The sequence below is a fragment of the Peribacillus sp. TE19612 genome (genome assembly GCF_056279465.1).
Genome location: NZ_JBWCCL010000015.1, coordinates 1 through 57,671 on the forward strand (window position 1 = coordinate 1; position 57,671 = coordinate 57,671).

Below are 57,671 nucleotides of genomic sequence, written 5' to 3' on the forward strand. Positions count from 1 at the left end.
TCGTACAATGAATATTTTCTGTTCGGCAGAAAAATTAGCCATAAAAAACACCCCGTAAATGTTAGTTTGGTGTCTAACATTTACGGGGCAGTTCAAGTTTGCCTGCAGTTTTTATTTAAAAACGTTCCAATTGATTTCAGAAATCCGCTCCTCGCCGACTGTCTGCCAAGCCTCCTCACTGCAAGCGGCTGTGGGGTATTGGCTAGCCAGTTATTCGGCAGGAGTGTCGCAAATTTCTTCAATCCAATAAGGATTACTGTAAAAAACCATTAAGGATAATCTAGTCTTGTTTTAAAATCATGGTTCGGCATTAGACCGTTCCGAACCCTTTTGTCTAAAACCTTAACAAGCCTGACGGCTTGTTCTTTTAAGCATGTTCATGCTCCGTTTCTTTTTCTTCAATCCAATTTTCCATACGAATTTGATCACGGGTAAGTACTGGTTTTAAGTATTTTCCCGTATACGATTCAGAAACTTCACATATTTTTTCAGGTGTTCCATAAGTGACGATCGTACCGCCCTTATCTCCGCCTTCCGGTCCCAGGTCAATAATATGGTCCGCCGTCTTGATGACATCCAGATTATGTTCGATCACCAAAACTGTATCCCCATTGTCAACCAGCCGCTGCAGCACCTGGAGCAGCCTTGCTATATCGTGGACATGAAGTCCGGTAGTCGGTTCATCCAAGATATAAAATGAGCGCCCAGTGGAACGGCGATGCAATTCAGAAGCGAGTTTCACCCTTTGCGCTTCACCGCCTGATAAAGTGGTGGCAGGCTGTCCAAGCTTGATGTAACCCAAACCAACGTCATAAATCGTTTGTAGCTTCCGTTTGATTTTTGGGATATTTTCAAAGAAACTAACGCCTTCCTCGACTGTCATATCGAGGATGTCGGATATGTTTTTCCCTTTATATTTCACTTCAAGTGTTTCTCGGTTATAACGCTTACCATGACAGATTTCACATGGGACATATACGTCTGGGAGAAAATGCATTTCAATCTTGATAATGCCATCACCACGGCATGCTTCACAGCGGCCGCCCTTCACATTGAAACTGAACCTGCCCTTTTTATAACCGCGTATCTTCGCTTCATTAGTCGAGGCAAATACGTCACGAACATCATCGAATACACCCGTATAGGTAGCTGGATTCGATCGTGGGGTCCTGCCAATTGGTGATTGGTCAATATCAATGACTTTATCTAAATGCTCAACGCCCTTAATCTCTCGGAAATCGCCTGGTCTGGCTTTTGCCCGATTCAGCTTTTGAGCCAAAGATTTATGGAGGATCTCATTCACTAAAGTACTTTTCCCTGAACCGGAGACTCCTGTAACGGCTGTGAAGACCCCAAGCGGGAATTTGACATTAACGTTTTTCAGATTATTTTCCTTGGCACCTTTTATCTCAATGACACGGCCATCATTTTTCCGGCGTTCCAATGGCAATGGAATGAATTTCTTCCCTGCCAAATATTGACCCGTTAAGGATTTAGGATCATTCATGACCTCTTCCGGAGTACCAGCAGCCACTATTTCTCCTCCATGCGCTCCAGCACCTGGACCAACATCGATCAAATAGTCCGCAGCAATCATCGTATCTTCATCATGCTCGACAACAATCAGGGTGTTCCCGATTTCGCGCATATTCTTCAATGTTTCGATCAATCGATCGTTATCCCTCTGATGCAGCCCTATTGAAGGTTCATCCAAAATATAGAGGACTCCCGTTAAACGGGAACCGATCTGCGTCGCCAATCTTATACGCTGCGCTTCACCGCCGGATAATGTTCCCGCTGCCCTGCTCAACGTCAAATATTCCAAACCTACATTAGCCAGGAAACCGAGCCGCTCACGAATTTCACGTAAAATCAATCTCGCAATTGCCGCTTCCTTTTCAGTCAAATCAAGCTCATCGAAAAATACCAACGCATCTTCCACTGATAAAGCTGTCGTTTCACTTATATGGACCCCTTGAATGAGCACGGAAAGACTCTCTTTCTTCAATCGATGACCCTTACAGGTTGGACAGTGATGTTCTGACATGTATTTCTGCATTTGCTCACGAATATAGTCTGAACTCGTCTCCTTGAAGCGCCTTTCGATGTTTCTTAAAACTCCTTCAAAAGGAATATAGCCTTCTTGCACTCTTCCAAAATCATTTTTATAACGGAAATATATCTTATCTTTACCTGAACCAAGCAAGACCTTATCCATCTTCTCTTCCGGTAAGTCTTTAACGGGCACATCCATATCTATTCCATAATGGTTGGCCACCGCTTCAAGGAGCTGAGGATAATATTGAGAACTCGTCGGCTCCCATGGCGCAATCGCATGTTGACGGAGGCTTAATTCGTTATTCGGGATGACGAGATCACGGTCCACCTCAAGCCTCGCCCCCAAGCCATCACAATCCGGGCAGGCCCCGAACGGGCTATTGAAGGAAAACATCCTCGGCTCTAACTCTTCAATCGAAAATCCGCAGTATGGACAAGCATGATGTTCACTGAAAAGCAGCTCTTCCTCACCCATTACGTCAATGATGACTTTGCCTTCGCCAAGCTGCAAAGCACTTTCCAATGAATCTGCAAGCCTGGCCATGATCCCCTCTTTAATAACGATCCGGTCAATGATGACTTCAATCGAATGTTTCTTATTTTTTTCGAGAGTGATTTCCTCACTGAGATCATGCATTTCCCCGTTCACACGAATGCGGACATAACCTTGTTTCTTAACATCCTCCAAAACTTTCGCATGTGTCCCTTTTCTGCCTGAGACGAGCGGTGCCAATACCTGAAGCTTGGTTCTCTCAGGGTAATCAAGAATGCGGTCCACCATTTGTTCGATCGTTTGTGAGGTGATTTCAATATTATGGATCGGACAGGTCGGCCTGCCGACCCGTGCAAATAACAGCCTTAAATAATCATAGATCTCCGTAACAGTCCCTACGGTTGAACGAGGATTCCGACTGGTCGTTTTCTGGTCTATGGAAATGGCTGGTGACAAACCTTCGATCGCATCGACATCCGGTTTATCCACTTGGCCTAAGAATTGACGAGCATAAGCGGACAGTGATTCTACATAACGTCTTTGCCCTTCTGCATAAATCGTATCAAAAGCCAAGGAAGACTTTCCAGATCCGGATAATCCGGTCAGCACAACAAGTTTGTCTCTCGGTATCGTGATATCAATATTCTTTAAATTGTTGGCCCTGGCGCCTTTTATCACAATTTTATCCATTGCCATGTTTCGTCACCCTTCCGCTTTTAACTCTAGTAATAAATCACGCAGCTCGGCAGCTCGCTCGAAGTCCAGTGCCTTTGCCGCTTCCTTCATTTCTTTTTCCATGCTTGCCATCACTTTTAAACGCTCTTTTTTAGGGAGCTTCGCAAGGCTTGGTGCAAGATCTTCCTTATACTCTTCGCCTTCTTCGGCTACATGCGTCGCCCTTATGGAGTCACGGATATCCTTTTGAATGGTTTGAGGCATTATTCCATGCTCTTCATTATACTTCTCCTGGATTTCACGGCGCCGCCTCGTTTCATTGATGGCAAGTTCCATCGAATTCGTGATGCGGTCTGCATACATGATGACATGGCCGTTGGCATTACGGGCTGCACGGCCCATCGTTTGAATAAGCGAACGTTCCGAGCGAAGGAACCCTTCCTTATCGGCATCCAGAATGGTCACTAACGACACTTCCGGAATATCCAGACCTTCCCTTAAAAGGTTGATTCCAACGAGTACATCATATTTGCCCATTCGGAGTTCCCGGATGATTTCTATCCTTTCCAAGGTCTTCACTTCCGAATGAAGATATTGGACCTTGATGCCGATTTCCTTTAAATAATCAGTTAAATCTTCAGACATCTTTTTCGTCAAGGTCGTTATGAGCACACGCTCGTTCTTTTTGACGCGCTCCTGTATTTCACCGATCAGGTCATCTATCTGCCCTTCAATCGGTCGCACTTCTACCGTCGGATCCAGCAATCCGGTAGGACGGATGATTTGCTGAACCATTTCTGGTGTATGTTCGAGTTCATATGGTCCCGGAGTTGCCGAAACGAATATGGATTGATGGACCTTTTTTTCAAATTCTTCAAACCTTAGCGGGCGGTTATCTTTCGCAGACGGCAGACGGAAGCCATGGTCGACGAGCACTTGCTTCCGCGCCTGATCTCCATTGAACATTCCGCGGATTTGCGAAAGGGTTACATGTGATTCATCCACGACCAATAGGAAATCCTCTGGAAAGTAATCTATTAAAGTGTATGGTGTCGCACCTGAGGGACGAAGCGTCAAATGGCGGGAATAGTTCTCGATACCTGAACAAAAGCCCATTTCCCGCATCATTTCCAAATCATAGCGGGTCCGCTGCTCCAAGCGCTGTGCTTCAAGGAGCTTTTCATCTTCCCTTAATTCCTTCAGTCTCTCTTCCAGTTCCGTTTCGATATTTTGAATGGCTATCCGCATTTTCTCTTCGCGGGTTACGAAGTGGGAAGCCGGGAAAATGGCGATATGTTCCCGTTCACCGGTAATTTCACCGGTCAGGGCATCAACTTCACGGATACGGTCAATCTCATCCCCGAAAAACTCGACCCGTACACAATGTTCATCACGAGAGGCCGGGAAAATTTCGACGACGTCGCCGCGAACGCGGAAGGTCCCCCGTTGGAAAGCAATATCATTCCTCTCATATTGAATATCCACGAGTCTGTGCAGCAAGGCATTCCGGTCTATTTCCATGCCAGTTCGGAGGGAAACGACCATCTCCCGGTACTCTTCAGGAGAACCGAGTCCATATATGCACGAAACACTGGCAATGATGATGACATCTTTCCTTTCGAACAATGATGATGTGGCCGAGTGACGCAGTTTATCGATTTCATCATTGATGCTTGCATCTTTTTCGATGAATGTATCCGTGGATGGAACATAAGCCTCTGGCTGGTAGTAATCATAATAGCTAACGAAGTATTCGACGGCATTATTAGGGAAGAACTCTTTGAACTCACTGTAAAGCTGCCCTGCCAACGTTTTATTGTGGGCAATGACAAGAGTCGGTTTATTGATCTTTTGGATCACATTGGAAACGGTGAACGTTTTTCCTGTACCCGTTGCCCCCAATAACGTCTGCATTTCCTTGCCTTCCTTAATCCCTTCGACCAGCATTTCAATTGCTGCCGGCTGATCTCCTTGAGGAGAGTATTTTGAGACTAACTCAAACTTATCCTTCACCAAGCATGGCCTCCTATTGAAATATTTTTATATGAAAACGGGACATGCCTATATCCCTTCTATTTATTCCGGTTTAATAAAGCATATATACACATTCTACCACAATTGCCTTAAAACAAACCAGCAATAAGCGAACGTCCATTCGATTTTTGTTTTAATGAACTTCATGATGTGTTGAGGGGAATGACTAGTTTGAGTACAAAAAAAGCACCTTTGATGTCAGGCGCTCTTGGATGTACGTTTCATCATTCTTTTTGATAACCAAAAACCCACTGTCAGGGATAAGGCATCGACGATGATCAATAAGTTTGTATGCGTATAACCTTTATATGCGGAAGCTGTAATCAAGGCAACAGTTAAAACAAGGCCTACGACATTGTTATAGGTGACTCTTGAAAATAGCATGACAAGTAGACAAGGAAGGAAAAGGGCAGAAAGAATTTTAATCATTTTTTCATCTCCTTTATAAGAGAAAAATAGAGTAGTTTCAGTTTAAATGATTATGAAGTTTTTTGCCAATCAATTTCCTGCTTGATTTTCAAGGCATCCTTGGAAGAGCATCCACACATCCATCAATTATGCCCAATAAAAAAAAGAGGCAAACCCCTTTATAAGGAAGTTCGCTTCTTTTCAGTTCAATCAATACGGATCCGCTTCATGCCCTTTTCTAACGGCGTCCTCAGGGTTATCCGTCCCACCCAGTGGTTTTGAAGATTCCGTATGTTCAGATGCCGCGGCCAGTCCCTCTTTCAACCTGCGGCCATACTCTTCATCGGCCTCTTCGGCAAGTGCTATCATTTTTTCCTGAATGCGCTTGTCGGCAGGAGCCAATGCCGCCACTAAATTGGAAATTAAATCGTCTTTTTCCCAATCCTCGAATTCCCGGAACGTTTCCCCGGCCTGTTTCGTATTGTTTTGGCGATCGATTGTCTCACGGACAAGTTTCCCTTCCACCATAGGTGTATACTCTTTACCCGTTTGATTGGCTTCCTTCAAGCCGCCGACAGTGGATGGTTCGTAGTTGATGTGGGGGCTTTGGCTGCCTCTGCCAACTTCATATTGCATCTGTCCGCCAGTCTGATTCGTGGCAGTTCGTTTCTTTGGAGCATTGATCGGCAGTTGCAAATAATTCGCGCCAACACGGTGACGCTGTGTATCGGAATAAGAGAATGTACGTCCCTGTAACATCTTGTCATCAGAAAAATCCAGTCCATCCACTAGGACACCGGTACCGAATGCAGCCTGTTCGACTTCAGTGAAATAGTCTTCAGGGTTTTTATTCAATACCATCGTACCGACATGCAGCCATGGGAACTCATCTTTCGGCCAGATCTTCGTATCATCCAGCGGATCGAAATCCAACTCAGGATGATCATCATCACTCATGATCTGTACGTTGAGATCCCATTCCGGATAGTCCCCGCGTTCGATCGCTTCATATAGATCCTGTGTGGCATGATTGAAATTCGTAGCTTGAATTTCATTGGCCTCTTGCTGCGTCAGGTTCTTGATTCCTTGTTTCGGTTCCCAATGATACTTGACGAGCACTGCTTTCCCTTCCTCATTCACCCATTTATAAGTATTGACCCCTGATCCTTGCATCATGCGGTAGTTAGCTGGGATGCCCCATGGAGAAAACACAAAGGTAACCATATGGAATGTTTCAGGCGAACTCGAGCAAAAATCGAAAATCCTCCTGCCGTCCTGAATATTCGTGACCGGATCCGGTTTGAATGCATGAATCAAATCCGGGAATTTCATGGCATCACGGATAAAGAAAATTTTCAGGTTATTGCCTACAAGATCCCAGTTTCCATCTTCCGTATAAAATTTAACGGCAAATCCCCTTGGGTCACGTAACGTTTCCGGGGACGTCCCTCCATGAATAACAGATGAAAATCTCACGAATACCGGGGTTTTTTTACCTTCTTCCTGAAAAACCTTCGCTCTCGTATATTTTGAAATCGGCTCGTCCCCCGCTTTACCGGTCGGAACGAAATAACCATGCGCACCTGCACCGCGGGCATGTACAACCCGTTCAGGGATGCGCTCCCTATCGAAGTGGCTGATCTTTTCCAAAAAATCATAGTTCTCAAGTGTACTAGGACCTCTGTTCCCTACAGTTCTCAGACTCTGGTTATTCGTTACCGGGTGTCCTTGCCTATTCGTTAATGTTTCATTCGTTTCATCATTTGTTTTTTTGGATTTATTAGACAAAAAAATCCCTCCTTTGTTAATAAAAGCCACAATAATACTATACTTTCCCCCATTCCCTATATTTAACTCTTCAATCTTCAAAATTTAATTGAAATTAGGTAAATAAGTACTTTTCCCCTATATATCGATGAGCCTATTTTCATGCCATTAACGACTTGAAGCATTTAGTATTTGGAGTGAGCATACCCATTTTTGTATAAGTCAACATCACACCACTATAATGAAATGAGGATAAAAAATTTAAAAAGCGGGGTGCCTTCATTGGACGAATCAATAATAGGAAGACTTGGCAGGATGATGACCGGAAAAACCAGTCGTTGGGTTGTCATTGCCGCATGGATATTTGCAGCAATCGCATTAACCTTTACATTGCCTGCCGTTAATGATCGAACAGCAAATAATGCCTCAGACTTGCCAGAAGACTCGCCTTCTGTCGTGGCTGATGAACTTATTAAAGAAGAGTTTCCAAATTCCTCTGGAATACCTGCCCTGCTTACATGGCATCGGGAAGGTGGACTGACAGAGGCCGACTTGGCTGAAATCCAGTATCTTTCCAAGGAACTGACAGATAACCCATTAACACAGCAATCTTTCTTACCGCCGCTTCATGAAATTCCGTTTCCTGCTCTTAAAGGATCGGTTTCAGAAGATGGAACGACTTTCGTACAGCCGCTTTTCTTTAAAGAAAATACCGAGACTGAAATTCTCGAAAAAAATCTTGAAAGCATTAATGAAGCAGTAACGGAGCGCATTAGAACGGACCCATTCAACGTCCCGACCGATTCAGATGAATTATCCCTTCGAGTGACAGGCCCTGTAGGGATATCAGTCGATGCAACGGGTTTATTTTCAGGTGCTGATTTCAAATTGCTTTTAGCGACAGTAATACTTGTACTTGTCGTATTATTACTCATTTACCGCTCTCCGCTTTTAGCCATAATTCCTTTAATCGGAGTAGGCTTCGCCTATATTGTCACAAGCCCGATCCTTGGCTTCATGGCAGATCATGGTTGGATTACAGTCGATTCACAGGCCATTTCAATCATGACCGTATTATTATTCGGTGCCGGAACGGATTATTGTCTATTTTTAATTTCTCACTATAGAAGTGAATTAAGGAATCATGAAAGCAAACGGAAAGCCATGATTGCCGCATTTAAAGATTCATCAGGCGCCATTGCGATGAGCGGGCTAACGATCGTCATCTCCCTGCTAACATTGCTTGTAGCCAAATACGGAGCCTACCACCGTTTCGCTGTACCATTCAGCTTGTCGATTTTAATCATGATGCTGGCAGCTTTAACACTTGTACCGGCATTGCTTTCTGTATTCGGAAGGGCTTCCTTCTTCCCAATCGTCCCGCGTACACCTGAAATGGAAGAAGCACGGGCCAAGAAAAAGGGAAAAGCAGCCAAAAAGCATAAAGAAGGCCGCATCGGTAACTGGATTGGCCATATCGTCACAACCAAGCCATGGACCGTCATTCTTACATGCCTGATCATCTTCAGTGTTTTAGCTGGATATTCTTCACAAATAAAATATTCATATGATATTCTCTCTTCCTTCCCTGAAGATATGAACTCCCGTGAAGGCTATTCTGTCATTTCCGACTCGTACTCACCGGGCGAACTGGCACCGGCGACAGTGGTTGTCGATACGGCTGGTGAAGAAATTGATTTAGCACCGGCATTAAAAGGGATGGATATTGTTGAAACTGTTGCCGATCCCGTCACAAGTAAATCGAATAAAGATCTGCAATCCTATGAGGTCACATTCAACATCAACCCATATGATATCGAGGCCATAGATTCCATTCCGGAAATCCGCACAATGGCGGAGAAAGAATTGAAGGCCGCCAATATATCTTCCGTTGATGAAAAGGTTTGGGTTGGCGGGCAGACTGCGACTCAATTCGATAAAAGGGATACTGTCAAATCCGATGAATTCATGATCATCCCGATCATCATCGTCCTGATTTCCTTGCTCCTTTTAGCCTACTTGCGATCTGTGACAGCCATGGTGTATTTAATGGGGACAGTCATTCTCTCATTCTTTGCAGCTATGGGCTTAGGTTGGATAATCCTGCACTATTTCATGGGTGTCGATGCGATAGAGGGGACAATTCCACTTTATTCTTTCGTATTCCTTGTCGCACTTGGAGAAGATTATAACATTTTCATGGTTTCAAGCATTTGGCGTAAGAAAGAAACGATACCAATCAAGCAGGCCATCAGAAAGGGCGTTGCCGAAACTAGCGGTGTCATCACCTCCGCCGGAATAATCTTGGCAGCCACTTTTTCCGTTCTAGCCACACTTCCGATTCAAGTATTGGTCCAATTCGGGCTCATTACCGCCCTTGGAGTGTTAATGGACACATTCATTGTGCGCCCGTTCCTTGTTCCTGCAATCACCTCCCTCCTTGGCCGCCGTGCCTTTTGGCCGGGTAAAGTGACCAACCAAGAAGAGAAAGAACAGGCCAATTAATAAAGATGTCCGCTTTACTCTTCTCATAAAAGACCCTGTGCCCCATAAATGCACAGGGTTTTTCATGTTTTCAAAATTAAGGAAAAATTTCAGTTGACACTATTGCTTTCAGCTCTTATAATTACGTTAAGTTAAGATATCTCAAATTAAAGATATATAAATTCAAGATTAATAATCAGGAGGAATAAATATGACAAATACAAAATGGATAGTCGACCCGACTCACAGCGCTATTGAGTTTTCCGTAAAACATATGATGATCGCTAAAGTAAAAGGAAGTTTTAATAAGTTCGAGGCAAGCATTCTAGCAAACCCATCGGATCTAACGACTGCAGAGATTGATTTTACCGTTGATGTGGCTAGTATCGACACACGCAATGCAGACAGGGACAATCACTTGCGTTCCGCTGACTTCTTTGATGTAGAAAAAAACCCTACATTAACATTCAAATCAACAAAAATCGTGAAAACGGATGAAGATGAATACGATGTAACTGGAAATGTGACTCTTAACGGAGTCACACAAGAAGAAACTTTCAACATCACCTTTGAAGGCCAAGGGAAAGATCCATGGGGAAATGAAAAAGCAGGCTTTAGCGGAAAAGGGAAAGTCAAACGCAGTGATTATGGTCTAACATATAATGCGGCATTAGAAACAGGCGGCGTACTGATTGGCGATCAAATCACGCTTACCATCGAAATCGAAGCAGCTAAAGAAGCTTAAAGAAATAAAGAAGCAGCCATCCCTAGGATGACTGCTTTTTTTTGCATGTACCGGAATTACGAATTCCTCGTTTTATATAGTAAATAAATGAAGTATGGTGCCCCGATGCTCGCTGTGAAGACACCAGCCGGTATTTCCAAAGGTGAGAATAAGGTCCGTCCAATCAAATCCGCCACCATAACCAGGATGCCGCCAAGCAAAGCCGAGGTAGGCAGTAACACTCCAAAACTAGAACCAACCAGCCTTCTGGCCATGTGCGGTGCCATTAATCCCACAAATCCTATTCCCCCAGCAAAAGCTGTGGAACCGCCAATCAAGGCTGTACTGATCATCAATAATGTAAACCGCTGTTTTTGGACATGTCCCCCAAGCCCCGTTGCCAGGTCATCCCCTAGCTCCTGTAAATTAATATTTCTGGCATACAGGAAGGCGATTAACAGGAATAAAATCGTCCATGGTGCCAGTACAGCGATATTATTCCAGGTGGAGGTGGACACTGACCCGGTGATCCAAAGGTTTGCCTGGCTCGCTTGATAGACGGGGCCAAGAATCATCATCATCGTAGTGAGCGCCTTCATTAAAGCCATCACCCCAATCCCGATCAACACAAGCCTGATCGGGGGAACCCCATTTTTCCAGGCTAATGAATAAACAAGTAAGGCCACGACTGTCGCCCCAATGAAGGCAGCTAACGGCAGCCAATTGATGCTCACCGTTAATGAATGGTTCTTATCGCTAAAAATGGCCAAGAATCCAACGACCGCTACAGTCGCTCCTCCCGTAATCCCCAAGATATCAGGTGAAGCAAGTGGATTTCGAATCATCCCTTGAAGGATTCCCCCAGCTACAGCAAGGCCCATCCCTACCAACAGGGCAACAATTATTCTAGGCAGGCGGAAAGATTGGATAATAAGCCGGTCGCTCTCCGTCCCCCCTCCGATAAAGACCTGGAGAACACTTAGCGGATTTATATTCATTTCACCCACTCCAGTACTGATTACAAACACTAGTGAAGTGACTAAAAATAATATGAAAATCACGATCATGGCTTTTTTATTGATCAAGAATGATATTTTTTCATTAAACAAACGAAAGCTCTTATATGACTTCATCGACCGCTGAACCCCTTTCTAGCTATATAAATAAAGAATGGGGTCCCGATAATGGCTGTCATGACTCCAACCGGAACTTCTCGAGGCATCAGGATATACCTGGATATGACATCGGCTGCAATCAAAAGCACCGCCCCGAAAAGTCCAGAGAAGGGAATCAACCAGCGATGATCGATGCCTACTATAGAACGGGTAAGATGCGGAACGACGATTCCTATAAAGCCAATCGGACCCGCAACCGCTACTGATCCGCCAGCAAGCAGGATGATTGCCAGCCCCAGGACCAGTTTAAGGAATGCTATATTCAGTCCAAGACCTTTTGCAACATCTTCACCCATGGATAACACATTCATTTTACCGGACATGATCAGGGCAAGGCCCCAGCCTGCGATAAGATAAGGCAGGACGGCAACTAAATTGTCCAGGCTTCTACCTGAAACGGACCCGGCAAGCCAGAATAGGACTTGCTCTAAAAGAGCCTCATTAGAAACAAGAAGACCTTGTGTAAGGGAAGCTACCATCGCCGTCATGGCTGCACCGGCCAATGTCAGCTTCATCGGTGTCAAGCCGCCGCGTCCCATGCCTCCAATCAAATATATGCTTATCGCGGCTATGGCGGCCCCTAGGAATGACAGCCATGTGAATACTTGAAGATTGCTTATCCCAAAAACGGTGACACCTGTGACCACCGCCAATCCCGCCCCGGCATTGACGCCGAATATATCAGGGGAGGCGAGGGGGTTTTTAGTTAGCGTTTGCATCAAAACCCCCGAGATGGCTAAACTTGCACCGATGGCCGAAGCGATCAGGGCACGCGGAAGTCTGACTGATTGAATGACAATGTGTTCATTCGTCCCATTGAAATCGGCAAAAGCATTGATGGCCATTTTCCATGTTGTATCCGTATAACCGTATATAATGCTTGAGCACAGTAAAAACAGCAGCAAAAGAATGGTAATGAACAGCCCCATCCATTTCTGCCATGAATTTTTTAATAACATATCCAGTTACCTTTCCAATCACGTTTGTATATCAGTATTTAATTCAATTGTACTGGCGTTAACAGGATTATGTCAACGAATTTGAGAATCATTTTCAATTATATATTGACAGAAAAGTATATTCATTTTATGATGATGCTGTTAAGTGCGAATGATTATCATTTGCTGACAAATTGGGAGGGATACATAGATGTTTAGATTTAAGTCTTTATTAACGATTTTTACAATATTTGCAGTCTTCCTTTTAGCAGCTTGCGGGAATTCGGATGAAAAGGCCGATGGAAATAAAGCTGAAGACAAGAAAGATGAGAAAAGCTACAAAGTTGAGCATGCCATGGGCACTGCCGAGTTGAAAGAAACGCCTAAAAGAGTCGTCGTTTTAACAAATGAAGGTACTGAAGCATTGATCGCTTTAGGAATTAAACCTGTTGGTGCCGTTCAATCATGGCTTGGTGACCCTTGGTACGACCATATTAAAGATGATATGGATGGGGTCGAAGTTGTTGGTGTTGAACATGAAGTTAATTTAGAGAAAATCGCATCACTGAAGCCTGACTTGATTATCGGAAGCAAGATACGCCAAGAAGCTGTTTATGATAAATTAAATGCAATCGCCCCTACCGTTTTCTCGGAAACGCTAAGAGGAGATTGGAAAGAAAACTTTAAACTATATGCAAAAGCCTTGAACCTTGAAGAAAAAGGTAACGATGTAATTGCGGAATTCGATAAAAACACTGAAGATCTTAAAGCTAAATTGGGTGATAAAGTAAATCAAGAAGTTTCCATTGTTCGTTTCATGGCTGGAACTACTCGTATTTATTACACAGATTCATTCTCTGGAGTGATTTTCGATCAATTAGGATTTAAACGTGCAGAACAACAGAAGGAACTTTTCACTGCAGATAATAAATTAGGCAACCTTGCCATTGAGGTTGGAAAAGAAGTCATCCCTAAAATGGATGGAGATATTCTCTTCTACTTCACTTACGCTCCTGAAGGCGACAAACAAGCCCTAAGCACAGCAAAAGAATGGACGAATGATCCACTTTGGAAAAACCTTGATGCAGTCAAAAACGGAAATGCCCATGAGGTTAGCGACGCAACATGGAATACAGCTGGCGGAGTAATTGCAGCCAATAAAATGCTGGAAGATATAGAAAAAATCATGCTTGAAAAGTAATAACACGTTTCCATTGAAAAAGGCCTTTCCCGATATAATTCGAGAAAGGCCTTTTTATTTTATGTCATTAACCCACTTGTCCGCTTTCCTTCAATTGATCGTCAACGAACAAGAGCCCCAGTTCGTAATGCTCCCCGTCAAATAGAGCTCTTTGCACAAAACGAATCTGTTCATTATTATCGATGACCTCGAGCTTGCAATGTGCCCGGTTTATTTGTAGCGCCCTGTATAACTCTTCTTCTTCCCTGACGACGACCCCATTTATTTTCGAAATGACCTCGCCTTTTTGCAACCCCATTTTATCTGCCGGAGATTGAGGGATAACGCCTAAGATCTGGACACCCAGCTTACTTTTCGAAAAATAAAAAGGAAGCTTTTGATCCATTGCCTTTTGGGAATGATGCAGGAATTCACGGCCAAGGATTGCCAAAACAACCGTTATGATTGCCAATGGAGGGTACCAGTAACCAACTGTCGCCAATACCGTAATCACAATTCCCAATGCCCCTACCTTTTTGCCTTGCGCCTTAATGGCCAGTTCAGGGAGCGTCCCATGAACTTTTTGCTTAAACCCGATTAAAATGGGCAGTACGATCGGCGACAGGGACATGTCCCCGATTGTAAAAACCGGATACCATTCGAAAGGTGCTGGAAGTTGTCCTCCAGGAATCATAACGAACATGGGAATTAGCCAGACTCGCTGTGAAACATACACACCTATCGGCTGCCCCCTTTTGGATACCTCCAAGTGAGGAGAGACCTTTTTACTTCCATTAGCAACAATCAAAAACCCTTCAGCAATCAGTAATAACCCCATTAAAATAACAAGTGTCGGATATACGGACCGATCCAGTTGATTAAGGGCATCCTGAAATAACGTTAGCTCGATATCTCTATCATATAGAAAGAACAGGATAAAGAAAGTGAGCCCCATTGTATAAACGGGGGAAACAAACCTCTTTTTCATGGATAGCATCGCCAAAACCGTAACCACTGCCATGATGGACAGTGCCGCCAAAGGAATGGCGAGTCCGATAGCCAGCGTGAGGAAGGAAAGGATCAATCCCCATACCAATCCTTGGGGCAGCATGGAACGCAGCTCCATGGAAAAACTGTAGATCTTCGTAGTAAAATCATGGCGTTCCCGTTTAACGCGAAGATAGCCGATGAATAAGCAATAGGCAATCGAAACATAAAGCAAAGGGTGAAGGAAAAGTTTTCCTAATCCCATTAAACATGCAATCAGCCAATCCGTTGTCAATTTCTTTCCACCATCCTCAAAAGTAATCAAAGTTTTGTCAAATTTCGTTCTGGTCAGTTACCCCCTATTCTATCAAAAATGTAGCCTCCATGCCTATTAAGATGCAGAAAAAGTAGGTTTATCTCAAGTTAGCAGGCAAGGAACGATTAAATGCAAAAGAGGCACCGCTCCAAGGGGAACGATGCCATCAAATTACTTCACTAAATAATTCAAAGCTGTGCGTAACTGGATATCATTATCTTCATCCTGGATCTTTTCCAGAATGGCGGATTCCAGATGCGCTGCGGTTTTAGCATCCAGCTTACCGGTCACATCCAGGCCGAATTGTTTTTGGAATGCCTTTACTGCAATTTCTGTACTCCAATCAAAATATCCATCCTCACGCCCCGGTTCAAATCCGAGTCCTTTCAGAATGCTTTGGGCATACTGGATTTGTTCATCATTCATATCCCGCTCCAACACCTTCTCAATGGCCAGCTGATGGGCATCAAAATACTCCGGTTGTTTGACTTTGATCGTCGGTTCGATCCCTTTTTTGTGGATCCAGTTCCCTGATGGAGTCAACCACTTATATAACGTAAGTTTAATCTTACTGCCATCACCCATTGGTACAGCTTGCTGTACTGTGCCTTTCCCGAAGGTCTTCTCGCCAACCAATGGATAGCCTCCCGCCTCTTGCATGGCGCCAGCCAGGATTTCCGAGGCTGAGGCGCTGCCTTTATCCGTCAAGACGGCAATGGGATAACTTTTCGCTTTCTTAAGGCTTGTGAAAAACGATTGTGTTTCCCCCGTTCTTTCTGCAATTTGCAAATAGGGCTTGTCTTTTGTGATGAACTCGCCAAGAATCGTTTCCACACTGGAAAGAAGGCCGCCTGGATTGCCGCGTACATCTATGACCAAGCCCTTGATTCCCATCTTTTCCAGCTTCTTCATCTGCTTTTTGAAATCACTTGCAGTATTTTCCGAGAATGTGGTCAACTCGATATAACCGATTTGTTCTCCGCCGACTTCCTTAATTGATGAAAATACGGTATCCAATGGAATTTCGGCACGCACCATATTGAATTCAAGTGGATTATCAATCCCTGCCCGCTTTATTTCCATTTTGACGGGTGATCCTTTTTCGCCGCGGATTTTCAGGCGTGTTTCATACAGATCCAACCCTTCTACACTTTCACCATTCACCTTGAGGATTTGATCTTTCGGCTTTAATCCAGCTTTTTCAGCAGGCGAGTCTTTGTAAGGAGAAACAATTATGACCTTACCATCTTCCATTCCGATTTCAGTCCCGATCCCTTCAAAAGAGGAGTCCAGGGTTTCATTGAATTGCTTAGCGGTCTCCTTGTCCATATATACGGAATAAGGATCTTTCAGCGCTGACAGCATGCCTTGGATGGCACCCTCCACCAGGTTGGAGCCGTCCACCTGTTCTACATACTGACTTACGATCAAGCCGTAAGCTTGTTCCACTTTTGCCCATTCCTTATCCTTCGATATTTCTTGGCTTTCATCCTTTGCTTCATTCTTGGCCGGAAGGCTTGTCCAATATATGCCCCCGACTGCTCCAATGGCAAGTGACATGATGATTACTAGAGGAAGCACCCATTTTTTGACCATATTTATCCCCATTTCTGACCTGATATGTATTTCACTATATGAGCGTAATGGAAAGAATATGCTTATAGAAAACCACATAAAAAAACAGACCAGGAATTTATCCTGGTCTGTTTTTCGTTTGATATATTGGGTATTAATTAGGTATATAGTTTAATGGATTAACAGCATTTGACTTGCTATAATTCCATGGTCCTTTATGTAGTTCAAAGTGTAAATGCTGACCATATGAATGTCCTGTGTTACCCATGATGCCAATTTGTTGACCTTTGGCAACTACAGCACCTTCGCTTGCTTGTCTAGAACTTAAGTGTGCATACACAGTAGTCCATTGCTGACCGCCGATCGAATGGGTAACGAAGATGACGTTACCGTATGAACTTGAGAAGTAAGAACGGCTTACGACTCCGTCGGCTGCAGCTACAATTGGAACCGTTCCGCTAGCAGCGATATCGATGCCGGCATGCTGTTTATTCCAACGTTCACCCATTGTTGAAGATACATATCCTGCACTAGGTCTAGTGAAAGTACCCGATGATACGGCTGGCGCTTGACTTACATTAGACGAAGCCGGTGAAGATGATGATGAACTGTTGCTTTTTGCACTATATCCTGAAGAAGTGGATTGTTTTTTTGATTCAGATGCTTGTGATGCTGCTTGTGATGCTGCTTGTGCAGCCGCTTGTGCCGCTTCTTGCTCTGCACGTTTTTTCGCTTCGGCTGCCGCTTTTTTACGAGCTGCTTCCAATTCGGCAAGACGTTGATGTTCTAAGCTTATGGCTGATTTGATGGCTTTTTCTTGAGCGGCAAGATTCGCTTTTTCTTCCTCTAGACCCATCTTCTCATGTTCATGCTTTTCGGTTTGTTGCTTTAATTTTTTAACCAATGCATCCTTTTCTTGCTTCTGCTGTTTTTGTTGCTTTTGAATTTCCAATAGTTCAGCTTTTGCCACTTCTAAACTGGCAAGCTTCGTTTCAACAGCTTTTTGCTTTTCTTCCAGATCCTTTTTATCCAGCTCATGCTGCTTTAAAATATCGCGGTCGGCTTCAGCGATTGTCGCTACAGCTCCGACACGGTCAACTAAATCCCCAAAACTGGATGATCCGAATAATACTTCAAGGTAGTTCACGTCCCCCCCAGTCTCCTGGAAAGAGAGTGCCCTTTCCTTCAATACTTCATTACGTTTGGCGATCCGCTCTTTTAATACTTTAATCTCTTCTTTCAATGCCTCGATTTCTTTTTTCGTTTGTGTAATTTCGGCATTTTTAGCATCGATTTTTTTTGCGGACTCTGCGATTTTCGCTTCAATGGCAGCGATTTGGTCTTCTGCTGTCATTTGTTTATCCTGCAGGCTATCGATTTTCTTTTCCGTGTCGGAAATATTCGATTCAACACCTGAACGTTTTTCCTGGATGGATTCTTTCTGTTTTTCTAAATCCGAAATAGACTCAGCATAAACCGAAGGTGCCGCTAGAATGCTTCCCAACCCGATCATGATGGAGGCATTCATGGCAATGATATTTTTTTTCACGTTTCATTTCCCCTTTCAACCCGTTACATCCTTGCCTTGTAACGTCTCTCTATTTATGTCTGGCTACTTTTGGCTTTCGAGTAAAGATACAATTTTATACTTTCAAGAACTTCCTGACGGACATCAAGCTGCCCCATATTCCGATAACCGCACCAATTACGATGAGGATGGCCGATACTTGATAAATAAACGGATTTGCAGGCAAGAAATCTATGAATTTGAACGTAATCTGCGGTGCTGCATATTTATAAAGATTATAGTAGAGTACTGCAATCAGACCTATCGGAATGATTGAACCGAGGACTCCCAACCAAAGTCCTTCCAAGAAGAATGGCCAACGGATGAATGTATTCGTCGCTCCTACCAATCTCATGATCTCAATTTCTTTTCTTCTGGCTACAATGGTAATTTTAATCGTATTCGAAATCAGGAACATTGCAGTAAATAGTAAGCCTACAATAAGAACGATCCCTATGTTTCTAGCAATATTAACAAAGCTGAATAGTTTCTCGACGTACCCTTGTCCATATTTAACACTTTGGATATATTCCATACCTTCGATCTTTTTTGCCACCTTGATGACATCTTGCGGAGATTTCGTTTTGATAACATAAACGTCCCTTAATGGGTTATCCTGTTCAAATGGTTTAAAAGCCTCACCATTATCTCCTAGATCATCTATTAAATTAGTAAGCTCTTCATCTTTTGGAGAGAAAATCACTGATTCGATGCCGTTTATCTCCGTAATTTGCTTACCTATAGCTTTTATATCGTCATCATTCGCCGCATTATCAATATGTGCACGAACTTCGACATCTTTCTCCACATTTCCCGCGATATGATTTAAATTCATCATGAGCACTAAAAAGACGCCAACCAAAGTTAGAGTGACCGTTACTGCACTGACTGAAGCAAACGTCATCCATCCATTACGGCCAATATTTTTAAAACTTTCACGGAAGTGACGGAGCAATGTTCTAAATTTCATATCCGTAATCACCTCGATGTTCATCGCGAACTATTTTTCCACTTTCAATGGCAATGACACGTCGTTTAATATTGTTGACGATGTCCCTATTATGTGTGGCCATGACAAGTGTAGTTCCGCGTTTATTAATTTCTTCGAATATGTTCATGATTTCCCATGATGTTTCGGGATCAAGATTACCTGTAGGCTCGTCGGCTATGACTACCTTGGGATCATTGACGATCGAACGGGCTATTGCAACCCTTTGCTGTTCCCCACCAGATAACTCGGAAGGAAGCATTCTCGCTTTATGTTTAATGCCAACCAGATCAAGGACTTCCATGACTCTCTTTTTGATTTCTTCTGGGTCCTTTTCAATAACTTCCATGGCAAAAGCAACATTTTCATATGCAGTGAATGTTTGAAGGAGTTTAAAATCTTGGAATACCATACCGATATTACGGCGGAATAGAGGAACTTTCGAATTGCGGATACTTGGCAGGCTTACTCCATTCACCAAGATATTACCGCTTGTAGGCTTTTCTTCCCTATACATCATTTTGATGAAGGTCGATTTTCCGGCACCGCTCGGACCCACTACATAAACGAATTCGCCTGGCTTTATTTTCACATTGATACCATTAATGGCAATTACGCCATTTGGATATGTCTTTTTCACATCTATCATTTCTATCATTCTAAAACCACCTAATTTGCTTGGATTATCACTATGTATCTACAGCTTTTCGACAATTTTCACTGAAATCTGACAGGAATCTCTCTTACTTGAGCACAGAAACATTATAACATCATATTTTGTCAAATTAAGCATAAAAAATATTACAGTTTCATTTCAGTTAGACATATATCAACATCTATGTAATAATTCCAGGATTTTGATTGCTTGGTAAGGGGTTGATCGTGAGTTGTTTCGAGGGTTTAATGGAGGTTAAATGAAACGTCCCGCTAAGCAGAACGTTTCATTAATCATTATTTATGTTCAGCAAGCCATTCAGCGACCATGCTCGCTTCCTTGCCCTTGATTATACCTTTTGGCATTCCGCCTTGACCATTGGCAATGACTTTTTCAATGTCTTCTTTTGATAGCTTGGAGCCTACCTTCGTCAAGTTCGGTCCCACGCCGCCTTCAAGATTCACTGCATGGCAGCTTGAACATTTGTTTTCATAAATTTTTGCGGCATCACCGGCACCTGCCGTAGTCGTTTCGTTATTTTCACTTGCAGGCTCTTTATCTGCAGCATCATCGTTCCCACCGCATGCAGCCAAGGCCAAAGAAGTACCCAGAACTAAAGCTAACCACTTCATTTTCATTGAACTTACCCCCTCTGATTTATACCAGCACAAGAACATTATACCAATTTCAATCCAGTTTAAAACCCTCCCCAAGTACCTCCGATGCGTCCATTACAATTACAAACGCTTTAGGGTCAACGAGTTTCACCAATTGTTTCAATTTGGTGAATTCCGACTGGTCTATTACACACATCAAAATTGGACGAGTATCATCCGTATAGCCGCCATACCCGGAGATGCCTGTTACACCCCGGTCCAGCTCATGTATGATAGCATCCCTTACTTCCATTTCTTTATTCGTGATGATCAGTGACATCTTCGAACGGTTCAATCCAATCTGGACGAGGTCGATCGTCTTGCTTGTCACATATAGTCCAATCAATGCATAAAGGCCTTTTTCAATATCAAAAACGATGGCAGCACTTAAAACGATGATTCCATCAATGACAGCCACACAGGTCCCCAATGACAGATGGGTATACTTATGGAAAATCTGTGCCGCCAAATCGGTCCCCCCTGTGGAACCCTTGCCGCGAAAGACGATTCCCAGCCCAAGCCCGACCATCATCCCCCCGCAAATCGAACCAAGCAATGCATCATTCGTCCATGCCTCCCAATCCTTTGTCAGAAATACCACTAAAGGCAGAAACAGGGTTCCAATCAGGCTTTTCGCTCCGAAATGCCTTCCGAGGACAATAAGCCCCGCAATAAACAAAGGGATATTAAAACCCCAAAGAACATAAGCCGGCTCCCAACCGAGAGTTGAATCGAGAATCGTGCTAATCCCGCTGACCCCTCCGGATGCGACCTGGTTAGGCAGTAAAAACACATTAAAACCAATGGCAATTATGGACGAACCGACAATCACCAATCCATACTCCGTTAACTTTTGAATGAAAGGGTGCCTCTGCTCCCGGTATCTTCTCTTCATTTTGCATAAGTCTCCTCGAACCATCATTATTATCTAGTATTGGCCGAACGAGATAGAGCATCCCTTTTCAATCCTGTAAATGTCAGCCAGAAGATTCGTTAAAAAGGAAATCATAAAAAAAGCCGGACCGGGGAAACCGGTCCGACTGGCTGATCTTATAATTTTGAGCGCAAGTACGCATCAATGAACATATCGATATCCCCATCCATGACAGCTCCCAAGTTTCCGGTCTCCGCACTGGTACGGTGATCTTTAACCATGGAATACGGATGGAAAACATAAGAACGAATTTGGCTTCCCCAGCCAATTTCCTTTTGCTCCCCGCGGATTTCATCCAATTCCGCTTGTTGCTGTTCAATTTCACGTTGATACAATTTGGCTTTCAGCATATTCATGGCCTGGGCCTTATTTTTGATTTGAGATCTCTCGTTTTGGCACGTTACCACGGTGTTCGTAGGTAAATGGGTGATCCGGACCGCTGAGTCCGTTGTATTTATATGCTGACCACCTGCACCACTTGCCCGGTACGTATCGATTTTCAAATCTTCCGTGCGTACTTCTATATTGATCGTCTCATCGAATTCCGGCATGACTTCACATGAAACGAATGAAGTGTGGCGTCGTCCTGAGGAATCGAAAGGAGAAATACGGACAAGACGGTGTACCCCTTTTTCCGCTTTCAAATAACCATAGGCGTTATGGCCTTTGAAAATTAAAGTGACACTCTTGATCCCAGCTTCATCACCTGGAAGGTAATCAAGGGTTTCCACTTTAAAGCCTCTTTTTTCACCCCATCTTGTATACATGCGCAACAGCATGGAACCCCAATCCTGGGACTCCGTACCGCCTGCACCAGGATGCAGTTCAAGAATGGCATTTTTTGAGTCATATTCTTCACTTAATAAAAGTTGAAGTTCAAAGTCATTCATCTTTTGTGCAAGAACCGTGATTTCTTCTTCCAGCTCCGCTAAAAGTTCTTGATCATTCTCCTCTTTCACTAATTCATATGTCAAATCAAGATTTTCATATGATTCATTCAGGTCGGACAATTGATTGACTTGTTCTTTCAAAGCATTCGTTTCATTGATGACAGTTTGTGCTTTTTGCTGATCATTCCAAAAATCGGGATGTGTCATCTCATTTTCCAGCTGTGCGATTCGTGCCTCTTTTTCATCTAAGTCAAAGAGACCCCCTAAAGTCCGTTAATCGTTGCGCTGTCCGTTCAAGTTCATTTCTTATTTCTGCTAATTCCATTTCTCTTCACCTCATTAAGTATGTTAAAAAAAATCCCTGAAGAGGGATTCCCTTCATTACAAATAAACCTCTTCAAACTATATGCAAACTAAACATGAAAAGAGGCGGCTAGCCTTGGACTTAACCGTCTCATCTTCATTATACACCTAACTTTAGCCTAAATTGCCATGGCAATTCTTATATTTTTTACCGCTGCCGCATGGGCATAACGCGTTTCTGCCAACGTCTTCCTTTTTACGGGCAGGGGCTTTTTTCACTTTTCCCCCGTCTTCTTCCTTCGGATTGACCGCTTGTCCTTTTATGACTTCCGTGCGTTCCAAATTGTTGCGGATTTCAGCCTTCATGATGTATTTCGCGACTTCATCTTCCATTGAAGCAATCATGGCTTCAAACATCGCAAAACCTTCAGATTGATATTCACGTAAAGGATCAATCTGGCCATAAGCACGAAGGTGGATCCCTTGGCGAAGCTGCTCCATTGCATCAATATGGTCCATCCACTTACTATCGACTGCACGAAGAACGATTACTTTTTCGAATTCACGCATTTGTTCTTCAGATAGCTCTTCTTCTTTTTGGTCATAGCCTTCTTTCACTTTGGCTAAAATGAACTCAACCAATTCCGATTCGTTTTTCCCTTCCAAATCAGCCACAGTGATTGAACCTTCATTGAATAGGTTACCATTCAGGTAATCGACAAGGCCTTGTAAATTCCAGCCTTCCTCATCGCCCATTGGTGCAAACGCGACAACATTTCGCTGGATGGATGCCGTGATCATCGTTTCGACGATTTCACGTAAGTTTTCACTTTCCATGACATCGAAACGCTGTTTATAGATAATTTCCCGTTGTTGACGGAGAACATCATCATACTGCAGTAATTGCTTACGTGAATCGAAGTTATTGCCTTCGACCCGTTTCTGTGCGGATTCAACGGCCCTTGTCACCATTTTACTTTGAATTGGCTGGGAATCATCCATACCTAGGCGTGCCATCATGTTTTTCATGTTATCCGAACCGAAGCGGCGCATCAATTCATCTTCCATTGATAAATAGAATTGAGTGACCCCTGGATCTCCCTGACGGCCGGACCGGCCACGCAGCTGGTTATCTATACGCCTGCTTTCATGACGTTCCGTGCCGATGACAGCAAGGCCCCCGAGCTCCTTGACACCTTCACCAAGCTTGATATCCGTACCGCGCCCTGCCATGTTCGTAGCGATCGTTACTGAGCCTTGATTACCTGCATTCGCAATGATTTCCGCTTCACGCTCATGGTTCTTGGCATTCAACACATCGTGAGGGATTCCTTTTTTGGATAAATAGGCAGATATGACCTCAGATGTTTCGATGGCAACCGTACCGACAAGCACAGGCTGACCCTTTGTATAACGTTCGGCGATGTCTTCCACAACAGCCTTGAATTTCCCATCAGTTGTCGCATATATAAGATCTGCCCTGTCATCCCTGATGATATTCCTGTTTGTCGGGATCGCTATGACATTCATATTATAAATATTGCGGAATTCCTCTTCTTCCGTTTTGGCTGTACCGGTCATACCTGAAAGTTTTTCATACATCCTGAAATAGTTCTGGAATGTAATCGTCGCAAGAGTCATGCTTTCATTTTGGATTTCAAGTCCTTCTTTCGCTTCGATCGCCTGGTGGAGACCTTCACTGTAACGGCGGCCTTTCATTAAACGGCCAGTGAATTGGTCAACAATGACTATCTCGCCTTCCTGGACGACATAATCCACATCCAAATGCATGGAAACATGAGCCTTTAAAGCCTGATTGATATGATGATTCAAAGTAACGTGACTAATATCGAATAAATTATCGATATTAAACGCTTTTTCAGCTCGATTCATCCCATCTTCCGTCAGCTGAACACCTTTTGTCTTCTCATCATATGTGTAGTCCGTATCTTTCTTTAAGGTTCTTACAAACGCATTGGCCTGGATATAAAGCTGAGCCGATTTCTGTGCCGAACCGGAAATGATCAATGGCGTTCTCGCCTCATCAATCAAAATCGAATCGACCTCATCGATGACAGCGAAGTGCAGCGGACGCTGTACCATTTGTTCTTTATATAACACCATATTGTCACGAAGATAATCAAAACCTAACTCATTATTCGTACTGTACGTAATGTCGGCATTATACGCTGCCTGCTTTTCTTCTTTAGAATGACTGTTCAAATTCAACCCGACGGTCAAACCGAGGAAATCATACAATACACCCATTTCGGTGGCATCACGGTGTGCCAAGTATTCATTGACAGTAACGACATGTACACCTTTACCGGTAAGCGAGTTTAAATAAACCGGCATCGTGGATGTTAAGGTTTTACCTTCCCCTGTTTTCATCTCGGAGATATTTCCATCATGAAGGGATGCCCCACCCATGATCTGAACACGGTAAGGATATAAGCCCAGAGCACGCTTTGCCCCTTCACGCGCAACCGCAAAAGCCTCTACAAGCAAATCATCAACGGTTTCCCCATTTTGATAACGCTCTTTAAACTCATCCGTTTTGGAACGCAACTGTTCATCCGATAGCGCAGCAGTCTCATCAGCCAGCGCTTCGACCTGATCGGCGATTTTTTCTAAACGTTTGATTTCTCGCTTATTCGGATCAAAAACTTTATTTAATATATTAAGCATTCAATAACGCTCCTCTATTATGGTAATGATCGTTCAATGACAAAATTCATATAAGTAAGAAGAAACACACCTTCTATTATTACTAATGCACGCTTAATTTTACCACTTCTGTCATAGAGGTACAACTTCATGTCACTTCCCTGGTATAGACCTGAATGCAATTCTTGCGAAAAACAATGGATAAATGAGGAGTAAAACTGTTAAAATAGGAGGAAGTATAAAAAATATGTTGCAAACTCCCCACTATTCCATAAGCAAATGTGAATTATCCATAACCTTCCATCACTAGATGCTGTGTCCTCTCTAGAGATAGCATGTCATGGTAATCCAACCTTACAGGCGTCATGTTTTGAATGATAAGGTGGGCTGCCGAAACTTATTAGCGGAAGATAAATAGAACATGTTTCGAGGTGGTATTGATGATTGGTGAACGTGTAAAAAAACTGCGAGAAGAAAAGAAAATGTCGATGACTGAACTTGCCGATAAAGCGGGTGTTGCAAAGTCTTATTTAAGTTCGCTCGAGCGGAACTTACAAACGAATCCTTCTATTCAATTTCTTGAAAAAATCTCCTCCGTACTTAACATCCCTGTTGATGCCCTGCTTTACGATGCACCAAATAAGGAAACCTTGGACAATGACTGGATGAAAATCGTTGAGGAAGCCATGAATTCGGGTGTCTCAAAACAACAATTCAGGGAATTCATCGAGTTTAATAAATGGAGAAAAGATAAAGAAGAGTAGAGTGGTAGTGCACTAGTTTACTTACATAATTTGAAGAATACAGTTTGAAAAAGCTATACTCACAAGAATCTCAAGGAAGAATAAACCCTATAAACAGCTATGAATCGAACCACTGTTTATAGGGATGTTCTCGAATTTGTTCGGAACCTATTTTCCATCGTTCTCCTCAAATGTTGCCTCAAGGCTTTCCCGTTTAAAAAAAGCAATGATTTCCTCTTTTTTGAAACCCAAGCTTCTTGCTTCTGAAATCAATTTCACCCATTCTTGATCCATTTCCACATTAGCCACCTCTTCTACCTCCTAAAATACTCTTGTATTTCAGGCAGACCAGCCATCATAGTCAAAGGACCTTAGACCTGTGCCTTTGCGCCCTCATTTTTCAAGGAGTTTGCCTTTGTCGTGGTATTTATTACCAAATACACTACCTATAATCATATTATAACGGATACGTACTCCATATATTGCTATTTTATGTCGGTAATCCACATAAATGCAAAAACTTTTATCCGACAAAATATTACAATATTAAGAAAATTCGAAGTTCAGGTGATTTTTCATAGACTAATTCAACTTCGTTTTCTTGTATAATAGTAAATATTACTCTGCTTAAAATTTCGTTGGGGTGTATTGATTCTCTCGATTGTATGTGCATCGTGGGCTTTTTGCGCAGTTAAATCCTCACCGCAGGTCGGGCAAAGCCACTTTCCATATTCCGCACTGCTAAAAGAAGCCCTATGGCATGTATGGCAATTCTTTCGATACAAATAATCCAACCCCCTCTGCACCTTGATCAAATTGTTTTTTTATAAATAACTTATTGTTCTCTTTAAAGAACCAACAATTCGAGTATAGTGCAAAAGATAGGGGTATTTGAATAGGTAAAATTAACTATTTATCTTAATGAAGAACAAATAGTGCTCTCTTAAGTGAACTTTCGTGTGTTTTAGAGAACAAAAGAAGCAATCATTTTTTACGTTTCAAACGGATTCTATCAACATGCAAAAAGCACAACCCAGAGGCTGGGCTGTGCTTTTGATCTTAGAATAATAATTAACTAGGTTCAATCAATCCATAGCGTCCATCTTTTCGGCGGTACACTACGTTTGTTGTATTAGTATCCGCATTCGTGTAAACGAAGAAACTGTGACCAAGCATATTCATTTGTAAAATCGCTTCTTCACTGTCCATTGGCTTTAAATCAAAGCGTTTATTGCGGACCACTTCAATATCATTATCGTCTTCGAATTCATCCACCACTTCGTCAGCTTCCGTATTGAAGGCGAATGCATCGGGTGTAGTCGATAGATTGTTTCGGAACTTGCGATTGACCTTCGTTTTATGTTTACGAATTTGGCGTTCAAGCTTATCATTGATCAAGTCAATGGCAGCATACATATCCGCATTTTCCTCTTCAGCGCGAAGAACCAAATTCTGCATGGGAATCGTCACTTCGACCTTTGATGTATTATTGTTCACTTTTAAATTGACTAACACATTTGCATCTGGTGTATTGTTAAAATATCGTTCTAACTTGCCAATTTTCTTTTCGACGTATTCTCGAATTGCTGGAGTTACCTCAATGTTTTCACCGCGTACGTTGTAATTCATAAAGTGAGTCCTCCTTAAATTAAGACTATACAGTTAGATTCTACAATACCCCTCCGGTTCCTTTTAGAAACACATCATGAAATATGTCGAAATAATGAAACAATTGTCGGAAGGTTTGGAAAGGGTTGATGTCTGCCCTAGCTTCATTATATCAAATGCTATGCTAGAAAGAAAAAATTAAGCCTATTTTATTTACAGAAAATTTAAAAATATTTAACATAAAAACCGTATGGACTCCAAAAGGTAAGGAAATCAATTTCTTTTATCATAGAACACGCCATCCACTGATAGACTTTCATACGGATTCGTGTATTTATTGGAAGATTTTTTCTTCTTATTTATTTCCTGGATATCTCGCTGTATCTCCTGCTTTTGGAGCTTCAGCAAGTGATCGACCTGTTGGTTGAGCAACAGAACTGCACGTCCCAGCTGCTGCTCTTCAGCAGTAAAAGGAGGTTTGATTTGGGAAAGGAGTCCATCCCGCTGATCAATCAGCTTTGTAACCCTTTCTATTTTAACATCACGCTCTGTAATCGTGCGATCTTCCAGTACGGCAAGTAATTCAGCAGTCAAATCATGAAAGGCTCTAATCACCATTACACTTGACCGCTTTGGGTGAATTGTTTTTTCCGGTTGATCTGGATTACTTCCTTCCACGTATTCCGGAACTCCGTAACAAGTCCTTCCACTTCTTCCAAAGCAGAAACGTCATTTTTCAGATTCGCTTCGATCAGACGCCGGTTCATGAAATCATACAAACTCATCATATCTTTGGATACATCCGCATCCATATTCAGCGTCACCATCAATTCACGGATAATAGTTTGCGCCTTGATGATATTCGTATTCTTCACCTCGATATTTCCTGCTTCAATGGCTTTCTTCCCAAGCATGATGAACTTCAAACAGCCATTATAAAGCATTAATGTAAGCTCTCCCGGTGATGCTGTATTGACTGAATTTTGCTGATACGATTGATATGGATTATTCATTGCCATATTGAACTTCCTTTCCGACATACCTTAACTAAAATAAGAAGCTAACGATGCACTTTGGCTGTTTGCCTTTTGAATCGCTTTTTCCATCGCCGTGAACTGGTTGTAATAGCGCGATTCCAATTTCGTTAACTTGGCTTCAAATGTTGAAATCTTCTTATCCAGCCCATCAACCAATTTTCCGATTGTAAAATTGTTATTAACATATCCGGCCTTCCCGGCTTTTTCAGTAATCGCCTTCATGGATGATTCTATATCATCCCTTAACCGGCGTGCGAGTCCTTTGCCGCTCTTTTCCGCCCCATTGGCCATGAACATATCATAGATTGCATTCGGATCCTCACTAATGGCTGCCCGGAGCTTGTCCTCATCAATCGTTAATTTACCGCCTTCCAAATAATTCTTGGTGGTGGTGATTCCCAAACTGCTGAGATTGTTTTTTCCAGTGATTCCATCCACCGAAGTGTATAGGGATGACCTCATTGTGGTCAGGAGACTTTTTAAGGTCGAATCGCTTTTTAACGTTCCGCTCTTCGCTTTTTCTTCCCACAGCTTCACTTCATCCTCTGTCATTGCCTTTTTTTGTTCAGAGGTAAGCGGGGTAAAGGAGCGATATTTCGCTTCACCCGTTTTATCTTGGACCTTTTTAATGACTTCATTGTATTTATTCACAAACTGAGTGATCGTGTCCAGGATAGCATCGACATCAGCTGTTGATGAGAATGTGACTGTATCCGTCGTTTTTTGCTTTACCGTTATTTCCGCTCCATTAATCTGAAACGTATTCGAAGGCCGGGAAATGTCCAGGCCATTATAGGTAATCGATGCATTTTCCCCTATTGTGCCGCCAGCTCCTTCATTGTTACTGCTCATTTTTAGCACATTGAAGAAATCTCCAGTACCCCCTAACTCAATTTCAGGCCGATCTTTTGCATCACCAGTATTTTTAGCAGTGATGGAAAATTTCTGGGACGTCTCATCGAAAAATAGAGTCACTCCCGAGTTAGCATTAATTTTATTTATGACACTTTCTAACGTATCGTCCGCATTAAGGGTAAGTGTATACGGTTTTTCCACTGTTGCTCCATCTTTTACTTCCGTATCAAAACCGCCATCCTTATTGATGGCCAGTATCGTAATATCTTGGGGAGTCGTGATACCCAATTCCGATAATTTCTTTTTCGGGTCGGTAACAGCTGATTTTTCCGTACTTGTCATGGTTGCTGCCTTGGCAAGCCCATTCACTTTTATATTCCCGGAAAAATCACTGGTCGAATTCACATTTTTCACTGATACAGCATCTGGATTCGATACCGTCACCTTCTTTTTAATGAAGGAAGACTGCCTTCCAATTCCATCACGAATGAGCGTATCCAATTCTGATAGAGCTGTATTCATCGAACGGTAATCATCCCGCTGCCACTCGGAATACTGCTTTTTCTGTGTCAGTTTATCCAACGGCACCCGTTCTGCCTGCATCATGCTCTTAACTAATTCATCAATGTCCATCCCGCTTGCTAAACCACTGATTCGTACCAAAATTGATCACCCGCTTATATTTTTTCATCCACCATTATGCCGACAAACTCCGTCATTGCCGCATAGAAGTCCAATAACTTCTTCGGGGGAATTTCCCTGATCGTCTCATCCGTCACGTCATCCACTACCTTGACATAATACTCATTCAGCTTCTCATGATATTCAAAACGAACGGCCGTATGTGTCGGATTCAGGAAGGTATTCAAACTATCCACCATTTCCCGCACCTTTTCTTTTGAAGGCTCAACAGTAGATTCCACTCTTTGTTCCGAATAGGCAAGTGTATTCATTTCCCGCTGATAATAAGAACTGATTCCTTCCGAGATTGCTGTTCTAAGTTGTAAGGAAAGAATATTCGTGGACAAACTCTCCAGCATCTAAATGGCCCCCAATATGATATCTTTACTTTTTATATCGGTTCTTAGAGTTTTATATTTAGTGCGAAGATTTGATTTTAGTTTCAACTTCAGACTAGAGAGTCTATAAAAAAACTCCAGAAAAATATCTGGAGTCAACAGTTGTTTTAGGTTTAAAATTTGACCGTTGATTTCCTCTCCAGGCACTCGCTTTCCGCGGGCGGTCCGGTGAGCCTCCTCGGCGCTTTGCGCCTGCGGGGTCTCCCTTGGACGCGTATTCCCGCAGGAGTCTCGTACCTTCCGTTCCAATCAACTTTGTTTTAACATATAGATAGAGCTCCTTTACCTACACTATTTTGAACAGATCTTCCATCGAATCTTAATGAAGTCTACAGAAAGAAAACGGATAAGTATAAGCAAGTATTGCTAATTCTGCACACGAGAAAGCCAGTGGGAATTAGCGGAAAGGTGGAGAACCTGAAGCCGTTTTAGCAAATGTAGCTTACAAAACACCAGCCCCAGCCATTACAAACTACCATTACGGCAAAGAAATCATACCGGCTTTACCCTATACACGTCCTCGAACAAAAGAAGGATTCTTCCGCAAGCATGATTATGTGTATGTTGAACATCTCTATTGAATCATCAAATCCTGAAAAATAAAAAAGGTGTCGGAATAAGACCATTCCGACACCTTTTTTTCTACTAACTGAAGACTCAATAAAAATAGCTTGAGTCTTTTTTGAATGAAAACCAGGTAAAGATTAACGTAATAATTGAAGAACGCCTTGTGGTTGTTGGTTCGCTTGCTTTGCGACTATGTCTTTCGAGCATAGAATAGACTATATCTTCACCTTTATCTTATAAGGGGCTGGGCACTTCGAATGGCTACTGCCACCCTACGGATTTCATTGTCATAGCTTTCGCCTTAGACTGTATATCCTAGTCGTTGAACCTTCTCCAGAGTTTCCTCAAAGGAGCTTGGCTGCTGATTATCCATTATGTCATCTACATCATTTTCAGACCATCACGCTTACCGTTTCCAGTTACGTTGTGGTTGATGCAGCTTTAGGAAGTTCCAGCAATTCACCCAGTCATAATTTTATCCATTACTAGATAAAACGCCCTTCAAATTTACCTAAGGAGTTGTAAAACCCCTTGAGGTGCGGAATTTGCTTGAGCCAACATTGCTTGTGAAGCTTGAGGCAAAATAGAGTTTTTAGTTTGTTGCATCATCTCTTTTGCCATATCAACGTCTCTAATACGAGATTCAGCTGATGTTAAGTTTTCAGATGATGTATTCAAGTTGTTGATTGTATGTTCTAAACGGTTTTGGTAAGCACCCAATTTTGAACGTTCTGTTGATACAGTGTCAATAGCTGCGGCGATTGTATCAATAGCAGTTCCTGCGTTAGCTGTTGTAGAAACATCGATACCTGAACCTGCAACATCATCAGCAGGATCAGCAGAGCCAGTTATTTCATCAGTACCAACTCCTAATTTTTCAGCACTCATGTTACCGATTTCTAATTCGATTTTTTGGCCAGTATTAGCACCGATTTGGAATGTAATAGCTGTACCAGTTCCAGAAGTATCTTTATCACCGTTAAGCAATTTTTGTTTGTTAAATTCAGTATCTTTAGAAATACGAGTGATTTCTTTAGCTAATTCGTCCATTTCCTTCTGAATTTGTCCTCTGTCTTCATCTGTACTAGTTGAGTTGGAAGCTTGAGTAGCAAGTTCTTTCATACGTTGAAGTATATCGTGAGTCTCACCAAGAGCGCCCTCAGCAGTTTGGATCATAGAGATACCATCTTGTGCATTACGGGACGCTTGGTCTAATCCACGAATTTGTCCACGCATTTTTTCAGAGATGGCTAGTCCTGCTGCGTCATCACCTGCACGGTTGATGCGCATGCCTGAAGCTAGTTTCTCCATTGATTTTGATTGTGCATTCGTTGCACTTGATAATTGACGGTGCGTGTTTAGAGCTGAGATATTGTGATTGATGATCATTTATGTTTCCTCCTTGAGTCTTAAGTCCCCACGTCCATGTGGTTGTTTACGATGGGCAGTGAATAAGTCGGCCGCCTATTTCACTGCCCATCGTTGTATACTTAATATCGACCTGCTTGGAAACATATTTAGCGGATTTTACGATTTTTTCTTGAAATACTCATTTATGCCTTCCAGAAAATTGGTTTCTGTTTTGGAGGCTTTTCTATTTTCCTGCTGAATGGACAGGTAGATTTCCTTCCTATGGATGTCGACGTTTTTCGGGGCATTGATCCCCAGTTTGATCTGATCCCCTTCAATGGACAGGATCGTAATTTCGATATCATCGCCAATCATGATCGCTTCATTCGGTTTTCTGGTCAATACGAGCATCATTTCCCCTCCTGTTCTGCTGGAGGTTCAAAAAGTTTGTGCTTTGTACGGTATTCACTAGCATTCATGATGAATTGCTTTCCGACTTTTTTTGGGCCGTTTATGATGATTGGGGCCTGGAGATTAGCCGTCGTTTCATTGAAGGGGTCCTGGATCGTCAAGATGACGAAAGTGATGACTTCCAGTTCCGTTTCTATTTGTAAAGAAGATAACACCTCATCCGTAAGCTTCACTTCGTAATCATGAAACACTTCAAAAGGATCGGTCACAATGAAGGCAAGCTCTTTTGTTTCTATCGATTGCAGGACAAAAAAGGGTGTGTCATCCAAAGCTAGTAAGCAAAACTTTTTTTCTTCTAAAAATCCTGGTATCCCGCTTTCAAATACATAAATCTCTTTCTCTGCCAATTCGAGTTCGCCATGAAATTTTGTTTGTAGGATCATCTATGTTTTCACTACCTTATCTCATCCGCATATAAATTGATGAAATCTATATCCAGCGCATTTTTTTGTAGAATTTCGACATTCACACTGCCTTGTGTGTATGTATGGTTCACCCTATTGATTTGAGCATCAATGATCGGTTTTTGGGCGGTTGCTTCAATCTTCACTTCGGCTGGCTGGTAGCCAAGCTTCACGCTGAATGGAGAGGGAATCCAGCCGAGATTGAACTGCTTCTCAGGTCCTTTGCTGTTTTGCCTGGCCTGTTCAGCGAGTGCATTACCGCCTTTTTCAATATGCCTCAGCTCCGTCCCCTGCTGGGCACGTCTTGCCATACCCGCCAGCCAACCTTGATATCCCTGCTGCGCAAATTCATCGACTCTTTTTGAGAGGCTTTTCAAATCCATGTCTTCCCTTGCTTGTGACTGATCGATCGTCAGCTTGCCTGGGGTCGTTTGAATCTCCAGGATCGCTTGCGGCTGTTGAATGGATTGGACAGCCGCCTTCTGTTCGATTTGCTGCACAGGCTGATCTATATTCACTCCAATCTTCATTGGGTTGGTTTGCAATCTAATTTGCGGAATCTGCATCATCAACACTCCTTATAGAAAAAAGCTATCCATTTAAGAATAGCTTAGCGAAGAAAATCCAATAAACTCGGCTGCATGATTTTTGCGCCGATACTTAATGCCGCACTATGGACACTTTCCTGGGTCGTCAAATCCATGATCGCCTTTTCGATATCGACATCCTCATTTTTCGAAAGGATTTCAGTGGCAAATACCTCCTGCTGCTTGAGACGGTCCGTCATCAGCTCAATCCGATTTTGCCTTGCGCCAACCTGTGCCTGCATGCCTAAGAAGGTATTTATCGTTGCGTCAAGTCCTTCCAGCGTGCCAGTCACGTCGCCGCCGTTTTCCAGTGCCTCGATTGTCTGGTCGATGCTTCCGCCGGCAGCTAGTGCATCACCAAAAGTCTTGGAACCGTCCGTATTGATTTTAAGGGAAATCCCGGAAAACACTTCAAGGTTTATGTCCCCTGTGCCATACACGGTATTTCCATTGCCATCTTTAACGGACGATGGTCTCACATTCGTATCCTGGCCGTTGAAAATATACTTCCCGCCAATCTGTGTGTCGCCAAGAGTTATGAGATGTTCTTTTAATTGTTTAATTTCTTCAGTAATGGTTTTCAGTTGTTCCCCTTCATACGTGCCATTGCTGCCTTGAACGGTTAATTCACGAATCCGATGCATGGCGGAAACACTTTCAGTAATGGCATCATCCGTGCTGTCGATCCAATTGGTCGCTTCGGCAATGTTACTTTGATACTGCCCTATTTGATTGAGGTTTGTCCGGTATCCCATTCCCATCATGGCCGCAACAGGGTTATCGGATGGCTTGGAGAACTTCTTTTGAGAAGAAACCTGTTCTTGCAGCTTGGACATCTTTTCGTAACTGCTGCTTAAATTGCTCAGCATATTATTGGTTAGCATCGATTGCGTTACCCGCATATTCGTCCCCTCCTATCATCGGCCTGCTGTACCCATTCCGTTTATGATTTTGTCCAGCATTTCATCCAGCATCGTCATCATCCTTGCAGATGCGTTGTATGCCTGCTGGAATTTGATCATGTCCGTCATTTCTTCATCAAGGGATACGGAACTGACGGAATCCCTATTTTGGTTAACCGATGCAGCAAGGACGACAGAGTTGGAAAGGTTCTTTTGGGCGCTTTGGGAATCCACACCAAGCTTTCCGATGATACCGGAATAATAGGTGTCGAAGCTTCCCGTCAATTCGTCAGAGTTTTGGTCTTTAGTCGAGTATTCACTGAACGCCTTCTTTTTCAGGTCAGCCAGGAGTTTGGCATTTTCATTATCCCCGGATGCCCCTCCGCTTTTTCCGCCTGCGGCAATTTTCGTGGGATCCTTAACGATTTCACCATTCACCTTGATGCTTTGGGCGGCACTCTTACCAGGTTCAAGTTCAAAGAAGTTCAAAGTTGAAGTGTTGCCATCACCTAAGGCATACCCTTGTTTATGGATGGCATTGAACTCATTCACGAAAGCGGCCGTCATATTATCGAGCTTTTTCAGCATATCAGGATAAGCGCCGCCGGTCGTGCCATCAGCCTTCTTATAGCCGAAGCTTTTGATCAAACCGGACAGTTCCCCCGAGAAATTGTAATCGGTCAATGTTTTCGAACCAAACTTCAATCCGTCCACCATGCCTGTCGTTTTATCATGGCTAACTTCAACTTTCGAAGTTCCCACCATCCCGGTTTGGTTAACACTGACCAGATTGATGGGCGGTACAAAAGACGAACCGTCTTCTTGCATCAATTCGATGTTGTATAGCCCTGTGGCTACATCGCTGGCTCTGCCGTAATCCGTCGGAATGACGTTATTCACTTTAATGCTGACAAGCTGTGAGAGATTGTCCACGAGCACATCACGTTTATCATAAAGGTCATTGGAGATATAACCATGCGGCTCCACTTTGCTGATCTGTTGGTTAAGCTGATCAATACTGCTGATGAGCGTATTGATTTCGTTCGCTTTGACGTTTATTTGATTTCCGATATCCGTTTGAACGTTCGTTAGCGAGTTATAGTAGTAGTTTAGGGTTTCCGCGACCATGACGCCCGTCGAGGCAACGACTTCACGCGCCCCGGAGTTTTCCGTATTCGCCGTCAGCCCCTGCAGCGAATTCCAGAACTTCTCCATCGTGGCGGCCAACCCGCTGTCGGTCGGTTCATTCATGACGCCTTCCATTTTCGTCAGGGATTCGCTCATGGCCCCGTAATAACCGATTTTATTACTTTGTGTCCTGTATTGTGCGTCCAGGAAACTGTCCCGGATCCGTTGAACCGTTTCAGCTGCAACCCCTGTCCCGATTTGGCCGGCAACGCGCGGGCTGTTCAAACCGACAGTAGGAAAGCCCGACGTCTGGACCAGGTTGACCCGCTGCCTTGAATATCCTAAAGTATTGGCATTGGCCACGTTATTTCCTGTTGTATACAAGGCCCCTTGAGAGGTGGATAATCCGCGTTTGGCGGTCTCAAGACCCATAAAGGTTGAAATCAATTGCTCGCACCTCCATCTTTTTTCTGCTTCTTATGCTTTGGAATCAAACATTCCCATGCCGATTTTCGTCGTTTTCCCAATCGAATCCCCATAATTCAGGTTCTGGTGCTGAGGTCTCAGCATATCCAAAGAGACATTGATGAATTGAAGGGACTGATAGATCAATTGCTGATTTAAACCGTTCCGCTCCTTCAGCTTTGCCACTTCATCGATCAATGCCGCTTTTAGCATTTCAAGGACTTCCGTTTCTTCTGGTCCTGTCAGTTCCGTCACGGTCTGGATGGTGGCAGGCTGTCCCGCCGTTCCATTGGCTGCAAGAAACTCCTCGACTGCCCTTTCTCTCTCCTTATCCGTCTGACTGATCGCTTTAATATGCTTTTGTTCCGAAATCAGCAGGGCAGTAATCGCCTCGGTATCATTTGCTTTCAAAATGGCCGTTTTTCTTATCGCCAATTGATTGAAGCTTATATGAAGCTTGATCAATTTTTCAAGCGATCCGATGATGTTCCGTGCAGTCATTTCGCTGCCTCCCCCGCTCATAAATGAAGGACGGAAACTGGCTCCGTCCACTTCATTCAAGCTTCTTTTTCATGGAAAATTCATTTCCGGTAAAAATCGATGAGACCCTTAGCCGTTGCTTGTGCATTCAATTTATAATTACCTTTTTCAACCTGGATTTTCAGTTCATCCACTTTTGCTTGTCTTGCAGCAAGAATCGGAGATGATTGCTGCATTTCTTTTGCCGCTGAAGAAATTTCAACTTTATCCGAGGATTTGACCTTGGATTCTTTGATATTCCCCGTTTTATTGGCTTGAAGATTATAAGGGTTAACACCTGTCATACCGACGTTATTGATTTTCATATTCCAGATCCTCTCCTTCGGTCGATTTTATAAATCCCATTATGTTTCGATTTCTTAACACATGAAAATGGCTCTGGACTGTGTTATTCTCCCTATCTTTATTATCGACAAGGAACGGACTTTTTTAATTGTTTGCTGTAATCTTTCCTTCGACACCCATTGTCGAAAAATGTTCTCAATATCGAATATTTTAACAAAAACTTCATCATGTTTCCATAAATGAATTACCCTTTTGGCTCATCCTTCATGTAGTACGTATTTTTTTTATCATTACCTTGAATTTCAGTCAGGCGCTTTTCTTCATTTTCGAATGCCTGTAAATCCGTACGCAGTGAATCGCCGCATTTGCCGCATAACCTTCCGCTCTTGATGTTGGCGCCGCACTTTTCACAAGGAATTCCGAGATTGGGAAACTGTGAAATTCTCAGCTTTCCGGTTCTCACAAATTTAATAATTAACCTTTCTTCAACGCCGGTTTCCATAACCACCTGCACCATGGACGCCGTTCTATTTGTTTTCTTGCGAATATATGCATACACTTTATCATATTGGGCTTCTTCTTCTTTATAACAGGCATCGCACACATCACGGAATTTCGTCAAAACGAATAACGAATTACAGTTTGGACAGTTGAATACATCCATCGAGGCCCCTCCTTCACCATCACGGCGATTATTCTTCAGTACTGTATATATCGAATAATCCCGGCGATACTTTAGGAAGTTTTATTAAAATAAGCTTTTTCACCTAGCCAGGGTGATCGATGATACTTCTTTGGCCCCAGCCGTTATCAATGCCTTTGCTGCATGCCTGAGAGTTGTTCCTGTTGTGTAAATGTCATCGATGATCAAAATGGATTTATGCTCCAGCAAATCAGATTGCATGACCTGAAAAACCTGCGGTAATGACATTCTCTCTTGACGAGATTTTTTTGATTGTTTTTCGGTATGGATTCTTGTCAAGGTCTCAACCGTATGAAGTCCAACTAGATCTGCCAAAGCCTGTCCCTGGTTGAATCCCCGCTCCTTAAGCCGTTCATCGCTAAGCGGGATGGCCGTTACCAGGTCAAACTCCATGTCCTTTAACCTTTCTTTCAAAAAAGGGACGAAAACCTCAGCTAACGCATAATCACCCCGGTACTTATATTTAGCAATCAGGTCTTTTAAGTATTCATTATAATGAAATAGCGCTATGTTCTTCGACAAATAGCCTCCCCATTCCCTATTCCTTTCCCATCTTGAACAATCGAGACAAAGGCCACCGGTCATATGATCCCCTCCCAGCTCCCTTGAGCACATTGTACATGTTTCTCCGGTTATCCTATTAAGTTTCCCCTCACATCCTTCACAGATTGCCCTTGTCTCGGCCTGCTTAAGCAGGCTCCTCCATGTCAAGTCTTGCTTCATTCCTTCATCACAAACTAGACATCTATTCATCCAGCAGCCCCCTTTTCATGGCATTTTTATTCATCATTTGTATATGGTGGACCGCCTCGGCCATCGCTTCACTTTTACCATAATGAAAAAAGGTGACCGTCCCGGAAGGGTTCGCAAAGCTTCTCCCTACCCTGCCGGCAATCTGAACGAGAGCACTATCAGAAAACACTTCATGTTCAGCACCGATCACGGCTACTTCCAACCGCTCGATTGTCACGCCCCGTTCCAGGATGGTCGTGGTCAGTAATCCCGGAACGAGTCCATTCCTTAAGGCCATTACTTTTTCCTTTCGATCAGGGTGCCGGGAGTGGACAATCGATAATTCAGGGGACAGCCTTTGAAACAGCGGAAGGACTTGCTCCATCACTCTGATGCTTGGAAAAAACAATAGGAAGGGGATATTCTGGTTAAGGCGCTCACTTACCCATGCGTTGATTTTCGATGGAATCTTTTGTTGAAGGAATAGTTTTTGCCAATTGCCGCTCCACTTCATTTCAGGAACGGGGATTGGCTGGCGATGATAACGGGCCGGGATTATGAAGGCTTTCAATTTGCCGCTTCGGTATAGCCGCTGCATCCTCTTCGAAGGTGTGGCGGTCAAGTAGATGGTTGCCGCGGATACCTTTTTCGATTTATTAACCGCATAATCCAGCGAATCATCCATTGAGTAAGGAAACGCATCGACTTCATCAACGATGATGACATCGAAAGCTTCAATAAAACGGAAAAGCTGATGGGTCGTGGAAACGGTCAGTGGCGAAAAACCATGTCGATCTTCACTGCCGGCATGGAGGGTCGTGACTTCAATGGCAGGAAAAGCTTTTTTTAACCTTGGGGAGAGTTCGAGAACGACATCGGTCCGCGGTGTTGCCAAACAAATCCATTTCCCGGCAAGCAAGGCTGCCTCAATCGCTGGAAATAATACCTCCGTCTTCCCTGCCCCGCATACAGCCCATACCAGGAATTCATCTTTTCCGTTTACGGCTTCAACGACACAGTCGGACGCATTCTGTTGACCTGCCGATAAAGTGCCTGTCCACCTCATCACATTGTCAGGAATCCTATATTGAATGCCGGGACCTGTCCACCTATAAAGCTTTGCACATTCACTGACCCGTCCCATCATGATGCATGAGCGGCAGTAAGTGCAATCTTGATTGCAAATCTTGCAAGGGAAAGTATAAAACAAGGTTTGATCTTTGTTACCGCAGCGTACACAGTGATAACTGCCGTTCCCGGATTGCACGCCGCAAGTTTCCGAGACATACCCATTCTTGAGGTGCTCTGTGAGGATTTCTTGGGAGAAGGGGATTTCGAAGTCCAAAAGATGTTTACCGGTAAGATGGTTCTGAAGTTCAGGGGAATAAGGCGGGGAAATACTCTTTTTTTTCAAACTGCAACCTCCATTTCTTGATAAATTACACTCCCCCTTATCATTCGCTTTTAACTCCCGGATTCCTTTTTGTTTATAAAAAAACGCCTTTCACTTAGTAAAGGCGTCACAACTTAAATTTTATACCAGCCCATCCCCATCGAGCCTTCGCCCAAATGCGTTCCGATTACTGGACCGAAGTAGCTGATGTCGAATTCGACATTCGGGAACCGGGCTTCAAGTTCCGCTTTCCACTCTTTAGCTTCACTTTCCCGTTTTGCATGAATGATGACGGCTTTATATTTCTCGCCGCTAGCCGCGTCTTCTCCAAGTAAATCAGCAATCCGTTTCATCGCTTTTTTCCTTGTACGGATTTTTTCGAATGGGACGATGACTTTATCAACAAAATGGAGCACCGGCTTCACTTGAAGCAGACTGCCGATCAAAGCTTGGGCACTGCTTAAGCGGCCGCCGCGCTGGAGATGGGATAGGTCATCTGCCATGAAGTATGCCTTTACCGATGGTTTCATTTCTTCAAGCCTGGCCATGATTTCTTCTGCACCTTTGCCATCAAGTGCCATCTTTGCCGCCTCGATCACGTAAAACCCCTGTACCATGCAGCTGATTTCCGAATCAAAGGCATGAACCCTGATTCCCTCGACCATTTCACCTGCAGATACCGCTCCTTGATACGTTCCGCTGATGCCGCTCGATAAATGAATGGAAATAACATCATCATATTCTTTTTGGAGTTCCTCGAACTTCTCGACAAACTTCCCGATTGGAGGCTGTGAAGTGGTCGGCAATTTCTCCTGCCTCTTTACTTCCTCATAAAACTCATCCGCAGTAATATCAATTTCCTCCCGGTAAGCTTCATTGGAAAAAATGACATTAAGCGGCATCATATGTATATGTAAACGATCACGCATTTCCTTTGGTATATATGCAGTGCTATCTGTTACGACTGCGGTTTTCATAATAGTACCATCCTTATAAAAATTTACTTCGTATCATATTCAACATTCTATCTGAAAATGCCTTTATTTGCATTAAATAGCTTTTTGAATTACCAAAAATTTGAATATAATAACATCCAACAAAAAAATCCAGCCCTTCAGCACGCATTGCGGAATCTGAAGAGCCGGACTTATCGAACGCTTTAATTACTTCACTTCTACCCAGCCGTTTTTAATAGCTAGGACAACCGCTTGTGTACGGTCATTCACATTCATCTTCTGAAGAATATTACTCACATGGTTCTTGACTGTTTTTTCACTGATATATAGAGTTTCGCCGATGGCCCGGTTGCTTTTCCCGTCCGCTAAAAGCTGAAGCACTTCACATTCGCGTCGAGTCAATAGGTGAAGCGGCCTCCTGATTTCTATCGTATGTACGGAATCACGATCAGCACCCTCTTCAGCTGCTAAGCGGCGATATTCTTTAACTAAGTTATGGGTGACCTTTGGATGAAGGTATGAGCCGCCTTCAGCGACTACACGCACAGCATCGATCAACGCGTCTGCGTCCATCTCTTTCAACAGATAACCTTGTGCTCCTGTTCTCAATGCGTGCTGCACGTAGTTTTCATCATCATGAATGGAAAGGATGATGACTTTTGTTTCAGGGTAACGGCTCACGAGCATTTTTGTAGCTTCGACCCCATTCATGTTCGGCATGTTGATATCCATGATAACAACATCAGGTTTATGTGTTTCAACAAGATCCATAGCTTCGCTTCCGTCATCACCCTCGGCAACAACATCAAAGGATGATTCAAAATCTAATATGCGCTTTACGCCTTCACGGAAAAGCTGATGGTCATCGATTATGACGATACTAGTCTTCAACGGCTTCTTCCTCCTAGTTTCTATTTAATATGTCTATTCTCTATTATTTAAATGGTAGGGAATTTGGATAAATACCAAAGTGCCTGCCCCCGGTTGTGAATCAATCGTCATTTCACCTTCCAGCAGCTCGACTCTTTCTCTCATTCCCACCAAGCCAAATGAACCTTCTTTTTGAATCGAAGAATCAAACCCCTTTCCATCATCTTTGACGACGACGGTCACCATCTCCTTGGAAATGGACAGTTTAACTTGAATCTGTTTTGGGTCCGCGTGCTTCAATGAATTTTGTACAGCCTCTTGAACCAGCCTGAATAATGCGACCTCCATATCGGAAGGGAGCCTTTTGACCTGCCCAAGGTTGACGAAATTCAGATTAACGTCATTATTATAGTCTTCGGTCGTTTGCAGGTACTTTCTGAGGGTAGGAACAAGTCCTAAATCGTCAAGCGCCATAGGACGAAGGTCATAGATGATTCTTCGCACTTCATATAAAGCATTCCTTACCATGACCTTTAAACTGCGGATTTCCACTAACGCTTCATCAGGACCTCTCTCCCGCTGCACTCGTTCTATCAGGTCTGAGCGCATCATGACGTTTGCCAGCATTTGCGCCGGACCATCATGGATTTCACGTGAGAGCTTTTTACGTTCCTGCTCCTGGGCTTCGATTATTTTCAGACCGAAGTCCTGTTTGCGTTTCGCTTCTTGAAGGGCTTCCCCCACAAATTTAAGATCTTGTGTCAAATAATTCTGCACTACCGATATTTGCGAGACGAGATGCACCGCTTTATCGATCGTCTGCTGCAAACCCCTTAACCTTAACTCAAGCTCATCCCGGCGATTGCGGAGCTCTTTCTCCAATTGCCGGTTAATTTGTAAATCGACTTGCAGCTTATGTGCCCTTTCATAAGCATCGCGCACCTGTTCTTCAGAAAAATGGTTGAAGTGCATACTGACTTCTGAAAGCCTTTTTCGAGCAAACCTGGCTTTTGAATCCAGTGCATCGCTGTCGGTTATCACAATGGCAACCCTGATTTTCACATCATCAAGCTCTTTTGATAATGTCTCAAAATCCTTTCGGCATTGTTCGCCGATATCGAAGACTTCATCCTTACTTTCACTAACAGTGCTCACCATTGTTTCTAAGATCTTGTCCAATGCTTTAGCATCAACCTTTTTAATGGACATTAAGATCCCTCCACTTAAATCAAAGACTTAAACAATTTATTGTCTTAAAGACTATGTATATGGAAAAAAGTTCTTTCCCTTTTTCATGAATGGTTAAATTTCAGGAAACTTTTGTATGAAGTAACCTTCATGAACATATTGTACCAAAAAAAGATTAAAAATACGTTAATTTCCTTTTGTGATTTCCATAAAATGTACATATTTACTATACATCTCATAATCCGGCCATTAAGTCTGCCTATTAAAGGCAGAAAGCCATATCTATTTTCCTGATACAAAATATCCTTTTCAATCAAATGGGATATTCCGCTTCATTGATTATCATATGAAACAGATGCATTTATTAAATGGCAAAATCCTTGAAATGAGAGGACACGTTAAGGTAAAGCCAGGATAATGGCACAGAACTCATGTTTTTCCTACAATGTTATTCTTTTAAGCATATATGACCAGCTAATAACAATAACAGGCAATGAAATTAATTATAACACGTACAGCTTTATCTTATATTAAAGTTTCTTTACACATGCAGTATGTAAATGAATCGTCATTGCCACTTTTTCCACAAAGCCTTATAATAAATCAACTAATAGGAAGCACGAAGGTGGAATAATAATGCTCACTCAATATTTAACGGTGGCAGGTCGCGGCGACCATGAAATCGTCATTGAAAAATCCCGTTTTATTTCCCACATCGCCCGGGTCGAAACCGAAGATGCCGCACAGTCCTTTATCCAGGAAATCAAGAAAAAGCACAAAGATGCTACACATAATTGTTCAGCTTATATGATAGGGGAACAAAATCAAATCCAAAAAGCCCTCGACGACGGGGAGCCGAGCGGAACGGCAGGCGTCCCTATCCTAGAAGTGCTTAAGAAAAAAGAACTGAAAGACACCGCTGTTGTGGTCACACGGTATTTTGGCGGCATCAAACTTGGTGCTGGCGGCCTCATTCGCGCTTACAGCAAAGCGACTTCAGAAGGGATAAATACCACTGGTGTCGTCATTAGGAAACTAATGCGGGTCATTTCGACAACCGTCGACTATACCTGGCTTGGAAAATTGGAAAACGAATTGCGCTCTTCCATTTATCAAATAAAGGAAATTCAATACCTCGATCAGGTCAATATCCTTGTATATGTGGAGGAAACACAAAAAGAGACATATACCGCTTGGATTACAGAGCTGACAAATGGTCAAGGCCACATCACTGAGGAAGAAATGCTTTATTTGGAAGAGGAATTCTCCTGATATACTCCTGCATATTTTTCCTTTTTTATGCTGTAATATAATTGAAAAGAAATATTTATTTTACGAAATTATTAAATCATTGTAAAATTAGGTGTAATATATGACGAAATATAAACTGCAGGATTCGAAAAATAGCGATATATGTCTGATGTTCGTTATTTAAAAGGAGAAGAAAAAGATGTCTACTACTAGGCGTGTTTATAAAATTAAAAAAACAAAGAAAAAAAGGCGAAAGAGGCTTTGGTTATTGCTTGTTCCCCTGCTGGTACTTGGTCTGGGGGCTTCTACGTATGCTGCAACCCTGTATATGAAAGCCCAGAATGTATTCAATGATTCCTATGACCCTGTGGAAGCTTCAGCAAAGCGAAGTGCAGCAATCGACCCGCTCGAAGATAATTTCTCGATCCTTTTCATAGGAATCGATGATAGCAAGGACCGTGACTTAAAAGGAAATTCCCGGTCGGATGCTTTAATGTTGGCCACATTCAATAAAGATCAAAAGTCTATAAAACTATTAAGCATTCCGCGTGATTCATATGTGTACGTGCCAGCCAAAGGCGTAACCACGAAAATCAACGCGGCCCATGCAGCCGGCGGACCGAAAGCGACGATGGACACCGTAGAGGAGTTACTCGATGTCCCTGTCGATTATTATGTTCGCATGAACTTCAATGCTTTCATCGATGTCGTAGATTCATTGGATGGTATTGAAGTCGACGTACCTTATGAAATGTATGAAATCGATTCACATGACAAAAAGAATGCCATCCACCTCGAAGAAGGATTACAGACCGTTGATGGTGAAGAAGCATTAGCATTTGCACGGACACGTAAAAAGGACAGTGATATCCAACGCGGCGAGCGTCAGCAGGAAGTCCTGAAAGCCATCATTGCCAAAGCAACCTCTGCTGGATCACTAACGAAATATACAGACGTAATGGAAGCTGTCGGCGACAATATGACAACGAACCTTAAATTCTCGCAAATGAGAGGTTTCATAAAATATGTGACTACCGATAAAGGCATCAATCTTGAAACCATCAAACTTGAAGGACAGGATTCTACCATTAACGGAACCTATTATTATCAGCTGAACGATACATCATTAGCGAACACTAAGCTGTTGCTTCAATCCCACTTGAACCTGGGACCAGCTGAAGGCAATCAAACAGAAGCAGTTCAATCACAAATACAAGAATAAAGCGAACCCCCCACTCGTCTTGAGTGGGGGGTTTTTGATGCATTACAAAGAATGGCCGTAAATAAAATCAAGTACAAAAAAGCCACCAACCGTTACTTCAAACGATTGGTGGCTTTCCGATAAAACTAGCGAATCTAGTAATCTATTCCAAAATGATCATGGCTTGTTTTTAAAGTTGAGCATCTTGAGCAACGGCTGGTAGTTTGAATTGACCAAACCAATTTTCTCCACAAAAATCTCTATGATCAGCAGAAGTCCCGTTACAAGGATCAAAGCCCCCCACATCGTTGCAAATGAAAAGATTATGGCCGCTAAACCAAAGCAAGCAGCTAACGCATAAATGAGCAAGACAGTTTGCTTATGGGTGAATCCCAAGTTTATCAAACAGTGATGTAAATGGGATTTATCAGCAGCCGAAATCGGCTGTTTATTGACGACCCTGCGGATAATCGCGAAAAATGTATCCGAAATGGGAACACCCAAAATGATGATCGGTACGATCAATGAAATCATCGTTACGTTTTTAAACCCTAGCAGGGACAGGACGGCAATGATGTAACCTAAGAATAATGCGCCTGTATCTCCCATGAAAATCTTTGCCGGATGGAAGTTATATTTCAAGAAGCCAAGAGTGCTTCCAATCACGATCAATGCGACCATGGCAACAAATAGGTCCCCTTTAATAAGGGCCATAGTTGCAATTGTCACCAATGCGATCGTTGAGACACCGCCTGCAAGACCATCCAGTCCATCTATTAGGTTGATTGCATTAATGATGCTGACAATCCACAAAATGGTGATCGGTATACTGAAAACACCAAATTCAAGTGTATCGGTAAAGAACGGCAAATTGATGAATTCCACTTCAAGACCGCCCCATAATACGATAATGAGGGCAGCCAAAACCTGGCCCAGGAATTTGGGTGCAGCTCTTAATTCAAAAATATCATCAGCCATCCCGATCAATATGATGACAAGGGCTCCCACCAGAAGGGGCAGCTGATCCCCAAAATCATCCGTGAAAGGCAAGAAGGGCCAGGAGAGCAAGAAGGTAATGAAAAAACTCAAAAATATAGCTAAACCGCCCATGCGCGGCATAATTTTACTATGCACTTTTCGCTCATTCGGTTTATCGGTAGCTCCTAATTTAAAGGCCAGCTTTCCGACAAAAGGAGTCAAAAAAATGGATAATAAAAAGGCTACCAACAAGGCCCCTATTAACATCAAGAACCACCTCAATTCAACTAAAAATCTAATACCCGTTACGATCTATAAGAAAACCTATATATAAATGCTTATTTTAATTTTTCATCCTCAAATAAACATTATATACGTTATTGGCTAAAATCTCTATAGAAAAGTTGTTTTTTGCAAATTTTTGTAAATCCAGCCCTATCTTTGTCAAGTCCCCGGATTTTTTTAATTCCAAAGCATTGCGGATGGCCTGTTTCAGCTGTTCGACATTGCCGATATCCGTTATCCAGCCCTTGCTCCGATCGGGAATCAATTCCTGTACACCGCCGACATCACTAGTGATTGCCGGAAGACCCGATCTTGCTCCTTCAAGTAAAACGAGTGGAAAACTTTCGCTTAAGGAAGTCAATAATGTGATGTCCCCCAACGGGTAGATTCGATCTAAATCTTCACGATACCCTAAAAAGTACACGTGATCGGATAATCCCTTTTCCGAGACCATCTCTTCCAGAGCGGATCTCCTGCTCCCGTCCCCTGCAAGGATCAGCTTCACATGGGGGAATTCCGATACCACTTCACTTAATGCCGCTAAAGCAAATTCATGACCTTTCACCGGTTCAAGCCTTGCAGGCATGATGATGATGAAATCATCTTTCCCGAACCCGAAATCTTCTCTTCGAAACGGGAAAGGCAGTTCCTTTTCAAAGTCAATTCCGTTCAGGATCTTCGTTATTTTGGTCGAATGGATTCCTTGGTCAATCAAGTCCTGCTTAAAGCGGTCGGAAACCGCCAGTATATGATCGGCATATTGAAATGACCTTACATGAAGGCCCGTAAACAATTTCCCTTTTACACCCTGCCCTAAAAAATCATGATGAGGCGAACTGTGAACAGTAAGGAGCCATGGACATTTAATGAGGCGCTTTATAAAGGCACCATATATATTAGCCCGCGGACCATGTGTATGGATGATGTCTATATTATTTAGACGGATAAAGTCCCTTAAAGGTTTCAAAATTGAAAGATCATATTTGGAATGTTGCTTGAAAAGTTCAGTTTGTATCCCGGAGGACATGGCCCGCCGGTATAGTTCACCATTTTCAAATACACCAAGCAAACACTCCTCTTTATTCAATTGGTTCAGTAAGGACATAATATGAAACATACCGCCGCCGGTTTCATTACCAGCGTTTAAGTGCAAGATTCTCATCCAGTCCACTCCTTATGTTCAGGAACGCTGCACCGTTTTCCTTAACCGCCTAACCTTTAATACGAATCTTGGCAGCGCAAGCATCCGTTTCCACCGTGAAGGTTGCTGGATCAGTCGGTACAACCATTCAAGACGCATTTTTTGCCAGAAAACCGGGGCGCGGTTCACCTTTCCCGCAAGGACATCAAAGCTTCCCCCTACCCCCATGAATAACCCTTTATTGAATAACGCATAATGTCTGGAAACCCATTTCTCCTGCCTGGGGAACCCTAATGCAGTCAATATGATGTCAGGTTCCAGTTCCGCTATCGACTTCGGCAGGGTATCATCCTTGATATCAATGTAACCATGGTTGTATCCCACCAACTCGAGACCCGGATATAATTCTTTCACTTTCAGGGCCGCTGCTTCAATCACGTTTTCCTCCGCTCCAAGCAGATAAACCTTCAACGCTTTTTCATCAGCGACCCGAAATAATTCATTCATCAAGTCGAATCCTGTAATCCGCTCTTGTAAAGGTTGATTTAGCCATTTAGAGGCCATAATAATACCAACGCCATCCGGAGTGATGTAATCAGCCGATATAATGATGTCTTTATAATCCTGATGTTCATTTGCATACTCGACTATTTCCGGATTTGCCGTAACGACAAACGTTTTTTCCTGATTCATCAATCTTGGATAAATCATTCCATTCATGAACTCATCCATATTGCTATCAATGAATGGAATGGTTAGTATCTCAACAAACTTCTCTTTCATTTCACTTCAGCCTTTCATATGTACTATACATCTAAAGGGTGGGGTATTATTCAAGAAATTTTTTCATACACATCATAGAACATGATTTTTGATTCAAAGGTGGTTAATCAATTGAAGTTTATAGAAAAACAATCGTTACCCATTCTATTTCTGTGCCTGCTCATCCCATCGGCAGTGCCTCACCCTATCGCCGGTTACATAGCAACGGCGTTGATGCTCGTTTTTATCGGTATAAATAAAAAAAACCTGTTATTAATTCTATTCATTTATTTCCCTGCCCGTCCCATATTGATGGAACTGAATAGCGGCTTAACTTATACAGGTGACCTGATCATCCTCACCTTATTCATTTCTTTGCTAATTGAAAAATTCAAAAAGAACGAATGGCCATTTTCGAAATATCATTTCACTGCGCCATTTTGGTTGTTTTGTTTAATCGGTGCCGGTGCTGCACTCATAAACGGGGTGGGAATCCTCCCCATCTTGTTTGAACTCCGTGCATTGCTTATTACATTCTTGCTTCTTTACATTATCGGTGAATTAAATCTAGAAAGAAAGGATATCTTTCGCTTTTTGAAGGTAATCCTAATATTTACTATCTTACTTTGCCTGCATGGCATAGTGGAGAAAATCTTTTCACGTACGATCCTGCTTCCCCATGCATGGGAATTGTGGAATCTTTCTCGAACAAACCGGATGAGGATTTATGGAGCACCAGCCAATCCTAATGTATTTGCCTTATTCTTAAGCATCCAGTTATTCCTTGGTTTCTTTCTATTTCAGTCGCTGAAAAAATATAAATGGATCGTCTTTCTGGCTGCCATCCTGATTTCCGGAACGTTACTGCTTACCTATTCGCGGGGCACGATGATTGCATTCGGGTTCGCTGCGCTTGTCTTTATAATTTGGACTAGAAATAAACCATTTCTCAAATATGCTGTAGGAGCATTTTGTCTCGGGCTGCTTCTTATTTATTACCCAGTTTTATTTGCATCAAGTAAAGTGGAGGTATCCGCATCGATTCCCATGGAAAATGTGGTAATCGGCAGCACCCCCTCTTCCGAACACGAACATGCCCTCTCCAATCGTTTTTCAGAAATGTTCTCTGATAAGACCCTGCACCAAAGTACGGAATGGGGCCGGTTGTATGTCCTAATCAAAGGAATTGAAATTTTCAAAGATCACCCGATAATCGGCACCGGTCTAGCCACCTTCGGGGATTCTGCCACACTTTCCTTTTCCTCACCAATCTATCAGGAATACCAAATTGGTGAAAGGATGTATACCGATAATCAATATATTCAAATCCTGGTCCAAACTGGTGCACTCGGCTTCCTTGCGGTTCTTGCATTCATCCTTTTCACCTGCTGGAAAATCCTCAAATCGGGAAAAGGCACATTCGCGGCGTTCACCATCTGCCTGATGTTGGCCGCACTATTAGCAGGACTTTTCTACAATATTCTCGAAGATAAAACGTTTACGCTGATATTTTATAGTTGTTTGGGATTCTGTTTACAGAAGGACATCATTTTAAAGGATTGAAAATATGCCTACTCTTTCAAATGTCATTAAATCGGTAGGGCTCGTCACCATTATTGCAGCCATTGGAAAAGTCCTCGGATTCGGGCGGGAATCGATCATAGCCGCCTATTTCGGGGCATCATCCATGGCGGATGTTTTTTTCGTGGCAAGCCTCATACCAACCATTCTATTTACGGCTCTCGGCAGCGGTCTTCAGGCCGGCGTTATTCCCATTTATTTGGAAAAGAAAGCGGATAACCCGAAGAAAGCTGATGAATTCATCAGTGTTTTAGGTTCTTTCTTCATGCTGGTTGCCGGAGTCCTGACCATTGCCTGCATGATTTTCATAAAGCCGCTCGTCATGATGACAGCCCCGGGTTTCTCCGATTCAGAGCTTGCCCTGACGGAGTCACTGACCCGGATCATGCTGCCAAGTTTACTATTTTTCACGCTTTCATACATGGCGACGGGGGTCCTGAATGCGAATAAGCGCTTTATTTTGCCGGCACTCACTTCAACTGCACAAAACACGGTCATTATAGCAGCCACCGTATTGTTCGCTGCTCCCTTTGGGATTGAAGGACTGGCTTGGGGGTTTGTGTTCGGTGCAGCAAGCCAGTTCCTTATTCAATACCCATCATTGAAGAAATACGGAATCCGGCCCATCGTCTCTTTCCTGCCCCATAAAAGGCAGATTGCACAAACACTGTTCACCTTTTATCCAATCATTATCGCCGCTTTGGCGATCCAGTTGAATAGTGTCGTCGATCGGATTATTGCGACTTCGCTCGAAACTGGAAGCGTATCGGCCCTGAACTATGCGAATCGACTGCTGTGGCTGCCATTGAGCATTGTCCTCACGCCGCTGATTACCGTATTGTACCCTTCAATCGTCGAGCGCGCGCTTATAGGCTATCAATCTTTCCTTAATTTGACCTTAAAAGGGTTGAAATCGTTATTATTTTTAGCGATTCCGTTCATGGTTGTCATGTTAATCAGCGGAAACAGCTTAATCACTCTGGCTTTCCAACGCGGGGCTTTCGATGCTTCAGCAACTGACATGACTTATAGGGCATTCTTCTTTTATTCAGCTTGTCTCCCGTTTTTTGCACTGAGGGATTATTTGATGAACGCCTTTTACGCCTTGAAGAAAACGAAAGTGGCCATGTATTCCTGCCTGATTGCCGTTTTGCTTAACGTGCTGCTCAGCTGGGTTCTATCACGTTATCTCGGCGTCGGTGGAATTGCTTTAGCATCGGGGATTTCCATGCTCCTGCAATCCCTCTACCTTTTCGGCTACCTGTGGCTGAAGACAGGAAGAACGGACAAGGCTGCTTTCAGGGATGTTTTTCAGGAAAGCGGCAAGCTTACCATCATCGGAGCCATCATTTACGGAATCGCTCTCTGGATTCATCCGCTTACCCTATCGTTGCCCATCATCATGGAATTGGTGATCATCACGCTGCTGGTATTCGGATTATATCTCTCACTATCCATTCTTTTTAAAGTAAGCAGCCTGCAAGGGATGAAAAGGATCAGATCATCAAAGTAATACATTAGAAGAAGGAGTGCCAATATGAACATTTTAATCACAACCATTTTCAACTACCCTCATGAAGGAGGGCTATCGAGCCATATCACTACGTTAAAAAAGGGTTTAATGACACGGGGCCATAATGTGGACATATTATCTTTCTCTCAATTACCAGCTTTCAAGAGGAAGATGCTCGCCCAGGCTCCAGGATTTTTATTAAATAAAGTAAAACAGGGGAGCGGCCAGCTTTTCAATGATCGGCAACGCCAAAAATTATTGGCTTCATCTATTAATGCCCTGAAAAAGAACTATGATGTCATTAATGCCCAAGACATTTTTGCAACGCTCGCTTCCATCGAATCCGGGATACCAACGGTGCAAACCGTCCATGGATATTATTCATTCGAGGCAGTCAGCAGGGGAGCCCTTCTTCCGGACAGTGAAGAAGATTTGATCATTCGCGAGCTAGAAAGAAAAGCTTATCAGTCCGCTGCAAAAGTTGTGACGGTCGATCAAAGGATCAAAGACTATATAAATCATTTGGCACATATAGAGGCGGATACGATCAAGAACTTCATTGACGTGTCTGCTTTTAAACCGGAGATGGCAAAGCGGGAGCAAACTCGCCGGGACTTTCACATACCGCTACATAAAAAGATGCTTTTCGTTCCGAGAAGAATGACGGAAAAGAACGGTGTCATCTACCCGCTCCTTGCTTTGCCGGAGGTGCTGGAAAACCATCCTGAAACGGTTTTGGTCTATGCAGGTACAGGGGAACAGCGAAGCCAGCTTGAGGAAACCGCAGCCAGTCTCAATATATCCACTTCCGTACTTTTCCTGGGTTCTGTGCCGTTCGAGAAAATGCATAACCTCTATGAAGCATCGGACATCGTACTCATCCCTAGCGTTCATTCCCACGGGGTGGAAGAAGCGACTTCCATTTCCGCTTTAGAAGCGATGAGTTGCCGCTCACCCGTCATTGCAAGCGCAATCGGAGGTTTAAAGGAGATTCTCATTGATGGCGAAGATGGCCTTTTAGTAGAGGAAAAAAATAAAGAAGAACTTGCACAAGCCATCTCCCTTCTGCTTAAAGACCCTGAATATGCAGCAAAGTTAGCTTCGAAAGCAAGGTCTAAAATGGAAAGTGAATACTCCCACCTTTCAGCGGCCGAGCGGTTTGAGAAAGCTTATGTTGAAGTGCTTAACTAAAAAAAAGCAGACCCGAAGCCCGGGTCTGCTTTTCACGTTCATACCAGTGCGGAACTACGTCTTTTCATTTGCTCTTCACGGTATTTTTTCTGTTCTTGTTTAGACATGGCGTTATATTCTTTTAAGAATGCCTCATATTGCGGCATTACTTCCTTCATGGCACCGTATGCCTTTAACTCTCCATATTCAAGCCATAATGCCTTTTGGCAAAATTTCTTCATCTGACCGATTGAATGGCTGACAAAGAACATCGTTTTGCCCTTTGCCTTAAATTCGTTCATTTTCTCTAAACACTTCTCAGCAAAGTTTTTATCCCCGACTGATAAGGCTTCATCAATAATCAGGATATCTGGATCGATATGCACGGAAATGGAAAAACCAAGCCTGGACTTCATGCCGCTTGAGTAGGATTTCACCGGTTGGTCAATGAACTTACCAAGTTCCGAAAACTCAATGATCTCAGGCTCAAGTTCTTTGATCCGATTTTTATCGAATCCGAGCATCAGCATTTTCAGTTCGATGTTTTCCCTGCCCGTCAACTGATTATTCAGGCCCGATGAAACGGCAATCAAAGCCGTTTTCCCATTAGTTTGGACATTTCCGTCCGTAGGCGGGACAATGCCTGCAATAATATTGGACAATGTGGATTTACCTGATCCGTTGACCCCGACAAATCCTATTACATCGCCCTTTTCTGCTTCAAAACTAACATTCCTCAGAGCGAAATACTCTTCCCCATAGCTTTTAGGCAAAAGGAGATCCAATAATTTTTCCGAGGTTTTATTATATAATTTATATTTTTTCGTTATATCTTTGACTATTACCGATTTTTCCAAATTTTCTCACTTCCAGTTTACTTAAAGTCAACAAAGCGATCTCTGAACCTGACATGCAGCGAGGAACCTATCATAAACAAGATGATAACGACTGCCCAGAAATAAAGCGTATACTCCCAATGCGCTATCAGATACCATGATTCCCCCAACAATGAAGCTCGATACCCTTCCACAATATAATATAGTGGATTCAGCTTCATGATGTTGACTATGGTAGGGTGTTCCTTAGCATCCATTACCCAAAGGATTGGTGTTAAATAAAACATGACTTTCATTAAGGACACGATGATATTATGAACGTCACGAATGATGGTTGATAATGTTGAAGTGATTAAACCCAATGAAAATAACAGCAAGACCGTCGCTGCAACATAATACGGCAGTTGCAAGATGTAGAGTGTAGGGAGGTAACCTGTAAACCCTAATAGGATGATGATGACTCCCAGCAGCATGAGATGCTGATACAACTTAGCAAAGATGACATACGATGGAATCACACTCATCGGAAAGCTCATCTTGGATACCATATTCATTCGGGAATAGACGGATTTGGACGTTTGGGTTATGGCCGGGTTCACAAAGAACCAGACAACGATCCCTGCCATCAGCCATGGAAGGAAATCATCCCCGCGATTTAAGATGATAAATCCAAATACAAACCAATAAATCGCAATCTGTATCATCGGATTGATGATTTCCCATAGGACTCCCAGGTAGTTACTGCTGTTGGCACTTTTCACCTCATAAACAGATAAACGCCTTACCAAATAAAAATGTTTGATTTGTTCTTTTAAAACGGTCAAAGCTGAACTCATAAATTACACAGACCTTCCTAAAAACACTTTTTCTACGACACGGCGTGAAGCCTGGCCATCCTCGAGTGCACAAAACCGCTCGTGAAAATGATTGATATCATTGGTATTTTCATATTTCATCGTCTTGATACTATCAATGACCGCATCAGATGTTTTGACTAACAAACCTGGTGCATTCTTTTCGAAATCAAAGTAAAATCCGCGAAGCTTATCCCTGTAATTTTCAATATCATATACATAGAAAAGCATCGGACGCTGTAAATTTGCGTAATCAAAGAATACGGATGAATAATCGGTTATTAATAAATCCGAAATAAGATACAAATGACTAATATCTTCGTAACTGGATAAATCATAGGCGAATCCTTGATACGCCGATAAATCCAAGTTCTCAGAAACCAAATAATGAAGACGGAGCAAAATGACATACTCCTCCCCCAATTCCCGTTTCATTCGATCCAGATCCAGTTTTATTTCGAACTTATATTTTCCCTTGCTATAAAACTCATCATCTCTCCAAGTCGGCGCATATAAAACGATCTTTTTCTCTATTGGTATACCCAACTTCTGTTTCAATGAGTCGATTGTATCACGATTATTCCCGTTGTAAAGGATATCATTACGAGGATAACCTGTTTCCAGAATTTTAGAGGTATCGACATTGAAGGCCCGGGCAAAGATTTCACTTGAATAAGCATTCGGTGAAATTAAATAATCCCATTTACTTGATTCGGCATGGAAATTTTCTTTATATTTATCCGTTGTGGTTCCAGGCATATGAACTTCATTCATATCCGCTGCAAGTTTCTTTAGTGGAGTACCATGCCACGTTTGCAAATAGATCGTGTGCTTCGGCTTCGGAATCCAAAGCGGGAGCCTGCTGTTCGTCACCCAATAACGGGCCCTTGTCATTTTGAGCAGCCAACTGAATGAAAAACGATCGAGATATGGAATGCCTGCCTCTTCGAAAAGAGCTGCATACTTTTTATCTACGCTCCAATACATTTTATATTCAGGATGGTTACTCTGCAAGTATTCATAAATCGCCCGGGGATTACAGCTATACTGCTTGCCCAAAAAGCTCTCAAAAATGACAAGCTTCTGGTCCACTGGCAACACTGTGCCAGCAAATGCAAAAGCCATTTTATATCCTCTTAAAATAATTGCTTTAGCCTTATTTTTAACTAGCGTTAGAAAGGAAGGTCTCTTTGAGGTTTGTACTTTTTCATTTGACATATCCGATCTCCCTTTTTATTGATTAATGATCATTGAACCATGCTAATTTCAAACTAAAAATAAGCTCACCCAATAAAAGGGAGAGCTTATTTTTGGCGTACTTCTATAGCTACTCCAAAGACTTAATTGCCAGTCCCAAATTATTTGCCACTGTTGTATAAAACTCCACATTTTTCTTATTATACGTCATCTTATTTTTCAGGATCCTTTTAATATTCATCAATTGATAATCATTGTAGCGAATGAACACTGTAAATAACGACATTTCCATTTTATCAATTTCTTCTAAAGAAACAGTAAACTGGCCTATATTACCGTCTATTTGAACTTCGCAATTGATTTCATTGTCCATTCTTTTTCGATCACGTATCAATACAGAATCTATGTTGTCTATATCATCACCATAAATCTCAAAACTTTGGTGATAGACATTATCCATGATAAAGGAATCCATTGCACGGGCAAGCATCGGTATCCTGACAAAGCGATATTCGTCTTCCAGAAATGGAAGTTCATAATATGGTAAACCATCTTTTATATGATACTTTTTATTGGAATCTCGCTTTAACCATTCAAATAACTTTACGAAATCCTCAATGCGATCGCCCATGAATAATTCAAGTGCCAATTTATAAACAGGCACCTTAAATTCATTCTTAAAGTCATATGACAGGTTTTTCGCAGTTTCGACAGCTTCCCTTAATATTTCTATAAAATCTTCTTTATTCTTGGATTTCACAAAAGTTTGGCTGTCGAACGTTTTTACAATATCGTACTCATAAATCCGGTTAAGGGCCACCTTTTTCAATTCGATGGCAATGTCCTTGGATTGAATATACTTTATTATGTCGATATCCGCTTTTCTTTTTTCCAACACATTCGTAACACGTGTTAAAGAAGAGGGATTTTCTGAAGTCCTATTGACATAATAAATTGGCTTTTTAGTAGTTGATACTGCTCTGACTTTAAAGAAAACATCAGTAAAAAACCATTTATCTTCACCGAATTTCATATTCGGAAAACCAATTTCATTTTCTTTAATCATAGGCAGATTCATCATCCTGGCCGTTGGACCCATATGATAAAAAAAGTGCGGAACATCCATTGGGGTGATGCTTCTTCTTTCTTTAATGGAAGCAAACTCACCGATGACACTCTCTGCCTCAGATTCGACTTTTACCGTTTTGCCCACTACATAATCATCACCGGTTTCCTCCAGGATGTTATAGAGGCTTTCCAGTCCATCATGGGCAAGCCAATCATCCGCGTCTAAAAAAGTTATATATTTGGATGTTCCCAACTCTATTCCAATGTTTCTGGGGGTCCCAGGTGACCCATTATTTTCTTGAAGAGTAACTGAACAGATATTTTTATATTTAGCTGTATACTCCTGAATGATTTTATTGGTAGCATCAGTCGAACAATCGTCAATAATGATATATTCAATCTGATCTATACCCATTGTCTGATTTATTACTGATTCAATCGTTTTTCTAATGAATTTTTCAGCATTATAAGCAGCCGTGACTACAGTGACCTTTTTT

At 42.7% G+C, this 57,671-nt stretch carries 51 protein-coding genes, 2 pseudogenes and 1 riboswitch (1 of these 54 running past the window's edge); of the genes and pseudogenes, 11 read left to right on the forward strand and 42 right to left on the reverse strand.

The genetic code is table 11. From position 1 onward, the window contains the following. Positions 1-273 (forward strand): hypothetical protein (locus tag ACZ9AO_RS22100; protein ID WP_476110477.1); only part of this gene is annotated, 273 nt, incomplete at its 5' end. Positions 274-367: 94 nt separating this feature from the next. Here the strand turns inward: ACZ9AO_RS22100 and uvrA are convergent. From uvrA to ACZ9AO_RS22120, 4 genes are all read right to left on the reverse strand, one after another. Next, positions 368-3,247 (reverse strand): excinuclease ABC subunit UvrA, encoded by a 2,880-nt coding sequence (uvrA, locus tag ACZ9AO_RS22105; RefSeq protein WP_034309930.1) that lies wholly within the window; start codon positions 3,245-3,247, stop codon positions 368-370. Between the two features lie 6 nt (positions 3,248-3,253). Further along, positions 3,254-5,239, reverse strand: coding sequence for an excinuclease ABC subunit UvrB (uvrB, locus tag ACZ9AO_RS22110; protein ID WP_034311616.1), 1,986 nt, complete (start codon positions 5,237-5,239; stop codon positions 3,254-3,256). Between the two features lie 219 nt (positions 5,240-5,458). Further along, positions 5,459-5,689, reverse strand: coding sequence for a CsbA family protein (locus ACZ9AO_RS22115; protein ID WP_034309928.1), 231 nt, complete (start codon positions 5,687-5,689; stop codon positions 5,459-5,461). Positions 5,690-5,878: 189 nt separating this feature from the next. Further along, on the reverse strand, positions 5,879-7,456 hold the full coding sequence (locus ACZ9AO_RS22120; protein WP_476110479.1) for a catalase: 1,578 nt from the start codon (positions 7,454-7,456) through the stop codon (positions 5,879-5,881). A 261-nt stretch (positions 7,457-7,717) separates the two neighbouring features. On the opposite strand from ACZ9AO_RS22120, the gene ACZ9AO_RS22125 reads away from it, so the two are divergent. Further along, positions 7,718-9,940, forward strand: a complete 2,223-nt coding sequence (locus tag ACZ9AO_RS22125) for an MMPL family transporter (protein WP_476110481.1) — start codon at positions 7,718-7,720, stop codon at positions 9,938-9,940. 190 nt (positions 9,941-10,130) lie between these two features. Next, on the forward strand, positions 10,131-10,664 hold the full coding sequence (locus ACZ9AO_RS22130) for a YceI family protein (RefSeq protein ID WP_048684074.1): 534 nt from the start codon (positions 10,131-10,133) through the stop codon (positions 10,662-10,664). A gap of 56 nt (positions 10,665-10,720) precedes the next feature. Here ACZ9AO_RS22130 and ACZ9AO_RS22135 read toward each other — a convergent pair whose 3' ends face one another. Beyond that, on the reverse strand, positions 10,721-11,776 hold the full coding sequence (locus tag ACZ9AO_RS22135) for a FecCD family ABC transporter permease (protein WP_476110483.1): 1,056 nt from the start codon (positions 11,774-11,776) through the stop codon (positions 10,721-10,723). Next, positions 11,773-12,777, reverse strand: a complete 1,005-nt coding sequence (locus ACZ9AO_RS22140) for a FecCD family ABC transporter permease (RefSeq protein WP_476110485.1) — start codon at positions 12,775-12,777, stop codon at positions 11,773-11,775. The genes ACZ9AO_RS22135 and ACZ9AO_RS22140 overlap by 4 nt, the downstream gene beginning before the upstream one ends. 190 nt (positions 12,778-12,967) lie before the next feature. Between ACZ9AO_RS22140 and ACZ9AO_RS22145 the strand changes: the two genes are divergently transcribed. Continuing rightward, positions 12,968-13,957, forward strand: a complete 990-nt coding sequence (locus tag ACZ9AO_RS22145) for an ABC transporter substrate-binding protein (RefSeq protein ID WP_161922094.1) — start codon at positions 12,968-12,970, stop codon at positions 13,955-13,957. A 67-nt stretch (positions 13,958-14,024) separates the two neighbouring features. On the opposite strand, the gene ACZ9AO_RS22150 is transcribed toward ACZ9AO_RS22145, so the two are convergent. The 9 genes from ACZ9AO_RS22150 to secA form a co-directional block, all read right to left on the reverse strand. Further along, a complete protein-coding gene (locus ACZ9AO_RS22150) occupies positions 14,025-15,218 on the reverse strand; it encodes a PDZ domain-containing protein (RefSeq protein ID WP_476110488.1) in 1,194 nt (397 codons plus the stop codon). A gap of 192 nt (positions 15,219-15,410) precedes the next feature. Then, complete coding sequence (locus tag ACZ9AO_RS22155) at positions 15,411-16,835, reverse strand: S41 family peptidase (protein ID WP_476110489.1); 1,425 nt, start codon at positions 16,833-16,835, stop codon at positions 15,411-15,413. A gap of 133 nt (positions 16,836-16,968) precedes the next feature. Beyond that, on the reverse strand, positions 16,969-18,363 hold the full coding sequence (locus ACZ9AO_RS22160) for a murein hydrolase activator EnvC family protein (protein ID WP_053536837.1): 1,395 nt from the start codon (positions 18,361-18,363) through the stop codon (positions 16,969-16,971). Positions 18,364-18,457: 94 nt separating this feature from the next. Beyond that, a complete protein-coding gene (ftsX, locus tag ACZ9AO_RS22165) occupies positions 18,458-19,351 on the reverse strand; it encodes a permease-like cell division protein FtsX (RefSeq protein WP_034309901.1) in 894 nt (297 codons plus the stop codon). Next, positions 19,341-20,027 carry a cell division ATP-binding protein FtsE gene (gene ftsE, locus ACZ9AO_RS22170; RefSeq protein ID WP_202313686.1) on the reverse strand — a complete coding sequence of 229 codons (687 nt, stop codon included), beginning with the start codon at positions 20,025-20,027 and terminating at the stop codon, positions 19,341-19,343. The genes ftsX and ftsE overlap by 11 nt, the downstream gene beginning before the upstream one ends. A gap of 293 nt (positions 20,028-20,320) precedes the next feature. After that, the gene (cccB, locus tag ACZ9AO_RS22175) at positions 20,321-20,662 is read right to left on the reverse strand and encodes a cytochrome c551 (RefSeq protein WP_048684058.1); all 342 of its coding nucleotides are present in this window, start codon (positions 20,660-20,662) and stop codon (positions 20,321-20,323) included. Between the two features lie 49 nt (positions 20,663-20,711). Next, complete coding sequence (locus tag ACZ9AO_RS22180) at positions 20,712-21,575, reverse strand: YitT family protein (RefSeq protein WP_202186933.1); 864 nt, start codon at positions 21,573-21,575, stop codon at positions 20,712-20,714. Between the two features lie 155 nt (positions 21,576-21,730). After that, positions 21,731-22,829 (reverse strand): peptide chain release factor 2 gene (gene prfB, locus ACZ9AO_RS22185; RefSeq protein WP_223255851.1). Its coding sequence is split into 2 segments (ribosomal slippage): positions 21,731-22,765 and positions 22,767-22,829, totalling 1,098 coding nucleotides; the frame shifts between segments, so codons are not numbered across the junction. 152 nt (positions 22,830-22,981) lie between these two features. Beyond that, on the reverse strand, positions 22,982-25,495 hold the full coding sequence (secA, locus tag ACZ9AO_RS22190; protein ID WP_251540552.1) for a preprotein translocase subunit SecA: 2,514 nt from the start codon (positions 25,493-25,495) through the stop codon (positions 22,982-22,984). 419 nt (positions 25,496-25,914) lie between these two features. Between secA and ACZ9AO_RS22195 the strand changes: the two genes are divergently transcribed. Continuing rightward, entirely contained in the window at positions 25,915-26,238 is a 324-nt protein-coding gene (locus ACZ9AO_RS22195; RefSeq protein WP_048684020.1) for a helix-turn-helix domain-containing protein, read from the forward strand. Positions 26,239-26,385: 147 nt separating this feature from the next. On the opposite strand, the gene sinI is transcribed toward ACZ9AO_RS22195, so the two are convergent. The 6 genes from sinI to flaG form a co-directional block, all read right to left on the reverse strand. Next, positions 26,386-26,526, reverse strand: coding sequence for a DNA-binding anti-repressor SinI (gene sinI, locus ACZ9AO_RS22200; RefSeq protein ID WP_251540554.1), 141 nt, complete (start codon positions 26,524-26,526; stop codon positions 26,386-26,388). A 30-nt stretch (positions 26,527-26,556) separates the two neighbouring features. After that, positions 26,557-26,641, reverse strand: a riboswitch (cyclic di-GMP riboswitch). A gap of 647 nt (positions 26,642-27,288) precedes the next feature. Continuing rightward, positions 27,289-27,846, reverse strand: coding sequence for a ribosome hibernation-promoting factor, HPF/YfiA family (gene hpf, locus ACZ9AO_RS22205; protein ID WP_048684017.1), 558 nt, complete (start codon positions 27,844-27,846; stop codon positions 27,289-27,291). Positions 27,847-28,098: 252 nt separating this feature from the next. Then, entirely contained in the window at positions 28,099-28,443 is a 345-nt protein-coding gene (fliT, locus tag ACZ9AO_RS22210) for a flagellar protein FliT (protein WP_251540555.1), read from the reverse strand. Continuing rightward, the gene (gene fliS / locus ACZ9AO_RS22215) at positions 28,443-28,844 is read right to left on the reverse strand and encodes a flagellar export chaperone FliS (RefSeq protein WP_048684011.1); all 402 of its coding nucleotides are present in this window, start codon (positions 28,842-28,844) and stop codon (positions 28,443-28,445) included. Before fliS ends, fliT begins: the two co-directional genes overlap by 1 nt. A gap of 24 nt (positions 28,845-28,868) precedes the next feature. Then, positions 28,869-30,380 (reverse strand): flagellar hook-associated protein 2, encoded by a 1,512-nt coding sequence (locus ACZ9AO_RS22220; protein WP_476110495.1) that lies wholly within the window; start codon positions 30,378-30,380, stop codon positions 28,869-28,871. 14 nt (positions 30,381-30,394) lie between these two features. Next, on the reverse strand, positions 30,395-30,757 hold the full coding sequence (gene flaG, locus ACZ9AO_RS22225; protein ID WP_476110497.1) for a flagellar protein FlaG: 363 nt from the start codon (positions 30,755-30,757) through the stop codon (positions 30,395-30,397). A gap of 452 nt (positions 30,758-31,209) precedes the next feature. Between flaG and ACZ9AO_RS22230 the strand changes: the two are divergent. Then, positions 31,210-31,368, forward strand: a pseudogene (locus ACZ9AO_RS22230) (IS5/IS1182 family transposase); the annotation flags it as partial. A 502-nt stretch (positions 31,369-31,870) separates the two neighbouring features. Here ACZ9AO_RS22230 and hag read toward each other — a convergent pair. The 14 genes from hag to ACZ9AO_RS22300 form a co-directional block, all read right to left on the reverse strand. Beyond that, positions 31,871-32,752, reverse strand: coding sequence for a flagellin Hag (gene hag / locus ACZ9AO_RS22235; protein WP_476110499.1), 882 nt, complete (start codon positions 32,750-32,752; stop codon positions 31,871-31,873). Between the two features lie 138 nt (positions 32,753-32,890). After that, positions 32,891-33,124: a carbon storage regulator CsrA gene (gene csrA, locus ACZ9AO_RS22240; protein ID WP_063595761.1), complete on the reverse strand. Its 234-nt coding sequence runs from the start codon at positions 33,122-33,124 to the stop codon at positions 32,891-32,893. Further along, positions 33,124-33,567, reverse strand: coding sequence for a flagellar assembly protein FliW (gene fliW / locus ACZ9AO_RS22245; RefSeq protein WP_258832440.1), 444 nt, complete (start codon positions 33,565-33,567; stop codon positions 33,124-33,126). The genes csrA and fliW overlap by 1 nt, the downstream gene beginning before the upstream one ends. Positions 33,568-33,578: 11 nt before the next feature. After that, complete coding sequence (locus tag ACZ9AO_RS22250) at positions 33,579-34,154, reverse strand: DUF6470 family protein (RefSeq protein WP_476110502.1); 576 nt, start codon at positions 34,152-34,154, stop codon at positions 33,579-33,581. Positions 34,155-34,198: 44 nt separating this feature from the next. Further along, positions 34,199-35,077, reverse strand: coding sequence for a flagellar hook-associated protein FlgL (gene flgL / locus ACZ9AO_RS22255; RefSeq protein WP_476110504.1), 879 nt, complete (start codon positions 35,075-35,077; stop codon positions 34,199-34,201). Positions 35,078-35,092: 15 nt separating this feature from the next. After that, complete coding sequence (flgK, locus tag ACZ9AO_RS22260) at positions 35,093-36,652, reverse strand: flagellar hook-associated protein FlgK (protein ID WP_476110506.1); 1,560 nt, start codon at positions 36,650-36,652, stop codon at positions 35,093-35,095. A gap of 30 nt (positions 36,653-36,682) precedes the next feature. Then, the gene (locus ACZ9AO_RS22265) at positions 36,683-37,171 is read right to left on the reverse strand and encodes a flagellar protein FlgN (protein ID WP_251540578.1); all 489 of its coding nucleotides are present in this window, start codon (positions 37,169-37,171) and stop codon (positions 36,683-36,685) included. 80 nt (positions 37,172-37,251) lie between these two features. Next, entirely contained in the window at positions 37,252-37,515 is a 264-nt protein-coding gene (gene flgM, locus ACZ9AO_RS22270) for a flagellar biosynthesis anti-sigma factor FlgM (RefSeq protein WP_063595755.1), read from the reverse strand. Positions 37,516-37,739: 224 nt separating this feature from the next. Beyond that, positions 37,740-38,159 (reverse strand): TIGR03826 family flagellar region protein, encoded by a 420-nt coding sequence (locus ACZ9AO_RS22275; RefSeq protein WP_476110509.1) that lies wholly within the window; start codon positions 38,157-38,159, stop codon positions 37,740-37,742. 99 nt (positions 38,160-38,258) lie between these two features. Continuing rightward, positions 38,259-38,951, reverse strand: a complete 693-nt coding sequence (locus tag ACZ9AO_RS22280) for a ComF family protein (RefSeq protein WP_251540584.1) — start codon at positions 38,949-38,951, stop codon at positions 38,259-38,261. Further along, complete coding sequence (locus ACZ9AO_RS22285; RefSeq protein WP_476110510.1) at positions 38,944-40,344, reverse strand: ATP-dependent helicase ComFA; 1,401 nt, start codon at positions 40,342-40,344, stop codon at positions 38,944-38,946. The genes ACZ9AO_RS22280 and ACZ9AO_RS22285 overlap by 8 nt, the downstream gene beginning before the upstream one ends. 113 nt (positions 40,345-40,457) lie before the next feature. Continuing rightward, on the reverse strand, positions 40,458-41,300 hold the full coding sequence (locus tag ACZ9AO_RS22290; protein WP_048687857.1) for a DegV family protein: 843 nt from the start codon (positions 41,298-41,300) through the stop codon (positions 40,458-40,460). A gap of 186 nt (positions 41,301-41,486) precedes the next feature. Further along, entirely contained in the window at positions 41,487-42,170 is a 684-nt protein-coding gene (locus ACZ9AO_RS22295) for a response regulator (protein ID WP_476110512.1), read from the reverse strand. A gap of 33 nt (positions 42,171-42,203) precedes the next feature. After that, positions 42,204-43,358, reverse strand: coding sequence for a sensor histidine kinase (locus ACZ9AO_RS22300; protein WP_476110514.1), 1,155 nt, complete (start codon positions 43,356-43,358; stop codon positions 42,204-42,206). Between the two features lie 615 nt (positions 43,359-43,973). Here ACZ9AO_RS22300 and ACZ9AO_RS22305 point away from each other — a divergent pair. After that, positions 43,974-44,609: a YigZ family protein gene (locus ACZ9AO_RS22305; protein ID WP_476110516.1), complete on the forward strand. Its 636-nt coding sequence runs from the start codon at positions 43,974-43,976 to the stop codon at positions 44,607-44,609. A gap of 178 nt (positions 44,610-44,787) precedes the next feature. Continuing rightward, positions 44,788-45,810 carry an LCP family protein gene (locus ACZ9AO_RS22310; RefSeq protein ID WP_048687852.1) on the forward strand — a complete coding sequence of 341 codons (1,023 nt, stop codon included), beginning with the start codon at positions 44,788-44,790 and terminating at the stop codon, positions 45,808-45,810. Between the two features lie 156 nt (positions 45,811-45,966). Here the strand turns inward: ACZ9AO_RS22310 and ACZ9AO_RS22315 are convergent, their stop codons facing one another. The 3 genes from ACZ9AO_RS22315 to ACZ9AO_RS22325 all read right to left on the reverse strand — a co-directional run bounded on the left by ACZ9AO_RS22315 (position 45,967) and on the right by ACZ9AO_RS22325 (position 48,976). Continuing rightward, entirely contained in the window at positions 45,967-47,034 is a 1,068-nt protein-coding gene (locus ACZ9AO_RS22315) for a glycosyltransferase family 4 protein (RefSeq protein WP_251540588.1), read from the reverse strand. Positions 47,035-47,110: 76 nt separating this feature from the next. After that, positions 47,111-48,214: a glycosyltransferase family 4 protein gene (locus ACZ9AO_RS22320; protein WP_251540590.1), complete on the reverse strand. Its 1,104-nt coding sequence runs from the start codon at positions 48,212-48,214 to the stop codon at positions 47,111-47,113. An 18-nt stretch (positions 48,215-48,232) separates the two neighbouring features. Further along, on the reverse strand, positions 48,233-48,976 hold the full coding sequence (locus ACZ9AO_RS22325) for a WecB/TagA/CpsF family glycosyltransferase (RefSeq protein ID WP_476110519.1): 744 nt from the start codon (positions 48,974-48,976) through the stop codon (positions 48,233-48,235). Positions 48,977-49,087: 111 nt separating this feature from the next. Here ACZ9AO_RS22325 and ACZ9AO_RS22330 point away from each other — a divergent pair, with 111 nt between their 5' ends. The 3 genes from ACZ9AO_RS22330 to ACZ9AO_RS22340 are packed head-to-tail and all read left to right on the forward strand — an operon-like array spanning position 49,088 to position 53,240. Then, positions 49,088-50,518, forward strand: coding sequence for an O-antigen ligase family protein (locus ACZ9AO_RS22330; RefSeq protein WP_476110521.1), 1,431 nt, complete (start codon positions 49,088-49,090; stop codon positions 50,516-50,518). Positions 50,519-50,522: 4 nt separating this feature from the next. Beyond that, positions 50,523-52,049 carry a murein biosynthesis integral membrane protein MurJ gene (gene murJ / locus ACZ9AO_RS22335; RefSeq protein ID WP_476110523.1) on the forward strand — a complete coding sequence of 509 codons (1,527 nt, stop codon included), beginning with the start codon at positions 50,523-50,525 and terminating at the stop codon, positions 52,047-52,049. Between the two features lie 24 nt (positions 52,050-52,073). After that, the gene (locus tag ACZ9AO_RS22340; protein WP_476110525.1) at positions 52,074-53,240 is read left to right on the forward strand and encodes a glycosyltransferase family 4 protein; all 1,167 of its coding nucleotides are present in this window, start codon (positions 52,074-52,076) and stop codon (positions 53,238-53,240) included. A gap of 38 nt (positions 53,241-53,278) precedes the next feature. On the opposite strand, the gene tagH is transcribed toward ACZ9AO_RS22340, so the two are convergent. The 4 genes and pseudogenes from tagH to ACZ9AO_RS22360 form a co-directional block, all read right to left on the reverse strand. Continuing rightward, a complete protein-coding gene (gene tagH / locus ACZ9AO_RS22345; RefSeq protein ID WP_476110527.1) occupies positions 53,279-54,076 on the reverse strand; it encodes a teichoic acids export ABC transporter ATP-binding subunit TagH in 798 nt (265 codons plus the stop codon). 17 nt (positions 54,077-54,093) lie between these two features. Continuing rightward, positions 54,094-54,891 carry an ABC transporter permease gene (locus ACZ9AO_RS22350; protein WP_034315708.1) on the reverse strand — a complete coding sequence of 266 codons (798 nt, stop codon included), beginning with the start codon at positions 54,889-54,891 and terminating at the stop codon, positions 54,094-54,096. A 3-nt stretch (positions 54,892-54,894) separates the two neighbouring features. Then, a pseudogene (locus ACZ9AO_RS22355) lies at positions 54,895-56,085 on the reverse strand (CDP-glycerol glycerophosphotransferase family protein); the annotation flags it as partial. Positions 56,086-56,236: 151 nt separating this feature from the next. Continuing rightward, on the reverse strand, positions 56,237-57,671 hold the 3' portion of the coding sequence (locus ACZ9AO_RS22360; RefSeq protein WP_063595744.1) for a glycosyltransferase family 2 protein. Its footprint extends 104 nt past the window's final position; 1,435 of the gene's 1,539 nt are visible here — the last part of the coding sequence; its start codon lies off the right edge, out of view; its stop codon occupies positions 56,237-56,239.

Excerpts from the sequence above, each read along its gene's own strand:
- ACZ9AO_RS22310 (WP_048687852.1), top strand. The coding sequence starts at position 44,788 with ATGTCTACTACTAGGCGTGTTTATAAAATTAAAAAAACAAAGAAAAAA.
- ACZ9AO_RS22305 (WP_476110516.1), top strand. The coding sequence starts at position 43,974 with ATGCTCACTCAATATTTAACGGTGGCAGGTCGCGGCGACCATGAAATC.
- ACZ9AO_RS22290 (WP_048687857.1), bottom strand. The coding sequence starts at position 41,300 with ATGAAAACCGCAGTCGTAACAGATAGCACTGCATATATACCAAAGGAA.
- ACZ9AO_RS22275 (WP_476110509.1), bottom strand. The coding sequence starts at position 38,159 with ATGGATGTATTCAACTGTCCAAACTGTAATTCGTTATTCGTTTTGACG.
- flgL (WP_476110504.1), bottom strand. The coding sequence starts at position 35,077 with ATGCGGGTAACGCAATCGATGCTAACCAATAATATGCTGAGCAATTTA.
- csrA (WP_063595761.1), bottom strand. The coding sequence starts at position 33,124 with ATGCTCGTATTGACCAGAAAACCGAATGAAGCGATCATGATTGGCGAT.
- flaG (WP_476110497.1), bottom strand. The coding sequence starts at position 30,757 with ATGCTGGAGAGTTTGTCCACGAATATTCTTTCCTTACAACTTAGAACA.
- ACZ9AO_RS22250 (WP_476110502.1), bottom strand. The coding sequence starts at position 34,154 with ATGCAGATTCCGCAAATTAGATTGCAAACCAACCCAATGAAGATTGGA.
- uvrA (WP_034309930.1), bottom strand. The coding sequence starts at position 3,247 with ATGGCAATGGATAAAATTGTGATAAAAGGCGCCAGGGCCAACAATTTA.
- ACZ9AO_RS22320 (WP_251540590.1), bottom strand. The coding sequence starts at position 48,214 with ATGAGAATCTTGCACTTAAACGCTGGTAATGAAACCGGCGGCGGTATG.
- ACZ9AO_RS22265 (WP_251540578.1), bottom strand. The coding sequence starts at position 37,171 with ATGACTGCACGGAACATCATCGGATCGCTTGAAAAATTGATCAAGCTT.
- secA (WP_251540552.1), bottom strand. The coding sequence starts at position 25,495 with ATGCTTAATATATTAAATAAAGTTTTTGATCCGAATAAGCGAGAAATC.
- ACZ9AO_RS22145 (WP_161922094.1), top strand. The coding sequence starts at position 12,968 with ATGTTTAGATTTAAGTCTTTATTAACGATTTTTACAATATTTGCAGTC.
- fliW (WP_258832440.1), bottom strand. The coding sequence starts at position 33,567 with ATGATCCTACAAACAAAATTTCATGGCGAACTCGAATTGGCAGAGAAA.
- ACZ9AO_RS22155 (WP_476110489.1), bottom strand. The coding sequence starts at position 16,835 with ATGGTCAAAAAATGGGTGCTTCCTCTAGTAATCATCATGTCACTTGCC.
- ACZ9AO_RS22130 (WP_048684074.1), top strand. The coding sequence starts at position 10,131 with ATGACAAATACAAAATGGATAGTCGACCCGACTCACAGCGCTATTGAG.
- ACZ9AO_RS22280 (WP_251540584.1), bottom strand. The coding sequence starts at position 38,951 with ATGAATAGATGTCTAGTTTGTGATGAAGGAATGAAGCAAGACTTGACA.
- ACZ9AO_RS22350 (WP_034315708.1), bottom strand. The coding sequence starts at position 54,891 with ATGAGTTCAGCTTTGACCGTTTTAAAAGAACAAATCAAACATTTTTAT.
- cccB (WP_048684058.1), bottom strand. The coding sequence starts at position 20,662 with ATGAAAATGAAGTGGTTAGCTTTAGTTCTGGGTACTTCTTTGGCCTTG.
- ACZ9AO_RS22300 (WP_476110514.1), bottom strand. The coding sequence starts at position 43,358 with ATGTCCATTAAAAAGGTTGATGCTAAAGCATTGGACAAGATCTTAGAA.
- hpf (WP_048684017.1), bottom strand. The coding sequence starts at position 27,846 with ATGAATTACAACGTACGCGGTGAAAACATTGAGGTAACTCCAGCAATT.
- fliT (WP_251540555.1), bottom strand. The coding sequence starts at position 28,443 with ATGGTGATTAGAGCCTTTCATGATTTGACTGCTGAATTACTTGCCGTA.
- ftsX (WP_034309901.1), bottom strand. The coding sequence starts at position 19,351 with ATGAAATTTAGAACATTGCTCCGTCACTTCCGTGAAAGTTTTAAAAAT.
- ACZ9AO_RS22180 (WP_202186933.1), bottom strand. The coding sequence starts at position 21,575 with ATGAAGAGAAGATACCGGGAGCAGAGGCACCCTTTCATTCAAAAGTTA.
- ACZ9AO_RS22325 (WP_476110519.1), bottom strand. The coding sequence starts at position 48,976 with ATGAAAGAGAAGTTTGTTGAGATACTAACCATTCCATTCATTGATAGC.
- hag (WP_476110499.1), bottom strand. The coding sequence starts at position 32,752 with ATGATCATCAATCACAATATCTCAGCTCTAAACACGCACCGTCAATTA.
- flgM (WP_063595755.1), bottom strand. The coding sequence starts at position 37,515 with ATGAAAATCAATAACGTCGGTATGACAGGTGTTAACCCTTATAATCTT.
- ACZ9AO_RS22135 (WP_476110483.1), bottom strand. The coding sequence starts at position 11,776 with ATGAAGTCATATAAGAGCTTTCGTTTGTTTAATGAAAAAATATCATTC.
- ACZ9AO_RS22115 (WP_034309928.1), bottom strand. The coding sequence starts at position 5,689 with ATGATTAAAATTCTTTCTGCCCTTTTCCTTCCTTGTCTACTTGTCATG.
- ACZ9AO_RS22195 (WP_048684020.1), top strand. The coding sequence starts at position 25,915 with ATGATTGGTGAACGTGTAAAAAAACTGCGAGAAGAAAAGAAAATGTCG.
- murJ (WP_476110523.1), top strand. The coding sequence starts at position 50,523 with ATGCCTACTCTTTCAAATGTCATTAAATCGGTAGGGCTCGTCACCATT.
- ACZ9AO_RS22140 (WP_476110485.1), bottom strand. The coding sequence starts at position 12,777 with ATGTTATTAAAAAATTCATGGCAGAAATGGATGGGGCTGTTCATTACC.
- ACZ9AO_RS22315 (WP_251540588.1), bottom strand. The coding sequence starts at position 47,034 with ATGTTAATAGGGGCCTTGTTGGTAGCCTTTTTATTATCCATTTTTTTG.
- ftsE (WP_202313686.1), bottom strand. The coding sequence starts at position 20,027 with ATGATAGAAATGATAGATGTGAAAAAGACATATCCAAATGGCGTAATT.
- fliS (WP_048684011.1), bottom strand. The coding sequence starts at position 28,844 with ATGGCAATGAATAATCCATATCAATCGTATCAGCAAAATTCAGTCAAT.
- ACZ9AO_RS22340 (WP_476110525.1), top strand. The coding sequence starts at position 52,074 with ATGAACATTTTAATCACAACCATTTTCAACTACCCTCATGAAGGAGGG.